The sequence below is a fragment of the Achromobacter spanius genome, from assembly GCF_039673305.1.
Lineage (GTDB): Bacteria > Pseudomonadota > Gammaproteobacteria > Burkholderiales > Burkholderiaceae_B > Achromobacter > Achromobacter spanius_F.
The window spans coordinates 1-56001 of the sequence record NZ_JBDJLJ010000032.1 but is presented as its reverse complement, the minus strand read 5'-3'; the positions used below and the strand labels follow the sequence as shown (position 1 = coordinate 56001).

Below are 56001 nucleotides of genomic sequence, written 5' to 3'. Positions count from 1 at the left end.
CTGAGCCTGACGCCGCTGGACTCGCGCGCCGGATAGCACGGCGCGGGCGAAGATCCGCTCAGGACGGCGCGCCCCCAGCCCAGCGCGTCACCCGGTCCCGTCCGCCCTGCTTGGACAGATACAGGGCCTGGTCCGCGCACTTGATGACCTCCTGGGGCGATTCGCCGTCGCGTGGCCACAGCGCCACGCCGACCGACACGGTCACATGGCCGACGCCATCCGGCATCGGCCGTTGCGCGACGGCAGCCCGGATCCGCTCGGCGGCCAGCATCGGCGCCTGCGGCGAGGACGCGGGCACGAGCACCATGAACTCTTCGCCGCCCACGCGGAACGGCGTGTCGTCCGGCCTCAGGTTTTCCTGCAGCGTCCTGGCCATTGCCACCAGCACCTTGTCGCCGGCCGGATGGCCATGAACGTCGTTGACCTGCTTGAAATGGTCCAGATCCAGCGCGATGACCGCGAACGGCGAGCCGGCGGCCACCAGTTCGCCGATGCGGGCGCGCAAGGCGCGCCGGTTCATCAGGCCCGTCATGGGATCCGTCATGGACTGCGTGTTCAGGCGTCCGACCTCGTCGCGATGCTGCGCCAGCGTCGCCGCCAGCGCCTGCCGCAGCGTCTCGGCCTCGTGGTACCAGGTCTTGCGGGTGCTGGCCTTCAGGGCCTGCGCGCCTGCCGGCTCCGGATCCGCAAGCGCGCCGGTCAGCCGGGTCAAAGGCCTTGCGATGGCGTACGCGCAGGCGCAGACCAGTATCAAGGTCAGCACCACCGCGGGAATGGCGAACAGCAGCGATTCGCCCACCAGGGTTTTCAGGGGCGACAGCGCCTGGTCCAGCGGACGCTGCACCACCACCGCCCAGTTTCCCTTGACCAGCGGCACGTAGCCGGCCAGCACGGGCTCGCCGGTCGCGTCCCGGATTTGCGCGGCGCCCGGCCCCGACACCGGCGAAATGTTGGCCGTGACCGAACTGACCACGTCCGCGTCCGCGCCCGCGGCGCTGTGCCGGTAAAGCATCTGGCCCGAGACATTCACCAGGTACACGGAAGTGCCGTCGGCATAGGCGTGCTGGCCGATCAGCCGGTCCAGTCCGCTGCCGCGCTCCAGCACCACAATGGCCGCAAGATAGCCCGCGGACGCGCCAGGCTTGCCCGCAACGGGTTCCACCAGGGTCAGCGTCGTCAGCCTGCTGCCTGGCAGGCAGCATGGGCTGACCCACTGGCCGACCCGCAGTTCGCGCACGCCCAGGTCACTGAGATTGCGGATTGCGGCAAGCTGGGGCAAGCCGCTGTCGGACCGTCCCGTGACGTTGCCCCCTTCGTCGGCAAGCAGCACCGCGGTAACGCCTTCGATCCTGGCCGCGGCAAGAGAGAGTTCGCGGGTCAGCGCGTCGGGCGCGGGGGCCGCCTCAATAATCCGGTCCGCGCTGGCGGTCAGTTGCCGGTCCGCGGCATGGATATACAGGTTGATGACGTCGGCCAGCTTCTGCGCGTAGGCCAGGTTGGATTCAAGCGTGTTCCTGACCGCCTGCGCCTTCTGCACCTGGTACCCGGCATACATCGCGTTGAAAAAGCCGATGGCCACGCTCAGCACCGCCAGCAAGATCAGCACGGTCAACAAGCGCACTTTGCGTTCTTTTGCCATGATTCTCCAGGCCCAGCCGGAAAAATGCAGGATACCGAACTATCTTTTCGTTTTCCAGGCGTTCACGCGGCGTCGGCAACCGGCAGCCGCATCGCCACGCGCCGCTGCACGGGCAGGCCGTGTCCCGCCTCGGCCCGCAACACGTCCGCCAGCCGCGAACCGGGCGGCGCGTCCGCCTCGCAAAAGCCCTGCCGCGCATACCAGGGCGCATTCCACGGAAGATCGCGGAAGGTCGTCAACGTGACTTCCGCCAGGCCCGCCGCGCGGGAGTGCAAGCGGGCCTGGCGCATGAGCAGTCCGCCGACGCCCATCCGCTGATGGTCCGCATCCACCGCCAGTTCCCAGATGTGCAGGGCATCGCCGAAGGCTTCGGCATCGACAAAGCCGCACAGCGCACCCGTCGGCGCCTGCGCGACCCAGACCGTTCCCTGCGCGATCAGCCGCAGGTGCGTGGCGACAGGCAGCACGCCGTCGTCGGCGATCCATTCCAGCCCGGACGCGGTGCGGAACAGATGGGCCGCGGACGCTTCGATCGCGGGCAGCAGCGCGGCGTCTTCCGGGCGGGCGGGACGAATCAGCATGGATTGGCGGTTCCGAAGTTCAGTCGGCTGGAATTCTACGCGGCGTGCGCCCGCCCCGCCGACGCTCCCTGACTCCGAACCTGTGCGCGCGCGGAATCTTCCGCGATTCCTGTCACCGAACCTTCGCGCGATCCAGTGTCTAATCACCGCTCCCTCGCGGGATATGCCGCAACCACCGCAATCGCGGCGGCCGTCGCGGCCCGAACAACAACGACCCTCAGGATTTCGTACGTGATTCACGTCATCGCAGGCCTTATCGCGCTCTATGTCATCTGGCGCCTCGTCTGGCCGCTGAAATGGCCCGCCGCCGCAAGAATGCTGCTGTCAGCCTTGCTGCTGCTTGCCGCGGAGCACCACCTCATCACCCGCAATTTCTTCGGCACGATGGCCTCGCCCGAAGTGCCCGGCCCCGTCATCATGGCGCTGGGCTGGGCGTTCGGCGCCCTGCTCCTGCTTGCCGTGTTCCTGTTGGCCGCGGACGCGGCGGGCCTGGCGCTGTCCGCGTTTTCGCGCAGCCGCGGCCGCGCGGTGCTGTCCTGCACGCGCCTGCGCGCGGGACTGGCCGCGGCCGCGGCGGTCCTGTCGGCGGTGGGCGTGTGGCAGGCCGTGCGCGTGCCCGACGTCAAGACGATCGAAGTCGCCCTGCCCGGGCTGCCGCGCGCGTACGACGGCTTTCGCATCGCCCACCTGACCGACCTGCACGCCAGCCGCCTGCTGCAGGCGGACTGGATGCAGGCCGTGGTGGCCCGGACCAATGCGCTGGCGCCCGACCTGACGCTGATCACCGGCGACCTGGTGGACGGCACGCCCGAGGCCCGCGCCAACGACGTGCTGCCCCTGCGCGACCTGCGGGCGCCGCACGGCGTGGTCGCGATCCCGGGCAACCACGAGTACTACGCCGAATACGTGGGCTGGCTGCAGGCTTTCCAGAAACTCGGCCTGCGCATGCTGCTAAATGAGCACATGACCCTCGAACGCGACGGCCAGCCCCTGGTGCTGGCCGGCATCACCGACAGCGCCGCGTCGCGCGTCGGCCAGCCGCTGCCGGACATCGACGCGGCCATGGCGGGCGTGCCGCCGTCGGCATCGGTGATCCTGCTGAGCCACCGCCCTGTCGGCGCGGCGCGCCACGCGCAGGCGGGCGCCAGCCTGCAGCTGTCGGGCCACACGCACGGCGGGCAGATCCTGGGCCTGCACCTGCTCACGCAATTGGCCAACGAGGGCTACGTGTCGGGCATGTACCAGGTCGGCGGCATGCAGCTGTATGTGAGCAACGGCGCGGGCCTGTGGCCGGGGTTCCCCATCCGGCTGGGCCGCCCGTCGGAGATCACGCAGATCGTGCTGCGCGCGGGCCCGCCCGCCTGACCGAACGTCGCGCACAAGCCACGGCGGCGCGTTGACAAGCGCCGCCGCGCTGACTTAGCATTCGGCCCTGCTTCTACAACCCCTCTTCTTTTGGGTGCAACCGTGTCTGCCATTCGTCAAATCGCCTGAACGCCGACGAGTACCGTCCTGGTACCGTGGTCAGCCTGCCCGCATCCGCTGCTCGACGCCATGTAATGAGCACACTTCGCCCGGCAGGCGCGGTTCCAGGAAGCGCAGCACAACCCCACCCCCGCTTCCTCCCCCCGTAAGACTTCGTTGTCGGCTTTTCCCATATCCTGGAGAAGACCCATGACGCTGGATTTCTGCGCCTACGCGCAATCGCTGGACCTTTACCGATACCCCCGCACTCCCCACCTGGAAGGCTCGCGCCTGCAGGACGGGGACGAAGGCCATGGCCACGTGCCCTACCGCAAGCTGGCGGGCCTGACGCTCGTCGTCGAAGAAAAACTGGACGGCGCCAACACCGGCATCAGCTTCAGCCCCTCGGGCGAACTGCTGCTGCAGTCCCGCGGCCACTACCTGGTGGGCGGGGGCCGCGAACGCCAGTTCAGCTTTATCAAGGCCTGGGCCGCCGCGCACGCGGACTGGCTGCTGGAACGGCTGGAGGACCGCTATGTGATGTACGGCGAAACGCTGTCCAAGAAACACTCCGTGTTCTACGACGCGCTGCCCCATCACTTTTTCGAATTCGACGTGCTGGACCGCCGCACGGGCGACTTCCTGTCCACCGACGCGCGCCGCGCGCTGCTGGCGGACGGTCCGGTGCTGTCGGTTCCCGTGCTGTATGAAGGCGCGGCGCCGGCAAGGCTGGCGGACCTGAAGGCGATGCTCAAGCCATCGCTGGCCAAGACCGCCGGCTGGCGCGAGGCGTTCGAGGCGACCGTGCTGCGCGAGGGCCACGACCTGGCCCGCGCCTGGCAGCAATGCGACAAGTCGGACCTGTCGGAAGGGCTGTACATCAAGGCCGAGGCGGACGGCAGGACCATCGCCCGCTACAAATGGGTGCGTCGCGATTTCGTGCAGGCCATCCTGGATTCGGACATGCACCATTCCGAACAGCCGTATGTGCCCAACCTGCTGGCCGCCGGCGTGGACCTGTATTCGCCGCGCCTCGCGGTGGATTGGGACACGCTGCGCGCCGTCCGCAAGAACAAGGAGCCATCATGAATTACGCAGACATTCAGTCGCTGGCGCCCGCCCCCGGCCAGGACCCGGACTATGCGGCCTGCCTGGCGGCCTTCCCGGCCCTGGAACTGGCCAAGACCACGCCGCAGGATCCGCGCTATCACGGCGAGGGCGACGTGTGGACGCATACGCGGATGGTGGTGGACGCGCTGCTGGCGCTGCCGCAATACCAGGCGGCTTCGCGCGCCGACCAGGAGATCGTGTTCCTGGCCGCGCTGCTGCATGACGTGGCCAAACACAGCACCACGGTGGTGGACCCGGTCACGGGCGCCATCGGGCAGCCGGGCCATTCGCGCAAGGGCGCCATCGATGCGCGCATCGCGCTGTGGGATGCCGGCGCGCCGTTTGCCGTGCGCGAAGCGGTGTGCCGGCTGATCGCCACGCACCAGGTGCCGTTCTTCGCGCTGGAAGGGTCGCGCCGAGGCAAATCGCCGGAGTTCATCGTGCGCGAGCTGTCCTGGCAATTGAGCCTTCCGCTCCTGGCCATGCTGGCCGAAGCCGACATGCGCGGCCGCATCTGCCGGGACGCCGGGCGCGTGCTGCACAATATCGCCCTCTTTTGCGAACTGGCGCGCGAGGATGGCTGCTTTGGCCAGCCCCGCGCATTCGCCGACGCCCACACCGCGGTCAGCTACTTCCGCGGCGCGGACGTGCATCCCGACTACGCGCTGTTCCAGGAGCCCGGTTCGCGAGTCATCGTGATGTCGGGCCTGCCCGCCTCCGGCAAGAACACCTGGGTCGCGGCAAACCATCCGGACTTGCCGGTGGTGTCGTTCGACGATGCGCGCGAAGCGCTGGGTCTGCGCCACGGCAAGAATGAAGGCATGGTGGCGCACCTGGCGACGGACCGCGCCAAGGCGCTGCTGCGCGCCCGGGCGCCGTTCGTGTGGAACGCCACCAACCTCAGCGAACTGATGCGCAAGAAGACGCTGGACCTGCTGTACGCCTACCAGGCCGAAGTGGAACTGGTGTATCTGGAAAAGCCGCGCGCCGAGCTGCTGCGCCGCAATTCCCGCCGCGACACGTCGCTGTCCAACAAGACGCTGACCGGCATGCTGCACCGTTGGGACTTGCCGCTGCCGACCGAGGCGCACCGGGTCGCGTACCTGTGCTGACCCGCTGGTGTACTGCCCCATGGATGCGTCGTGTCGACGTACCCGTGGGGCGCACACTAGGCCGTGGCGCGTTCGGCCTCCTGCAGTTCGCGCCACAGGATCTTGCCCGCGCTGGACTTGGGCAGCGCATCCACGAATTCGATGATGCGCGGCGCCTTGTAGGCCGCCATGCGCTCGCGCGCCCAGGCGATCATTTCTTCTTCCAGCGCCGTATCGCGCGCCTCGGGGCGCAGCACCACCAGCGCCTTGACGGTCTCGCCGCGGCAGGGGTCCGGGATGCCCACCACGCAGGCCTCGTGCACGGCGGGATGCTCGTAAAGCGCATTCTCGACCTCCGCCGGCCAGACCTTGTAGCCCGAGGCGTTGATCATGCGCTTCAGGCGGTCGGTGATGAAGAAATAGCCCTCGTCGTCCACGCGGCCCAGGTCGCCGGTGCGGAAATAGCGTACGCCGTCCAGCAGGAAAAACGCTGCTTCGTCCGCCGCCGGATTGTTCCAGTACCCCTGCATGATCTGCGCGCCGCGCGTGACCAGTTCGCCGACTTCGCCGGGCGGCAGTTCTTCCAGCGTGGCGGGATCCACCACCCGCGTGTCCACCCCAAAAGTCGGGACACCGATGCATTGGCGCTTGTTGCGGTTCATCGGGTTGCAGTGCAGGAACGAGGCGCTCTCGGTCAGGCCGTAGGCCTCGTTGAAGACTATGCCGTAGCGATCGGCCAGCATGCCCGCCACGGCTTCGGGCATGGGCGCCCCGCCGCCGCACAGCAGCGCCAGGGCCGACAGGTCGTAGTCCTCGATGCCCGGCTGCGCGAAGAAATCCACGATCATCGCCGGCGCGGCCGCCCACACGCTGACGCGATGCCGCGCCATCAGCTGCGCCGCCACCTTGCGGTCCCAGCGCGGCAGCAGCACCACGGTGGCGCCCAGCAGGATCGGCAGGTTCATGCAGTTCTGCATGCCCAGCAGGTGGAACATCGGGGCGACACCCATGATGATGGCCTCGGCTGTCAGGCCCCGCCACAATTGCGATCCCGTGGCCGCCGCCCCCAGCGTGCCGTGCGTGTGCCGGCAGCCCTTGGGCCGGCCGGTGGTGCCCGACGTATACGGCAGCAGGCACAGGTCCTTCGCGCCGGCCCGATGCGGCAACGGCGGCGCATTGACCGCCATCGCGCCGTACCACGGCACGCCGCCCCGGATGTCCGGCTTGCGCCGGGGCGCGGCGATCCAATCCGGCGGCGCAACCGCGCCGTCGCCCGGCCCCAGATAATCCGAATAGGCATGCACGATCACGCGATCCAGCCTGCCGTCCCGCGTGAAGTCCGCCAGCCGGCCGGCCAGTTCCTGCGCCGCAAAGGCGACCTTGGCGCCGCTGTCTTCAAGATAGTGCGCCAGTTCGTCCGGGGTGCTCATCGCATTGACCGGCACCACCACGGCGTCGGCCCGCAGAATGGCGTAGTAGGCAATGACGAACTGCGGACAGTTCTGGCTGAACAGCAGCACGCGGTCGCCGGCCTTCACGCCGGCCCCGTGCTGCAGATAGCCGGCCATCGCGTCGACTTCGCGCTTGAGGCGCGCGTAATCCAGCGTCGTGTCGTAGAACACGATGGCGGGCTTGGCCGGATAGCGCGTGGCAGACGCCTCCAGATTGAAATACAGGCTGGACTGCGGCTGGCTGATGGCCAGCGGCAATCCCTTCGGCCAATACCGATGATGCGCGTGCTGCATGCCCTTGGTCTCCAATTCCCGCTGCGTCGGCGCCGCCTCAGGCGACCAGGCCGCGAGCGATGATTTCTTTCATGATTTCATTCGAGCCGCCGTAGATCTTTCCCACGCGGGCATCGGCGTACATGCGCGCGATCGGGTATTCCAGCATGTATCCGTATCCGCCATGCAGCTGCAGGCATTCGTCGATGACCTGGCAGTTCATCTGCGTGGTCCACCACTTGGCCATCGCGGCGGTCGGCAGATCCAGCGTGCCGTCCAGTTGCCGCGCGATGCAGTCGTCGACGAAGCGGGCGGCGATCGTCGCCACCGTTTCGCATTCGGCCAGCTTGAAGCGCGTGTTCTGCATGTCGATCAGCGGCTGCCCGAAGACCTGGCGCGTGCGGGTGTAGGCCACCGTTTCGTCGATGGCCCGGCGCATGGTGGCCACCGCCCCCACCGCGATCAGCAGGCGTTCGCGCGGCAGCTGCTGCATCAACTGCGCAAACCCGCGCCCTTCCACTTCGCCGAGCAGGTTGGACACCGGCGCGCGCACCTCGTCGAAGAACAGTTCGGCCGTGTCCAGGCTTTTCTGGCCCAGTTTCTCCAGCAGCCGGCCGCGCCGAAAGCCCGGCAGGTCCCGGGTTTCCAGCATGATCAGCGATATGCCGCGGGAACCGGCCTGCGGATCGGTCTTGACCACCACGCAGATCAGATCGGCATGCAGGCCGTTGGTGATGAAGGTCTTGGCGCCATTGACGACATAGGCGTCGCCATCACGCGCGGCGGTGGCGCGGATGCTCTTCAGGTCGGACCCCGCGCCCGGCTCGCTCATGGCGATGGCGCCCACGAGTTCGCCGGTGGCCATCCGGGGAAGCCAGCGCTGCTTCTGGGCCTCGGTGCCGTAGTTCAGGATGTAGTGCGCCAGGATCGCGCTGTGCACGTTGTTGCTGAAGCCGTACACCATCGCGCGCGCCTGCTCGGCCGCCACGATGGCCTCGTGCGCGAAGGTGCCTCCGCCGCCGCCGTAGGCCTCGGGCATGCTGACGCACAGCAGCCCCATGCGTCCGGCCTTGCGCCAGACCTCGCGGTCGGCGTGCTGCTGCTTGCGCCACTTTTCCTCGTCCGGCGCGAACTCCTTTTCGAACAGGCGCCGGGTCGAGTCCTGGAACAGCGTCAGGTCGGCATCCATCCAGTTTTGCCTCGGGGTATCCATCGGCGTCTCCCGGCGTCAGGGACGGCCGCCGCCCACGACCAGGACCTGGCCGCTGACGTAGTTGGATTCGGGCAGGCAGAACAGGTACACCGCCCCCGCCGCTTCGGCCGGCGTGCCGGCGCGGCCGATGGGAATCAGGCTTTCGGCGTTTTTCAGCACCTGCGGATTCACGCCCACCTTGATCTGCCGGCCCTGGATGTCCAGCGTGGCGTCGCCGTCGGCGGCGGCCTCGGTCAGGCGGGTCTTGATGAGCCCGAACGCCACGCTGTTCACGTTGACCTTGTAGCGCCCCCATTCCTTGGCCAGCGCCCGGGTCAGCCCATTGATGCCCGCCTTGGCCGCCGCATAATTGGCCTGGCCCGCATTGCCCATCACGCCCGACGTGGACGATATGTTCACCACCTTGCGGAAAACTTCGCGCCCCTGGGCGGCTTCGGCCTTGGCCGCCTCGCGGATGAAGCCGGACGCGGCGCGCAGGATCCGGAACGGCGCGGACAGGTGCACCGCCAGGATCTCGTCCCATTGCTCGTCGGTCATCTTCTGGATCACGTTGTCCCAGGTGTACCCGGCGTTGTTGACGATGATGTCCAGGCCGCCGTAAGCGTCCAGGGCCGTGCCCACGAAGCGGTCGGCAAAGCCGGGGTCGGTGACGCTGCCCGCGCAGGCCACGGCCTGCCCGCCCGCGTTGCGGATCAGCGCCACCGTGTCGTCGGCGGGCCCCGCGTCCAGGTCGTTGACCACCACCCTGGCGCCCTCGCGCGCCAGTTTCAGCGCGATCTCCTGGCCGATGCCGCGCCCCGATCCGGACACCAGCGCCACTTTCCCTTCAAGCGTACCCATGCGTTCTGTCTCCATGCTTTGTCTGCCTACGCGGCTTGATACAGCGTGACGACGCACGCGCCGCCCAGCCCCAGGTTGTGCTGCAGCGCCAGGCGCGCGCCCTCGACCTGCCGCAGGTCGGCCTGGCCGCGCAGTTGCCACACCAGTTCGGCGCATTGCGCCAGGCCCGTCGCGCCCAGCGGGTGCCCCTTGGACAGCAGCCCCCCGGACGGATTGGTGACGACGCGTCCGCCGTAGGTGTTGTCGCCTTCCAGGATGAATTTCTCCGCCGTGCCCTCGGGCGTGAGGCGCAGGCCTTCGTAGGTGATCAGTTCGTTCGCCGTGAAGCAGTCATGCAGTTCGACGACGTCCACGTCGGCCGGATCCACCCCCGCCGCCTCGTAGACGCGATCGGCCGCCGCGCGCGTCATGTCGTAGCCGACGAGCTTGCGCATGTCGCCCGCGTTGAAGGTGGAAGGCGTGTCGGTGGTCATGGCCTGCGCGGCAATGGCGACGGCCGGGGCCAGCCCGTGCCGGCGCGCGAAATCGTCCGAGCACAGGATGGCCGCCGCCGCGCCGCAGGTGGGCGGGCAGCACTGCAGGCGGGTCAGCGGGTCGAAGATCATGGGTGCGGCCAGGACTTCGTCCAGCGTCACGGTCTGGCGGAACACCGCGTACGGGTTGCGCGCCGCGTGCTGGCGCGCCTTGACCGAGATGCGCGCAAAGGTGTCCGGACGGATGCCGTGCTGCTTCATGTAGTCGCGTCCGGCGCCGCCGAAGAACTGCGCCGCGCGCGGCTTGGCGGCGTCGTAGCGCTGGTGTTCGGTCATGGACGCCACGAATTCCTGCAGCGGCGACGGCCGGTCTTCGTACACCCCCTTCAGGGCGCCGGGCACCATCTGTTCGAACCCGACCGCCAGCGCGCACTCCACGGCGCCGCTTTCCACCGCCTGCCGCGCCAGGAACAGCGCCGACGAGCCGCTGGCGCAGTTGTTGTTCACGTTGAACACGGGAATGCCCGTCAGGCCCACGCCATACACCACGGCCTGGCCGGAGGTGGAGTCGCCGTAGACGTAGCCCGCGTAGGCCTGCTCCACGGCGTCGTAGGGCAGCCCCGCGTCCTGCATGGCTTCGCGCACGGCGCGCATGCCCATGACGGAATAGGGTTCGCTTGCGCCGGGCTTGCTGAAGGGGATCATGCCGACGCCGGCCACCCACACTTTTCGATTCATGCCTGCTTCTCCTGAAGAGTCGGCGCGGCGGGCGCCGCGCCAGGAAATCCGTGGCCCTGCCGCAGCGCGGACTTCAATACCTTGCCCGCTGCCGACATGGGCAGATCGTTGCGGAATTCGTAGCTCTTGGGACACTTGTACGGCGCCAGGATCTGGCGGCAATGCGCATTCAGCGATTCGGCGTCGGGCGCCGCGCCCGGCCGCGCCACGATCACCGCATGCACGGCTTCGCCCCACCGTTCGTGCGCCACGCCGATCACCGCGCAGCGCGCAACACGGGCGTGCCGCGCCAGGGCCGCTTCCACTTCGGCGGCATAGACGTTTTCCCCGCCGCTGACGATCATGTCCTTCAGGCGGTCCACCACGTACAGATAGCCGTCGTCGTCCTGCCAGGCAGCATCGCCCGTCAGCAGCCACCCATCGGAAAACGCGCGCGCGGTGTCGTCGGGGCGGTTCCAGTAGCCGGCCACGACCATGGGACCGCGCACCGCCAGTTCGCCCACCGCGCCGGGCGCCGCATCCTGGCCGTCGGCCGCCAGGATGCGCGTCTCGACGCCCACCGCCGGACGGCCCGCCGACAGCGCGCGCGGCCCGCCCCGCCGCACGTCGGCGTTGATGGCGACCAGGGCCGAGGTTTCGGTCATGCCGTACGCGTGCACGAATTCCGCGTTGGGAAAGGCATCCAGCGCGCGGGCCAGCAGCGCGGGCGCAATCGGGGACGCGCCCCAGATGACGCGCTGCACGCCGCCCAGCCGGTAGCGCGGGAAACCGGGTTCATCCAGCAGCATCTGGATCATGCTGGGCACCAGCAGCACTTCGGACACGCCGTCGTCCTGCAGCGACTGCAGCACCGCGTGCGGATCGAAGCCGCGCTGGATCACCACCGACGCGCCCGCCAGGAACTGACCCATCAGGCGCCCCAGTCCGGCAACGTGGAAAAGCGGCGCCACCAGCAGCACGCGGCTGTCCTGCGGCGTGGGAACCGTGGCCAGCCGGGCGACGGCGGCGCTCCACAGATTGGCGTGCGTCAGCATGGCGCCCTTGGGCTGGCCGGTGGTGCCGCCCGTGTACAGGATGGCGGCCAGCGCGTCGCCGCCCGCGCGGCAATCTTCGAGGGACGGCGCGGACTCGGCCCGCGCATCCAGCGTGGGCAGCGGCAACGCCTGCGCGGCGTTGGGCGGGACGCAGGCGGCAAGGCGCGATGCCAGCGCGGCATCCACCAGCACCAGCCGCGCGCCGCCGTCCGCAACGCCCTGCGCCAGCTCGGCGGCGCTCCAGCGCGTGTTCAAGGGCTGGATCACCGCGCCCAGCCACCAGCATGCGAGCATCGACGATACGTACGAGGCGCTGTTCGCCCCCAGCAGCGCGACCCGGTCGCCGCGCTGCACGCCGAGGTCCCGCAGCACGGCGGCCTTGCGGGCCGCCCAGGCTAGCAGTTGGGGATAGGTCCAGGCGCGTGCGCCTTCGCGCAAGGCGACCGTGCCGGGATACAGCCGGCTTGCCCGGTGCAGGCCCTGAGTCAGATACATAGCCCGTGTTCCTCCTGCGGCGCGCGGGCCTGGCGGCCCGCTGTCTCGTGCGGCGCGGCGTCTGGCGGCCGGCCGTTGTCCAGGCCGTAGCTTCCCGCCGGCCGGAAAAGGCGGCAATGGCCGCAGGCGTCAATCCGATTGGCGGAAAGTGTCAGCGGATGACGGCCCGCAGGCGGGACCGCACACAAGCCGGTTGCGGCGGTATTCCCCGGGCGACACGCCGGTCCATTTCTTGAACGCGCGGTGGAAGGTGCTGGATTCCGAATAGCCCAGGCGCTCGGCGATGTCCATCAGCGACAGGTCGTGCCGGCCCAGGTATTCGACCGCCGCATCGCGCCGCAGATCGTCCTTCAGCACCTGGAAGCCCTGCCCTTCGTCGCGCAGGTGGCGCCGGAGCGTCTGCGGCGTCATCGACAGCTGCGCGCTGACCTGCGCCAGCGACGGCAGTTCGGCCGACAGGTCGCTGCGCAGCAGGCGCCGGATGCGGTCGGTCAGGGTGGCGCGGTCCTGGTACTTCACCAGCAGATCGAACGGCGCATTCGCCAGGAAGGCCTTCAGCGCCTGCGCGTCCTGCACGACCGGCAGCGCCAGCCAGCGCGACTCCAGCCGCAGGCCCGTCACCTGCTGTCCGTAGCGGACCGGGGCATGGAACACCTTCTGCGCGTCGGCGCTGCGCGTGCCGTCGTTGTAGTCCACGCCCAGGATCGGAATGCGGCGGCCGGCCAGCCAGTTGGCGACGCCCAGCGTGAAGAACAGGAACGTGCGTTCGCCGTACCACTGCGTGCAGCGGCGCTCGCCGCGCGCGTCCAGCACGATGCGCGCGGCATCGCGGGTGACGCACAGGCGCGCGGTGAAGTCGCGCAGCACGCCGTGGTAGTAGCGGAACGCGACGCGCAACGCCTGGCCCACCGTGGCTTCCTGCAGCGCCAGCCGGCAGGCATGGGCGAAGGCGCCCAGCGGAACGGGCTGCCGTCCCATGCCCAGGAAATCATCGCGCGTGGCGCGCCGCAGCATCCGCAGGATCTGCGCGAACTGCGACTGCGACACGCGCGCCATGGGCGCCTGCAGCAGCGCGGGCGGCACGTCGGCGCGCAACAGCACGCGGTCGACGTCCACGCCCCGGCTGCGTGCGCCTTGCAGGATCTGGGCGACATGCCCCACGGCGATGGTGTGATGCGTCATGGCGATTCCCGCGGCTGGGTGAACACCGATGCCGTCGATGGTAGCGAAAGGGCCGCCGGCAAGAAATGCCCGGCGTGAGCATTCCCGCCAAGCGGAATCAGCGATTTCGCCATTGGACCGCCGCAAAGCCGCGCCTAGACTGGCTCGAGCCGATTCCTGGCCGCCTCTTCGTATTTACCGGAGTCCCTCTTTGGATACGCCGAACACCGCCCCGCTCGCGGGCATCAGGATCCTGGACCTGTCGCGGCTGCTGCCCGGCCCGCTGGGCGCGCAGTACCTGGCGGACCTGGGCGCGGACGTGATCAAGATCGAAGACACGCAGTCCGGCGACTATGCGCCGCCGTCGCTGCGCGCGGTGTGCAACCGCAACAAGCGCGGCCTGCGGCTGGACCTGAAACACCCCGACGGACAGGCCGCGCTGGCGGCGCTGGCGCGCGACGCCCACGTGGTGATCGAAAGCTTCCGGCCGGGCGTCGCGGCCCGCTTGCAGGCGGACTATCCCACCCTGGCCCGCCACAATCCCCGGCTGGTGTACTGCAGCATCACGGGCTACGGCCAGACCGGCCCCCTGCGCGACGCCGCCGGGCACGACCTGAACTATTCGGCCTATGCCGGCGTGGCGGACCAGATGGGTTGCGGCCCCGATCAGCCCGCGCTGTCCAACCTGCCCGTCGCCGACGTCCTGGGCGGCTCGCTCACGGCGGCAATGGGCATCCTGGCCGCCCTGTTCGACGCGCAGCGCTCGGGCCGCGGCCGCTATCTGGACATCGCCATCGCCGATGGCCTGCTGGCCGGCGCGGCGGTGCCGCTGGCCACGCTCAATGCCCACGGGGCCACGCGGCCCGCCGGCGGCGACGCGCTGTCGGGCGCCCTGGCGTGCTACGGCCAATACCGTGCGCAGGACGGCCGCTACCTGGCCGTCGCCGCGCTGGAACCGAAATTCTGGGACGCGCTGTGCCGCCGCCTGGACCGCCCCGACCTGCTGCCCTGGCACCGCGAAGGCGACGCCGCGCAGCAGGCGCACGTGCGCGCAGAACTCGCGCGCCTGTTCGGCTCGAAACCGCGCGCGCACTGGCTGTCATTGCTGGACGGCGCGGACTGCTGCGTAACCCCGGTGCTGACGCTGTCCGAAAGCCTGTCGCATCCGCAGTTCGTCGAGCGCGGCATGGTGCGCCAGGTCCGGCACGACGCCTACGGACCGGGCGCGCAGATCGCCAGCCCCGTAAAGATGTCCGGTTTTGAATTCGCCATCCACCGCCAGGCGCCGCTGCCCGGCGAACATACCGATCAGATCCTGCGCGAGGCCGGCTACGACGACGCCGCCATCGCCAGCCTGCACGCGCGCGGCGTCGCGCGGTAGGCGCTGCATTGACCGTTGCATTGCCGTTTGCATGACCCGTTGCATGACCCGTTGCGCCTCCCGCGCGCCGGAAGCTGCCCAAGACCTGCTGTGCCCATAACAACCAGGACGGAGACTCCCATGACGGACCCCATTTGCAGCACCGTTTCGCCCAGACGCCGCAGCCTGCTCAAGCTGGGGCTGGCCTTGCCCGCGGCGCTGGGGCTTTCCGCGCCCGCGCGCGCCGCCGCCTTCCCCTCCCGGCCCGTCACGCTGATCGTGCCCTTTCCCGCGGGCGGCGCCACCGACACGCAGATGCGCGCGCTGGCGGTGGCGGCCTCGCGCGAACTGGGCCAGCCAGTGGTCATCGCCAACCGGCCCGGCGCGGGCGGCACGCTGGGGCCCGCCGCCATGGCGCAGACGGCGGCGCCCGACGGCTACACCGTATCGGTGGTCGTGGGCACGCTGTTCCGCTACCCCTTCCTGCAAGAGGTCAACTACGACCCGCTCAAGGACTTCACGTATGTCGCCTGCATGACCGCCTATTCCTACGGCATCGTCGTGCGGCAGGATGCCCCGTGGCAGACGCTGGACGAACTCATCGCCCACGCCCGGGCCAATCCCGACAAGATCAGCTACGGCGGCACCGGCACCGGCGGCTCCGGCCGCATCGCCATCGAACGCCTGTCCCGGCTGACCGGCGTCAGGTTCAACTTCATCCCCTACAAGGGCGCGGCCGAAGAAACCACCGCGCTGCTGGGCGGACACATCCAGATGGTGTCGGATGCGGGCTGGGGACCGATGATCGACACCGGCAAGGCGCGGCTGCTGGCCGTGATGGGCGACGCCCGCGCCAAACGCGTGCCCGACGTGCCCACGCTCACCGAACTGGGCTACCCCATCATCGCGTCCAATCCGGTGGGCATCGCCGGCCCCAAGGGCATGGACCCGGCCACCGTGGCCGTCCTGCAGCAGGCCTTTCATCGCGCATCGCGCGACGCGGACTACAACCGCGCACTGGAAAACGCCGACCAGCCGCACATGCTGATGGACTCGGCGGCCTACACCGACTACGCCATCCGGCAGGTGGCGCAGGAAAAGAAGTTCGTGGCCGAGCTGGGGCTGAAGATGCAGTAGCGGCCCTGCCGGCCGGCGCAGGGGCGCGGCGGACCGCCGCTGCCCGCGCCGGCATGCCAGCGCGCGGTGTCCCCGTTCAGGAAGCCGCGGGCGCCAGCATGCTGTCGCGCAGGCGCAGCACCGTCGCACAGGACGTATCGCGATGCGTCACCAGCGACAGCGACAGCGCGCCGCTTGCGTCCGCATCGGTCAGCGGCACGAACGCCACATGCGGGGTCGAATAGGCGCGCGTCACGCCCGGCACCAGCGCTACCCCCATGCCGCTGGCCACCAGGCTGACCAGCGTCTGCACCTGGATGGCCTCCTGGCTGATGCGCGGCGAAAAACCCGCCTTGTGGCACAGCGCCAGCGTCACGCCGTTCAGGCCGGGCACCTTGGCGGGCGAGTACAGCACGAAGTTCTCGGCGCGCATGCGCGCCAGGGCGATGGGGCCCGCGGCCGCCAGCGGATGCGCCGCGGGCACGGCCAGGATCAGGTCGTCGCGCTCGACCACCCACGAGTCCAGCGCGTCGTCTTCGGCCAATGGCCCGCGCACCAGGCCGGCGTCGATCTCGTTGGCGCGCAGCATCGCCACCAGGCCGACCGTGCTGTCTTCGCGCAGGTCCAACTGCACGTCCGGGTACTGCGCGCGGAACGCCGGCAGGCAGCGCGGCAGCAGCATATAGGTGGCGGACCCCACGAAACCCAGCCGCAGGGTGCCCCATTCGCCCAGGGCCACGCGGCGGGCCGCCTGCCTGGCCTGGTCGGTATGGAACAGCGCGCGGCGGGCGTCGGCCATCAGGGCGTCGCCCGCGGGCGTCGTGGTGACGCCCTTGGCGCCCCGCACCAGCAGCGGCACGCCCACCGCGTGCTCCAGCTTCTGGATGGACACCGACAGCGCGGGCTGCGCAATGTGCAGCGCATCGGCGGCGCGACGATAGCTCCCCAGTTCGGCGATGGTCACGAACTGCCGCAGCTGCCGCAAATCTATAGCCATAACAAATTCCATATCGAGCAATACCGAAGCCATATTAGACGGGTATGTGCGGCGCCGATAGGATTTCCGGCATGACAACCTCTCCCTCCCCTCGCGCCGGCGCGCTGGACGGCGTCCGCGTGCTGGACCTGACGTCCGTGGTGTTCGGCCCCTATGCCTCGCAGATCCTGGCCGACTACGGCGCCGACGTGATCAAGGTGGAAGCTCCCGCTGGCGACTCCACCCGCCGCACCGGTCCGTCGCAGGAACCGGGCCTGTCCGCGATCTTCCTGGGCCTGAACCGCAACAAGCGCAGCATCGTGCTGGACCTGAAACAGGCTGCCGCGCGGCAGGCGCTGCTGACGATGGTGGACCAGGCCGACGTGCTGATGCACAGCATGCGCCCGGCCAAGATGGCCGCGCTGGGACTGGACCCCGCCGCGCTGTGCGCGCGCAACCCCAGGCTGGTCTACGCCGGCCTGTACGGTTTCGGCGAGGGCGGCGCGTACGACGGCCGCCCGGCCTACGACGACATCATCCAGGGCCTGTCCGGCGTTGCCGACCTGGTCGGCCGCCAGACCGGCGCGCCGCGCTACCTGCCCACCGTGGCCGCGGACAAGACCTGCGGCCTGGTGGCCGCTCACGCCATCCTGGCCGCGCTGTTCCAGCGCGAGCGCACCGGCGCCGGCCAACAGCTCGAGGTGCCCATGTTCGAAAGCATGGCCTCGTTCGCGCTGGTGGAGCACTACTACGGCCGGCACCTGGCCGACGAGCCGGGCGAAGCCGGCTACCCCCGTGTGCTGACGCCGTGGCGCAGGCCCTGCCAGACGACCGACGGCCATGTGTGCCTGATGCCCTACACCGATGCCCACTGGCGCGACTTCTTCAACGCCGCGGGCCGCCCCGACCTGGCCGACGACCCGCGCTTTGCCGATATCTCTTCCCGCACGCGGCATATCGAAACGCTCTACGAACTGCAGGCGGGCATCATCGCCGCGCACGACACCGCCTGGTGGCTGGCGCTGTGCGAACGGCTGCAGATCCCGGCGGCGCCGGTCAACCGGTTGCAGGACCTGGAGTCCGATCCGCACCTGCAAAGCGTGGACTTCTTCGTGCCGCTGGAAAGCGCGTCCGGCAGCCGCTACCGCTTTCCCCGCAATCCGGTGCGCCTGGCCGCGTCCCATGTGCCGCCCGCCATGCCGCCGCGCCTGGGCGAGCACACCTGCGACGTGCTGCGCCAGGCGGGCCTCGCGCCCTCCGACATCGCCGCGCTGCTGGACACCGGTGCGGCCCGCGAAGCCCCTGCCCTCACCCGCGACAACCCCAAGGACCCCGCATGACCCAAGACAGCAACGCCCAAGGCATCGCCCTGCTCGGCCAGGGCTACTACTGGCAGGACCTCGTCGTCGGCCAGCGCTTCCACACGTTCCGGCGCACGGTCACCGAGACCGACATCGTGAACTTCATCAGCGTCACCGGCATGCTGGAGACGATCTTCATCGACGCGACCTACGCCCACGGCGCCATCCAGGGCCGCCCCGCCCCCGGCGCCCTGACCTACGGCCTGATCGAAGGGCTGATCATGCAGGGCATGGTGCAGGGCACCGGCCTGGCGCTCCTGGAAGTCCACAAGAAGATGCTGGCGCCCGTGGTGGCCGGCGACACCATCTGGGCCGAAATCGAAGTCACCGGCGTGCGCCCGACCTCGCAGCAAAACCGCGCGGTGGTGACGTCCGCCATCGAGGTCCGCAACCAGCACGGCAAGCCGGTGATGGCCTACACGGCCACGCGCATGCTGGCCGGCAGGCCGGACTGAGTCCGTCGCCGCCGGCGAAGCGCCCCGCGCAGAGGGCGCCTCCGGCAAGGCGTATTGCAGCACCCACAAAAGCACAAGGAGACAAAACCATGAAGAAAGCACTGCTGGCCGCCAGCCTGGCCGTCCTGGCGCTGGGAGGCGCCCCCGCCGCCCAGGCCGCGTGGCCGGAGCGGCCCATCACGATGGTGGTGCCCTTCCCGCCCGGCGGGCCGACCGACCTGGTCGCGCGCGTTCTGGCCAAGCAATTGACCGATCAATTGGGACAGACCGTCGTCGTGGAAAACAAGGGCGGCGCCAACGGCAACATTGGCATGCAATACGCCGCGGCCGCCAAACCCGACGGCTACACCGTCCTGTACAACACCTCGTCCATCGCGCTCAGCCCCAACCTGTATCGCTCGCTGGCGTTCGATCCGGTGAAGGACTTCGCGCCCGTCTCCAGCACGGCGGTCATCCCGCTGGTGCTGCTGGTGCATCCGTCGGTGCCCGCCGACAGCGCCGCGGCGTTCGTCGACTACGCGCGCAAGCACCCCGGAAAGCTCTCGTACGGCTCCGCCGGCGCCGGCAACGTCACGCACCTGGGCGCCCTGCTGCTGTGGCGGTCGCTGGACATCGACGCGGTCCACGTCTCCTACCGCGGCAGCGCGCCTGCCATGACGGACCTGGTGGGCGGTCAGGTGCAGGTGATGACCAACACGCTGAACGACTCGCTCGGCTTCATCCGCGAAGGCAAGCTGCGCGCCCTGGCCGTCACGAGCGACACGCGCAGCGACCAGCTTCCCAACGTGCCGACCGTGGCGGAAACCGTGGCCCCGGGCTTCGGCATGGGCGCCTGGCAAGGCGTCGTCGCACCGGCCGGAACGCCCGCGCCGGTGATCGAAAAACTGAACGCGGAAATCCTGCGCGCGCTGAAGTCGCCCGAAATACAGAAGCAGCTCAAGGTGCAGGGTGCGCAGGCGCTGGGATCGACGCCGCAGGAATATGCCGCCTATATCAAGAGCGAGATACAGCGGTGGGGAGAGGTGGTGAAGGCGGCGAATGTAAAGCTGGATTAGGTGTTTGGACTACCGGAGAACCAATAAGAAACGCCCGCGACAGCGGGCGTACGATTTCATGGCATACCGCGCCGGGATGATCAGCGGCCCGCCGCCTTCGCGCTCAGCCCATTCGCCACGCCCATGTCGGTCTTGGGCACGTCGCGCAGCAGCACGCGCACGTCTTCGCCCGAGATGTCGATGCTGGCGCACACGGCCTGGTTCAGCGCCGCGATCAGGGCGGCCTTCTTGGCTTCGTCGCGGCCTTCGATGAGTTCGACGTCGACGCGCGCCATGCGCTTGCCGATCTCGCCCGCCACGATCACGTTTTCCGCGGGCACTTCCTGCAACACGATGCGCACGCTGGGCAGCGGCGCGGCGATGCTGTCGACGACGGCGTTGGACGCGGCCTTCAGCAGGGCGGCCTTCTGGGCGGCCGAATGGCCTTGCAGGATCTGGACATTCAAGATGGGCATGACGGAATCCGATTTTCCAAGTGGGGGGGAAACCGGCCTGACCGACCGGCAAGCCATCATATCGTGACTGCGCCCGCGTGCAAGGGCATGCACGCGGGCGCAATCAGGCGGGTCGGAAGAACCGCGGTCAGGCTGCCTTGTCGTGGGGCGCCGGCTCGGACTCGGCCTCGGATTCAGGCCCGGCCACCAGCTCGGCCGCGTCGGCCGGGACCGGCGTGTCGGCCAGGGCCGGCGTCACCAGTTCCACCACCTTCTTGCGAGACAGCATGCCCAGGAACTCGTCGTCCTCGCCCGTCACCGCGACCGGCTGGTCGCTGTGCACCAGCTGGGCCAGCACTTCGCCCAGGCCCGCCGTGGCCGGCACGGAGGCCAGGTCCTCGACGAAGCGCGACACGTCGCGCGCGCCTTCCTGCATGGCCTGTTCGGCGGCCTTGGCGGTCAGCACGCCCGCCAGCCGCTTGCCGTCCAGCACCGGCGCGTACTCGTAGTTCAGCGCGTTCATGCGGTCCATGGCATGCGCGGGGCGCGAACGCATCGTCAGCGTCAGGCGCGCCGGATTCACGGCGTGCGTGGCGTTGAGCACCTTGGTGCGGTTCACGTCCTGCAGGAACGACTGCACGTAATCGTTGGCCGGGTTCAGCAGGATGTCTTCCGGCGTACCTTCCTGGACCAGCTCGCCGTCCTTCAGGATGGCGATGCGGTTGCCCAGGCGCAGGGCTTCGTCCAGGTCATGCGTGATGAAGACGATGGTCTTGTTGAGCTTGGCCTGCAGCTGCAGCAGCTGGTCCTGCATCTCGCGGCGGATCAGCGGGTCCAGCGCGGAGAAGGCCTCGTCCATCAGCAGGATTTCGGCGTCGGTGGCCAGGGCGCGCGCCAGGCCGACGCGCTGCTGCATGCCGCCGGACAGCTGGTGCGGATACTGGTTCTCGAAGCCCGACAGGCCCACCTGGTCCAGCCATTCGCGGGCGCGCTTCTCGCGCTCGGCCTTGGCCACGCCCTGCACGGTCAGGCCGTACGCGGCGTTGTCCAGCACGGTGCGGTGCGGGAACAGGCCGAAGCGCTGGAACACCATGCTCATCTTCTTTTGGCGGAAGACTTCCAGGTCGCGCTTGTTCAGGCTGACCACGTCGACGCCGTCGACCAGGATATGGCCCGAGCTGGGCTCGATCAGGCGGTTGAAGTGGCGGATCAGCGTGGACTTGCCGGATCCGGACAAGCCCATGATGACGTAGATGCTGCCTTCTTCGATCGACAGGCTGATGTCGCGCAGGCCCAGGGTGTGGCCGCTTTCGGCCAGCAGCTGTTCCTTGCTCATGCCGCCCTGGGCGGCTTGCAGCCATTTCTTCGGATGCGGTCCGAAGACCTTGTAGATGTTCTTGACCTCGATCTTGCTCATCGCTGGCCTCCCATGCGCATGCGCTGTCCATACGATTGCGTGATCCGGTCGAACAGCACGGCCAGCACCACGATACCCAGGCCGGCCAACAGGCCCCGGCCCACTTCCAGGCGATTGATGCCCAGGAGCACTTCATAGCCCAGGCCGCGCGCGCCGATCATGGACGCGATGACGACCATCGACAGCGCCATCATGGTGGTCTGGTTGATGCCCGCCATGATGTTGGGCAGCGCCAGCGGCAGCTGCACGCCGAAGAGCTGCTGGCGCGGATTGGCGCCGAAGGCGCGCGACGCTTCCAGCACTTCGCGGTCGACCAGGCGGATGCCCAGGTCGGTCAGACGGATCAGCGGCGGCACGGCGTAGATGACGGTCGCGATGATGGCGGGAATCTTGCCCAGGCCGAACAGCATCACGACGGGAATCAGGTACACGAAGCTGGGCATGGTCTGCATCACGTCCAGCACGGGCAGCATGCCCGAGCGCAGCCAGTTCACCCGCGCCATGAGCACACCCAGCGGGATGCCGATCAGCACCGACAGGCCGGCCGCCATGATCATGAGCGCCAGCGTCTGCATGCCGGCGTCCCACAGGCCCAGCACGCCGATCACGCACAGCAGCGCGCCCATGGCCAGGCTCAGGCCGACGCGGCGGCTGACGCCATAGGCGATGGCGACGGTCACCGCGACCACCGCCCACCAGGGCGAGCTGCGCAGCAGTTGCTCCAGCCACACCAACGCGTGCAGGACGGGCTGGGAAAGCTTCTCCAGCGTGTCCGCGTAGTTGGTGACCAGGTGATCGACAAAGCCGTCGATCGCCCCCCGTACCTGACGGGCGGGAATAATTTCAGGAAACATGCATTCGACTCCATTCTGGCGCGCTCGCCGCCCATGTCGCCACCGGAGTGCCCGGCATGGCGGAAAACAACGAGACTGAAACGGGTGTCCGACACCTCGATGGGAGGCCAGAGGCCCTGGCCCATCTCACGACGGTGTCAGGCACCGTTGAAGCTGCCACGGCCGGTGGCGGCACAAGCGCGCTTGACTGGCCGGGCGCTTGCGCCCGGCCGGCGGCCATCCCGGCAAAGAGGTCCGGCCCATTGACGGACCGGTACGCGCCACTGCGGCGCGCAGCCAGGATCACGGTGCGTTACAGCGCGCTTTGGACGCGCCCGGCGACGTCGGCGGGGACCCACTTGGTCCAGACGTCGGGCTTGTTTTTCAGGAACCACTTGGCCACGGCGTTGGACTCGTCGCCGGACTCTTCCATGTGGGCCAGGGTTTCATTGATCACCGGCAGCGGCACCGAGACCTTGGACAGGAATTCGGTGAGCTTGGGCGCTTCCTGCGAGAACTTGGTGTTCACCGCGGTGAAGACGGGATTGTCGGGATAGGCGCTGGGCTCGGGCTTGGCGCACTTGGGCGAGGTCAGGCACTTGTGCTTTTCCGCGTCATAGGGCGGCATGTCCAGCTTCACCAGATCCATGGCGCCGACCAGCGGCGTGGGCGACCAGTAGTAGAAGACCACGTTTTGCTTGCGCTTGTAGGCCGACATCAGGGCCGCCTTCTGCGCCGCGCCCGTGCCGGGCGAGTACAGCGTGTAGGAGTCGTCCAGCTTCAGCGCGTGGAACAGGTTGTTGCTGGTGACTTCGCAGCCCCAGCCCGCCGGGCAGCCGTAGAAACGGCCCTTGCCGGGCTCTTCCGGATCCTTGAATTCGTCCTTGAACTTGGGCAGGTCGGCCGCGGACTTCAGCTCGGGCAGGCGCTCGGCGGTGTAGCGGGGGATGTACCAGCCCTCGGCGCCCATGTACAGGTCGCCGATGCGCTTGACCTTGCCGGTCTTCTCGGCGCGGTCCCAGGGATCGGCCACGCTGTTCAGCCAGATTTCGGTATTGATGTCGAGATCGCCGCGCTCGAGCGCGGCCAGGGCAGGCAGGGTCTCGGTGGGCAGGGTTTCGGTCTTGCAACCGTAGCCCTTTTCCATGATGAAACGTTCGACGTCGACGAGGACCAGGTTGGATTCCCAGTTCATCGCGCCGAAATTGACCGGACGCTTGATTTCGCACTGCGGGGCGTCGGCGGCTTGGGCCGCTCCGGCGAAGGCGAACAACACGGCCGCGGCGGCCAGGGTCTTGACAGGGGTAAAACGCATTGGCTTTTGCCTCCATAGGTTCAGGCACACACGCCAGGCTTGGCCTGGGGGGCGCCATGGAGCTAAGGGGGTTGTGCGGAAGACGGGCAGAACCGCCAATACAAACCGACACTAGCAACAAGACGGTCCGCGAGGGATGCGGCGTCTTGCAAGACAGGAGTTTCAAAAACGAGTTTTTGAAAACCCACAGAAAGTGAACAAACTGAACGAAGAAGGCAGCATCTTAAACGAAATTGCTGCGCAGACCAACCCCAGGCATGAATTAACCGGAAACAATCGGGGCAAATTAGATAAGGGATAACCCTTATCAATCCTGGGGGGAAAGCGCATTTCCCCTAAGGAAAATTGCTTCGGAAGCACAGATACATCCAGTTAACATTACGTTCTTATTAATACATACAGACCGTTCCAAAAGGGGCTCCAGCCCCCCTTCCGGAACGGCGAAACCGCCGTTTCCGGTTCCGCTTTTACCCTTATTTCGGAGCCAGCCGCGCGGGCGCTGGAACGGGTCCAGACGCAGGGATTGTGCGCCTGCGATCCATAACTTCAGCTACCTGGCCCGCCATGCGCCTGCTCGAAGAAATAATCCTTCCATGAGTCGGCCCTGGACTGCAGCACGCCGATCTCGTGCAGCTTGTCCGCATACACCCGGGTCTGCTGCGGACTGATCGTGAACTGGTTTTCCGGATCGTCGATGATCTTCTTCACGAAGTCCGGCGGCAGCCTGGAGTTCTGCTGCCGAATGAAGATGGCCGCGGCCTCTTCCTTGTGCGCGGGAATCCACGCGGCCGCTTCCGCCAGCGCCGCGTAGAAGGCCTGGTAGGTCTTGGGATTGGCGTCGTGGAACTTCTGCGTGGTGTACAGCACGTTGAACGTCGCGGGGCCGCCCAGGATGTCGTAGGAACTGATCACCTTGTGCACCGCGGGGTTGCGTTCCAGCGCCTGGTAGTAGAACGGCGCGCTGGAGAAATGCGCGTTCACTTCCAGGCCGCCTGAGATCAGAGCCGTGGTCGCATCCGGATGCGGCAGGCTGATCGAGATGTCGTCGAAGCGCTTGAAATTGTCTTTGCCGTAGCGCTTGGCAGCCTCGATCTGCAGCGTGCGCGACTGGAAGCCCACGCCCGCCGCCGGCACGGCGATGCGGTCCTTGGCGGTGAAGTCGTCCAGCGTCTTCACCGCCGGGTTATTGCTCAACAGATAGTTGGGCAAGGAACCCAGCGCGGCCACCAGCTTGACGTTCTGCTTGCCGCGCGTGCGGTCCCACAGCACCAGCGCCGGCGGCACGCCGGCCGACACCATGTCCAGCGCACCGGCAAGCAGCGCTTCGTTCATGGCCGATGCGCCGGATATCTGCGCCCACTCCACCTTGATGTCCAGCCCGGCCTGCCTGCCGTGCTTTTCGACCAGCTTCTGGTCCTTGACCACATCGAGGATCAGGTACGCAATGCCGAACTGCTGCGCCACGCGCAGCGTGCCCTCGCCATGGGCGGGAGCGGCAGCGGCGCCGAGGGCGGCGGCGAGCAGCGCCGCGGCAGCCAAGCAACGCCGCGGGCGAAAGGAATTGGAAAACATGGGAAGGGGCTCCTTGGGCCGGTTGATTCGCACATGCGAGATGTGCGGGCGATCCTAGCAACCGTGCGCCCCAAGGCGGAACAATCAATTTCTGCTATTCAAATAGCCGAGAGATCACGCGCCCCGTCCATACATATAGTCGCGCCGCCACGGATAAGAAAGATCCGCAGGCGCATCCAGTTCATCGGCGCGTCCCGTCGCCGGCTGCTGGGCCAGGATCTGGTGCAGCGCGATCCAGCCGTGCTCGAAGGCCATGGCGCAGCCGGCCAGATACAGCCGGTACGCGCGCAGCGAACGCTCGCCCTGGTCGCCGCCCAGTATCCGGGCCGCGTCGGGCAACCGCGCTTCCAGCCCGTCGCTCCAGGCCCACAGGGTGCGTGCGTAGTGCGGACGCAGGTTCTCGACGTCCAGGTCTTCAAGGCCGCCGTTGGCCAGCGCCTGCATCACGACACTGACGTGGGTCAGCTCGCCGCCGGGGAAGATGTACTTCTCGATGAACTCGCCCATGCCATTGCCCAGCTCGGCGTTGTAGACGCCGGCCGCAGTGATGCCGTGATTCATGATCAGCCCGCCCGGCTTGAGCAGGCGCCGCAGCTTGGCGAAATAGCTGTCGAGCTGCGCGCGGCCCACGTGCTCGAACATGCCCACGGACGCGATCTTGTCGTAGGGCTGGGAATCGTCGAGCTTGCGGTAGTCCAGAAGTTCCATGCGGACCCGTCCGCCCAGGCCTTTTTCCTGGATCAGGCGCGTGACGTGCGCATGCTGGTTGCGCGACAGCGTGATCCCCGTGGCGTCCACGCCGTAGTTTTCGGCGGCCCAGAGCAACAGGCCGCCCCATCCCGCCCCGACATCCAGGAAGCGCTCGCCGGCCTGCAGGCGCAGCTTGCGGCAGATGTGGTCCAGCTTGGCCTCCTGGGCCTGCGCCAGCGTCATGCCGGGCTCGCGGTAATAGGCGCACGAATAGACCCGGCGCGGATCCAGCCACAGCGCGTAGAAGTCGTCGGACAGGTCGTAGTGGAATTCGATCTGCTTGGCGTCGCGCTCCACCGAGTGCCGCCATACCGACATCACCTTGCGCACCAGCTCGGTCAGCCAGCCGCCCCGAGCCGCGTCCATCGGCGACCCCGGCAGGAGCGCGGCCGCGGCGGACATGACATCGCGCATGCTGCCTTCGATGTCGATGCGGCCTTCGACGTAATCCTGTCCCAGCACGCCCACGGCGCCTTCGGCCAGGTGGGCCAGCGCGGTCTTGTCGTGCGTGACGAAGCGGACTCGTGGATCGGGAGCGCCCAGCACGGCGCCATCGGGCAGCACCAGTTGGACGGTGACAGGCAGGGCCTGAAGTTTGCGTTCCACGACAGATAGCAAAGGATTCACGGCTTCTCCTCCGGATACGTAAGGACGCCACCCACTCTATCGGAAAACACCCGCAATTTTCCTGTAAGCCAGCCCATGATAAAGTCCCCGGCTTGGCGCGAAAAGTGCTTCTCGCACCCGCCCGCGCCTTGTCCCTGCGTTTTACCGCGATCTACATGCCCCCAACACAAACATCCCGCAGCAGCCTGCCCGGTTGGCTCATTCTCATGGGCGCACTGACGGCCATCGGCCCGTTCGCCATCGACATGTACCTGCCCGCGTTCCCCACGATCGCGGCGAACCTGGGCGTCTCCCGGGGCGATGTCGAACGCACGCTGGCGGCCTATCTGATCGGGCTGGCGATGGCGCAGGTGTTCTACGGCCCGATGGCCGACCGCTACGGGCGCAAGCCGCCGCTGCTGGTGGGCCTGACCCTCTTCATGATTGCTTCCCTGGGTTGCGCGCTGTCGGGCTCGGTCGAGGCCCTGACCGGCTGGCGCGTGGTGCAGGCCATGGGCGGCGCGGCCGGCATCGTGATTCCCCGGGCGGTCATCCGCGACCACTACGAAACCCATGAAGCCGCGCGCGCGATGTCGCTGCTGATGCTCATCATGGGCCTGGCGCCGATCCTCGCGCCGCTGGCGGGCGGCCAGCTGCTGGCCATCACGTCGTGGCGCAGCCTGTTCTGGGTGATGCTGGCGGGCGGCGCGATGCTGATGGCCGCCGTCATCATGATCATGAAGGAATCGCTGGCGCCGGAGCGCGTGGTGCCCCTGCGCTGGAGCACCATCCTGCACAACTACCGCAGCCTCTTCGCGCACCGCGGGTTCATGGCCCACAGCCTGGCGGGCGGCTTCGGCCAGGCCGGCATGTTCGCCTACATCATCGGTTCCCCGCGCGTCTTCATCGAACTCTACGGCGTGCCGCCGCAGTACTACGGCCTGCTGTTCGGCGCCAATGCGCTGTCGCTCATCATCTGCTCCCAGATCAGCGCCCGCCTGCTGCGCACTTACACGCCCAGCCAGTTGCAGCGGCGCGCCCTGACCTCGCTGGCCTGCGCCAGCCTGGTCGCCGTCGGGCTCACGCTTGCCGGCTGGCTGACGCTGCCGCTCCTGATGCTGTGCCTGATCAGCTACATGGGCAGCCAGGGTTTCGTGAACCCCAATTCGGCGGCGCTGGCGCTGGCCGACCAGGGCAAGCGCCTGGGCGCGGCCTCGGCGCTATTGGGGACACTTCAATTGTCCTGCGGCGCGCTCGCGGGTTTTGCCGTCAGCGCCTGGCAGGCGGACAGCGCCCTGCCCCTGACGACCACCCTGGCGGCGTGCGCCTGCCTGTCCTGGACCGCCGGTCGTGTGGCGCGCACGCACACGGCCTGAACCCGCCCGCTTGATTTAATTACGTTTTTCGTATTAGAATCGCTGTCTTCACATGAAGTTTCCCGTGCGGGACTACTATGCTTTGTAGTTCAGCACTCTGACCCCAACCCGCGTGTTGTGAATGACCGGGTGGCAGGCAGCGGGTATAAGCACTGGGGTGAAATCACTTTCCCCCTCATCCACTAAGACTGGGTGGCCGGAGCAGGCAGCGCGCAGCGCAGCCCACACAGCCCGGCGGCTGAAACCCTGTCTACTACCCCCATCGATGCGCGGCAAGAACGACACTAAAGAGGTGCATCCATGGCACGCGTATGCCAAGTGACCGGCAAAGGCCCGATGGTGGGCAACAATGTTTCGCACGCGAACAACAAGACCAAGCGCCGCTTCCTGCCCAACCTGCAATCGCGCCGGTTCTGGGTTGAAAGCGAAAACCGCTGGGTCCGCCTGCGTGTTTCGGCCAAGGCCATCCGCACGATCGACAAGAACGGCATCGACGCCGTGCTGGCCGACATGCGTGCCCGCGGCGAACTGGCCTAATCGGCCCTCCCGCCAATCTACATACTAGGAGCACGACATGGCCAAAGGTATCCGCGAAAAGATCAAGCTCGAGTCGACTGCCGGCACGGGTCATTTCTACACGACCACCAAGAACAAGCGCAACATGCCCGAGAAGATGCTGATCAAGAAATTTGATCCGGTCGCTCGCAAGCACGTCGACTACAAGGAAACCAAGCTGAAGTAATTCGGCCGGTATCCCGCGTTCGAAAAGGCCCTGCAATCGCAGGGCCTTTTTCATTGCCGAGCCGTCTCAAGATGAAAACGCCCCCTTGGGGGGCAGCAAGCCGAAGGCGCGCGGAAAGCGCGGCACGGGGCTTTTCCATTTGCCCCGCCGCCAAACCGCATGTTTCAATTGGGCCGCACCCGCGGCGCCCCCGGCGCATGCTGAGGCCCGACTCATCTACAGCCTGCGATACCCTGCCATGATCCGTCCCTGCCTTACCCTCATGCGCCGCGTGCTGGCGCCCGCGTTGCTGGCCCTGGCGCTGGCGCCGGCCGCCCCTGCCGCCGCCAAAGACAAGGAACCGCCGATCCGCATCGGCGAAATCAACAGCTACAAGGCAATCCCCGCCTTCCTCGGCCCCTATAAAAAAGGCTGGCAGCTTGCACTGGAAGAGGTCAACGCCGCCGGCGGCGTGCTGGGCAGGAAACTCGAGGTTATCTCCCGCGACGACAACGGCAACCCCGGCGATGCGGTCCGCGCCGCCCAGGAACTGCTGGCGCGCGAGAAAGTGGAACTGCTGTTCGGCGGTTTCCTGTCCAACACCGGCCTCGCGCTGACCGACTTCGCCAAGCAGCAAGAGGTCTTCTTCCTGGCTGCGGAACCCCTCACGGACAAGATCACCTGGCAGGAAGGCAACCGCTACACCTACCGCCTGCGCCCGTCCACCTGGATGCACGTGGCGGCGCTCGCCCCCAAGGCCCTCGCCCTGCGCAAGAAGCGCTGGGCCATCGTCTACCCCAACTACGAATACGGCCAGTCCGCCGTGGCCACGTTCAAGGCCATGATGCAGTCCTTCCAGTCGGACGTGGAATTCGTGGCCGAACAGGCCGTGCCGCTGGGCAAGGTGGATGCCGGCGCGGTCGTGCAGGCGCTGGCCGACGCCAAGCCCGACGCCATTTTCAACGTGCTGTTCGCCGCCGACCTGACCCGCTTCGTGCGTGAAGGCAACACGCGCGGCCTGTTCGAGAACATGCCCGTGGTGTCGGTGCTGTCGGGCGAACCCGAATACCTGGAGCCCCTGGGCGCCGACACGCCCACCGGCTGGATCGTCACCGGCTACCCCTGGTACGCCATCGACACGCCCGCCAACACCGCCTTCGTCGAGGCGTACAAAAAGCGCTACAACGAAACGCCCAAGGTGGGTTCGGTGGTCGGCTACGCGTCGCTGATGTCCATCGCCCAGGGCCTGAAGGCCGCCGGCTCCGTGGATACCGAAAAGCTCGTCGACGCCTTTGCCGGCCTGAAGGTCGACACCCCCTACGGCCCCATCCAGTACCGCAAGATCGACCACCAGTCCACGATGGGCGTGTACGTGGGCGTCACCGCGGTGGAAGACGGCAAGGGCATCATGAAGGACTTCGCCTACATCGACGGCGCGCGTCTGCAGCCGCCCGATGAGCAGGTGCGCAAGATGCGGCCGGCGCACTGATGAATGTTTCCGGGCTGCTGCTGCAGCTGCTCAATGGCCTGGCTGACGCCAGCGCGCTGTTCCTGGTTGCCGCCGGCCTGTCGCTGATTTTCGGCGTGACGCGCGTGGTGAACTTCGCGCACGGTTCGTTCTACATGCTGGGCATCTATCTTGCCTGGACGTTCACCCGATACTTCGGCGACGGCGCCGGCTACTGGGCCGGCCTGCTGCTGGCCGCGCTGGCGACCGGCCTCATCGGCGCGGCGGCCGAACTGCTGGTGCTCAAGCGCCTGTACCGCGCCCCCGAACTGTTCCAGCTCCTGGCGACCTTCGCGCTGGTGCTCATCATCGGCGACGCCGCGCTGGCCGTCTGGGGGCCCGAAGACCTGTTCGCCGCCCGCGCGCCGGGCCTGTCGGGCGCGGTCCAGATCCTGGGCCGGCGCTACCCCGAATACGACCTCCTGCTGATCGCGGCGGGCCCCGTGGTGCTCGGCCTGCTGTGGCTGCTGCTCATGCGCACGCGCTGGGGCAGGCTGCTGCGGGCGGCGGCCGAAAACCGCACGATGCTTGCCGCGCTGGGCGTGAACCAAGCCTGGCTGTTCACCTCCGCCTTCACCCTGGGCGCGTTCCTGGCCGGCCTGGGCGGCGCGCTGGCCGCGCCGCGCGTGCCCGCCACGCTGGGCCTGGACCTGGAGATCATCGCCAGCGCGTTCGTGGTGGTGGTCGTGGGCGGGCTGGGATCGGTGCCGGGCGCGTTCCTGGCGGCTTTGCTCATCTGCTCCGTGAAGGCGCTGTTCGTTTTCCTGGGCCAGGTGTCCATCGGCCCCTGGGTCTTCAACCTGTCCAAGCTCACGCTGCTGGCCGAATTCGCGGTCATGGCGGTGGTGCTGGTGGTGCGCCCATGGGGCCTGCTGGGCAAGCCGCCCGCGCCGTCCTCGCACGCCGCCATGCCCGAACGCCCCATCGCGCCGGCCGGCCCGCGCCTGCGGCTGGCCTATGGCGTGCTGCTCGCGCTGCTGGCGCTGGTGCCGGTCGCCACCCTGTACTGGCCATATCTCAGCATCCTGATGACCGAGATCCTGATCGCCGCGCTGTTCGCCGCCAGCCTGCACTTCCTGACCGGACTGGCCGGCATGACCTCGTTCGGCCACGCGGCCTGGTTCGGCCTGGGCGCCTATGGCGCCGCGCTGCTGCTGAAACTGGCCGCCGTTCCCATGGAAGCCGCGCTGCTGCTGGGCCCCTTCGCCGCCGCATTCGGCGCGCTGGTGTTCGGCTGGTTCTGCGTGCGCCTGTCCGGGGTCTACCTGGCCATGCTGACGCTGGCGGTCGCGCAGATCCTCTGGGCGCTGACCTATCAATGGGACGACGTCACGGGCGGCAGCAACGGCCTGACCGGACTGTGGCCGTCGGCCTGGCTGGCGCAAGGCCCCTGGTTCTACTACGTCACGCTCGCGCTGTGCGCGGCGGGCGTCTGGTGGCTGCGCCGGCTGGCGTTCTCGCCGCTGGGCTATGCCCTGCGCGGCGTGCGCGATTCGGCGTTGCGCGCCGAGGCGCTGGGCATGGAAACGCGGCGTGTGCAGTGGGCGGGCTTTGTCGCCGCCTCGTTTGCCGCGGGCCTGGCAGGATCGCTCTATGCGTTTTCCAAGGGCAGCATCGCGCCCGACGTGCTGGCGGTGAGCCGATCGGTGGACGGCCTCGTCATGGTGCTGCTGGGCGGCATCCAGACGCTGGCCGGCCCGCTCGTCGGCGCCGCGTCCTACACCTGGCTGCAGGACGCCGCCGCGCGCAGCACCGAGTACTGGCATGCCGTCCTCGGCCTGGCCATCCTGGCGCTGGTCATGGCGTTCCCCGAAGGCCTGGCCGGCGCGGCCGCGCGCCTGCGCGGGAGGCAGGCATGAACGCGCCCGCCCCGCTGCTGCAGGTCCGCAACCTGCGCAAATCGTTCGGCGGCATCGATGCGCTGGCGGACGTGTCCTTCACGCTCGAGGCCGGGCGCATGCTGGCCCTGATCGGCCCCAACGGCGCCGGCAAGTCGACCTGCTTCAATGTGCTGGGCGGGCAACTGCGCCCCGACACCGGCTCCGTCCTGCTGGACGGCCAGGAACTGGTCGGCCTGTCGGCGGGCCGGATCTGCCGGCTGGGCGTGGGGCGCACCTTCCAGACAGCCGCCACGTTCCGGTCGATGACCGTGCTCGAAAATGTGCAGACCGCCCTGCTGTCGCGCGACCGGATGCTGTTCAACCCCTGGCGCCGCGCCGCCCGGCACGCCGCCGACGAAGCGATGACCCTGCTGTCGCAGGTGCAGATGGCCAACAAGGCGGACGAAGCCTGCGGCACGCTGGCCTACGGCGACGTCAAGCGAGTCGAACTGGCCATGGCGCTGGCGCATCAGCCGCGGCTTCTGCTCATGGACGAACCGACCGCCGGCATGGCCACCAACGAACGCCACGCGCTGATGCGCCTGACGCGCAAGCTGGCCGACACGCAGCGCATCGCCGTCCTGTTCACGGAGCACAGCCTGGACGTGGTATTCAAGCACGCCGACCGCATCGCCGTGCTGGTCCGCGGCAGCCTGCTGGCCGAGGGCGCGCCGGCCGCGATCGCGGCCGACGAACGGGTCAAGGCCGCCTACCTGGGCACCGAAGCCCCGCAATCCGCCTGAGCGCCATCCGCGCGGCGGCTCAGCCGCCGTTCTGCGGACTCTCGGGCTGGCATTCCCAGAATATCCGGGCCGTGCAGCCCGCGCAGATGCCCCGGTCCAGCTTGGCGTAGATGGCGTGCAGCGCCGTCGCCTTGTCCGGGAAGATGTGATCCGCGCCCAGGCGCTCCAGGAACCCCGTGCGCCGCCACATCTCCAGCACCTCGGGGCGCGGCCGATGGAAGTACAGGTCGCCGCCCATGGCACGCCGGGCGACAAGCTCATCGTCCCAGACCTGGGCGCCGGCCAGGTCGATGAAGTTCATGCTTTTCGCCATCACCAGCAGATGGCGCGGCGCACCGGGCGCGGCACGCAGTTCATGCAGGCGCTGCGCCACATGCGCGGCCGCGCCGAAATAGACGGAACCCTCCATGCGCAGCAGTTTCAGCTGCGGGCATTCCGGCAGCGCGTCGCGCTGGTGTTCGATCACGATGAACCGCCGGTCCAGCCCGCGCGAATCGAACCCCATCGTGCGCATCGCCGGCCGCGACGTGCGGTGCAGGTAGACCATCAGGGACAGCACCGTGCCCAGCAGAATCGCCACTTCCATGCGGATGGCGATCGTGGCGGCCAGCGTTGCGCCGGCAATGGCGCATTCGCCCGGCTGGGTGCGCAGCAGCTGGCGCCAGCGCGGAATGTCCAGCAGCGTCCATGCCACCAGCAACAACAGTCCGGAAATCGCGGCATGCGGAATCATCGCCAGCAGCTTCGCCGAAACCGCCACCAGCAGCATCAGCAGCAACGCCGAGAACACGGAGGCGAGCGGCGTCTTCGCGCCGGCCTCGTAATTCGGAATGGAACGGTTCAGCGAACCGCAGGACAGATAGCAGGAAAAGAATCCGCCGACGATGTTGGACAGGCCCTGCCCCACGAACTCCCGGTTCGCGTCGATGCGCTGGCCCGACCGCGAAGCCACGGCCTTGGCGATGGAAATGGACTGAGCCAGCGCCACGATGGTCAGCGCGAACGCCAGGCTCAGCAGGTCGGGCAGCGTGCGCCAATCGATGCTGGGCACGTGGAAAGGCGGCCAGGGCTGGGCGATCGCACCCAGCACAGGCACTGGCGCGCCGCCCCCGTTCTGAACCAGCGTATTGAACGCCCAGGCGGCGAATGTGCCCGCCGCCAGCCCCAGCAGCATGTACGGCTTGCGCTTGTCCAGCTTGCGCGCCAGCAAGGCCGCGGCCAGAGTGACCAGCGTCACCAGCAAGGCGCCCGGATGCACCTGGCCGATATGCGTGACCACGCTTTCCAGCACGGCGCCCGCGCCGTGCGATTCGGACTCCGGCAGGCCCAGCGCGTCCTTGAGCGCATGCACCGCGATCAGCACCGCCGCGCCACTGGTGAAGCCGAACAACGCCGACGGCGAAATGAAATGCGCCAGCGAACCGAGCCGCAGCGTCCCCACGAGCCACTGCATGACGCCGACCAGCACCGTCACGGCCAGCGCGAGCTGGATGTATCCCGGGCTGCCGGCGGCGGCCAGCGGCGCCAGCACCGCGAACAGCGCAAGCGAATTCGCGTTGGTCGGGCCGGACATCACGTGGCGGCTGGACCCGAACAGCGCGGCCACGATACAGGGGACGATGGCGGAATACAGACCGTACTCCGGCGGCAGTCCGGCCAGCGTGGCGAACGCCACGCCCTGCGGCAGCACCAGCAACGCGCCCAGCAGGCCCGCGGCCAGGTCGGCGCGCAGCGTCAGCCCGTTGACCTCATCCACCCACGAGCCGAACAGCCGGCGCGCTACGTTCCTTCCCCCCTGCATCATCCTGTCTTGTTCCCTGGACATCGGCGCCTCGCGCCTGTCCGCGTAGCGTAATCGCTCGCCTGCGGCCGCGCAACGCGCAAGCCGCCCCCCATGACGGCGACGGTTCAGCCGGCCTCGCCGCCGCGCCGCGCCTTCATGGCCTGTCCGATCGCGGCCAGCGCATCGTCCGGTATCAGCCGCGCGGCCATCGGCAGCAGCTCGTCCTCTTCGCGCCGGATGTGCGCCGCGTAGGCGTCGGCGAAAGCCTGCACCTGCAGCGCCGGCAGTTCCGCCGGCCGGCCCGCCGCGATCTCGGACAGAGCGCGGCGCAACGGCTCCCACAGGCCGGCCAGCCGCCGATGGTCCGCCATCAGGCCGTCCACCAGGGCGTGCAGACAGACGGCGTCGGAACCCGCCATCGAATCGATCAGGGCCGGGAAGAGGTCCTCTTCTTCGTCTTCATGGTGATGCGCCGCCGCCGTGTCGAAATACCGGCGCACGCTGGCGGCCGCGGTCTGGGCCGTCGCGTCGCTGCCGTGCGCGGGCAGGTGCGCCGCCAGCCGCGCCAGGGTGGCGCATTGGCGGGCGATGCGCCCATGGCACGCCGACAGCAGGGCCAGCGGATCTTCAGGACCCGGCGCCGCGGCCGGCCCGCCAGGAAAGCTCACTGCCATCGCATGCCTCCGTTTTGCTGCGCTACCCTTCGGTTCCCCGCCACCACAGGCGGATGGAATCCCATGCGCGACCGGCGAATCCCGCCTCGGCCACCGGCTCCAGCGCGACGACCGGAAACTGCATGGCCGGCTTGCCGTCCACCATCACGCGCAATGCGCCCACCGTGGACTGGGCCGTGATCGGCGCGACCAGCGGCGCCTGCGGCGTCCACACGGACTCGACCTTGGCGCCGGCGGGCACCGTGACATAGGCGTCCCGCGCGAAACCGGCTTTCAGGCTGTCGACCTCGCCCTTCCAGACCTCGGGCGTGGCCACGGCCTGGCCGCGCGCATACAGCTTGATGGTATTGAACCCCTGAAAGCCCCACTCCAGCAACTCGCGGCTTTCCTGCGTGCGCAGCTTGTCCGACGCCGTGCCCACCACCACCGTGATCAGCCGCCGCTGGTCGGCGCCGTTCGGCCTGCGCGCCGTGGCCACGATGCAATAGCCCGCCGAATCCGTGTGCCCCGTCTTCAGCCCGTCCACGCTGGGATCCAGCCACAGGAGGCGGTTGCGGTTGGGCTGGGTGATCTTGTTGAACGTGAACTGCTTGGCGGAATCGTAAGCCTTGTAGAGCTGGGGATAGTCGCGGATGTAGCGCGTGGCCAAGATCGACAGGTCGCTCGCTGTCGAATACGTGCCCGGGTCCGGCAGGCCGTGCGGGCTGGCGAAATGCGTGGCGTGCAGGCCCAGCCTGGCGGCGGTGTCGTTCATCCGCGCGACAAAGGCCTCGACGCTGCCGGATACGGCCTCGGCCAGCGCAACGGCCGCGTCGTTGCCGGACTGGATCATCAGGCCGCGCAGCAGATCGTCCACCGACACCTTCGATCCGGGCTCGAGGAACATCTTCGAACTGCCCGCCGGCACCTTCCAGGCCCGCGTCGAGATCGTGACCAGCTGGCTGGACGACAGCTCATTCTTGCTCAGGGCCTCGAACACGACGTAGGCCGTCATGATCTTGGTCAAGGACGCCGGCTCGATCCGGGTCGTGGCCGCGTGCGACGCGATGACCTGGCCGCTGGTCTCATCCAGCAAGAGCCAGGCCTTGGCCGACAGCGCCGGCGCGGGCATCGATTGCGCCATGGCGCCGGATATACAAGCGGTCGCAACGAGCAGGCTCGCCGCCAACTTCTTCATCAACATATAGCTGCTTCACTTCCATGCGTGGTTTCTACCGGCGCGCAAAACAGGCAAAAAATGCCTGAATTCAGGGGCTTTCGGCCCATGCCGCCCTTGCGCGCCGCCCGCAATTTGAACACGCGCAGCGCTTAAGGTTCACGGCTGCGCAACGCCGCAAGATTTGACCGCGAATGTCACGACATCTTGCAGGAGCCCTTGTAGAAAGCACTTTTCTGCGCTGAAAACAACAAACAGTGGCTGAAAACCCGCTTGAAAGCCGCATTTAACGCCGCTCTTCCGCTATCATCGGGCGCGTAGCGTTAAACGCCGATACCCGGCACGCGCTGCTCCATGTCCTCAACATACGGATTTTGACCATGGCCACGAAAGCAAAAGCTCCTGCCAAGAAAGTCACCAAGCCCGCCGTCAAGGCGCCCGCAAAGAAGGCAACCGCCGCCAAGCCCGCTGTGAAGCCGGCTGCCAAGAAGGTCGTCGCCGCCAAGAAGGTCGCTGCTGCACCCAAGGCCATCAAGGCTGCTCTGAACAAGACCCAGCTCATCGCCTACATCGTCGAGCAATCCGGCGTCGAAGCCAAGTCGGTCAAGGCCGTCCTGGCCAGCCTGGAAACCTCGGTGCTGGGTTCCGTGGACAAGAAGGGCGCCGGCGAATTCACGCTGCCCGGCCTGTTCAAGGTTGCCGTGCAGAAGGTTCCCGCCAAGGCCAAGCGCTTCGGCAAGGACCCGTTCACCGGTGAAGAGCGCTGGTTCCCCGCCAAGCCGGCTTCGGTCAAGGTGAAGGTTCGCCCGCTCAAGAAGCTGAAGGACGCCGCGCAGTAATTCGTTTACGCGCAGTATCCGGTCAAGCCGGGAAGGGCCCGCCTCGCAAGAGGCGGGCCCTTCTTTTTTTTTGCCCTTGCTTTGCATCCGCGCGGACGCGCTGCTAGAATTTATCTTCACGTAAAGATACTTCACATCAAAATAAGTTCAGCCCCATGAATGACCTCGTCGATCACGTCATCTCGCAGTGGACGCAGGAATGTCCCGCCCAGGACTTCGCCGCCATGTCGGTCGTCGCGCGCGTGTTCCGCCTGAATGCCTTTGCCGCCCGCAACGTCAATCGCACGTTTCGCCAGCACAACCTGCATCAAGGCGAATTCGACGTGCTGGCCACGCTGTATCGCAGCGGCGCGCCCCACGCGATGAATCCGCAGAAGCTGGTCGAAGCGCTGCTGCTGACCTCCGGCGCCATGACCAACCGCCTGGATCGCCTGGAACAGGCGGGCCTGCTGGCGCGCACCCCCAATCCCGACGACCGGCGCGGCGTCATCGTCACGCTCACGGCGGAAGGGCTGCGCGTCATCAAGCTGGTGCTCAAGGAATACCTGAAGGACCTGAACGAATTGCTGGAGCCGCTGTCGGCGGCCGAACGCCGGCAACTGGCCGGCCTCCTGAAAAAGCTGCTGCTCAAGCAGGACCAGGACACCCCGGGCAGCGTGGGCGCCTGACGCCCGCCCCCCGACCGCCCCAACGTATTTACCCATTCTCCGCAGCAGACCCGTGACATCCCCGACGCAATCGACTCCCACCCTGACGGCGCCCATCATCCTGCTGATGTCCGTGGCCACCGGCCTGGCCGTCGCCAGCAACTACTACGCGCAGCCCCTGCTGCACACCATCAGCCAGCAGTTCTCGATCTCCAACGCCGCGGCCGGCGCCATCGTCACCACCGCGCAGCTGAGCTACGCGGTGGGACTGATGCTGCTGGTGCCGCTGGGCGACATGTTCGAGCGCCGCGCCCTGATCGTGCTGATGAACCTGCTGGCGGCCGGCGGCCTCTTGATCTCGGCCTTCGCCACCAACATCGCGGTCCTGATCATCGGCACGGCCCTGACCGGCATGCTGTCCGTGGTGGCCCAGATCCTCGTGCCGTTCGCCGCCACGCTGGCGGCGCCCCATGAACGGGGCAAGGCCGTCGGAACCGTCATGAGCGGACTGCTGCTGGGCATCCTGCTGGCCCGCACCGCCGCGGGCGCGCTCGCGGACGTGGGAAGCTGGCGCACCGTGTATTGGGTCGCCGCCATCCTGATGGTGCTCATGTCGGCCGTCCTGTGGCGCGTGCTGCCCCGCTACCAGAGTCCCACCGCGATGAGCTATCCGCGCCTGCTGGGCTCGATCCTGCGCATGTTCGTCGAGGAACCCCTGTTCCGCGCCCGTTCCCTGCTGGGCGGGCTGCTGTTCGCGGCATTCAGCATGCTGTGGACGCCGCTGACGTTCCTGCTGGCCAGTCCCCCTTATGAATACAGCAACACGACCATCGGCCTGTTCGGGCTGGCGGGCGCAGCGGGAGCCTATGCCGCCAACCGCTTCGGACGCCTTGCCGACCGCGGCCTGGGCAACCTCGCCACCCGCGTCGGGCTGCTGCTGCACCTGGGATCATGGGGACTGATGGCCTTCGGCCAGGTCTCGGTGCTTGCCTTGCTGGCCGGCATCCTGCTGCAGGATCTGGCGATCCAGGGCGTGCATGTCACCAACACCAGCTCCATCTACCGTCTCCGTCCCGAAGCCCGCAGCCGCCTCACCGCGGGCTACGTCACCTGCTATTTCATCGGCGGGGCCTCCGGTTCGCTGGTATCGTCCTGGCTTTACGCCCATTTTGGCTGGCCCGGCGTGGTCACCGCGGGCGCCGTCCTGGGGGCCGTTACGCTGGCGTACGGCGCCCTCGCGCCCAGCGCGCGCATCCCGGAAACGGCCTCTCCCGCTGCCCGCGCCTAGCACCTCCTATAATCAGGGGTTTTGACCGCCTCCGCGCCCCGGCGCGATGGGGCGGCTCACCCTTTTTTGCCACCGCGCACGAGCCCATGCAGGAACGCTACCTCCCCACTACCGTCGAAGCGGCCGCCCACCAAGACTGGCAGGCCCGGGACGTCTATCTGGTCCACGAACACGCGAAGAACCCCGACGGCTCCGAAAAGCCCAAGTTCTACGCCTGCTCCATGCTGCCCTATCCCAGCGGCAAGCTGCACATGGGCCACGTGCGCAACTACACCATCAACGACATGATGGCCCGCCAGCTGCGCATGCGCGGCTACAACGTCCTGATGCCCATGGGCTGGGACGCGTTCGGCATGCCGGCGGAAAACGCCGCCATCAAGTCCAAGGTCCCGCCCGCCAAGTGGACCTACGACAACATCGCCTACATGAAGAAGCAAATGAAGGCGATGGGCCTGGCGATCGACTGGACGCGCGAAATGTGCGCCTGCGATCCGCAGTATTACAAGTGGAACCAGTGGCTGTTCCTGAAGATGCTCGAAAAGGGCGTGGCCTACCGCAAGACCCAGGTCGTCAACTGGGATCCGGTGGACCAGACCGTGCTGGCCAACGAACAGGTCATCGACGGCCGCGGCTGGCGCTCGGGCGCGCTCGTTGAAAAGCGCGAGATCCCCGGCTACTACCTGCGCATCACCGACTACGCCGACGAACTGCTGGGCGCGGTCCAGAACGACCTGCCCGGCTGGCCCGAGCGCGTGCGCCTGATGCAGGAAAACTGGATCGGCAAGTCCGAGGGCCTGCGCTTTGCCTTCCCGCACCAGATCGCCGGCCAGGACGGCCAACTGATCCAGGACGGCAAGCTGTACGTCTTCACCACCCGCGCCGACACCATCATGGGCGTGACCTTCTGCGCCGTGGCGCCGGAACACCCCCTGGCCACCCACGCCGCGCGCTCCAATCCGCAGCTGGCCGCCTTCATCGAACAGTGCAAGCTGGGCGGCACGACCGAGGCCGAAATGGCCACGCGCGAAAAAGAGGGCATGCCCACGGGCCTGTTCGTCACGCACCCGGTCACGGGCGCGCAGGTCGAGGTCTGGGTCGGCAACTATGTGCTGATGACCTACGGCGACGGCGCCGTCATGGGCGTGCCGTCGCACGACGAACGCGATTTCGCCTTCGCCAAGAAATATGCCCTGCCCATCGTGCAGGTCGTGGACGTGGCGGGCAAGGAATACTCCACCGACGCCTGGCAGGAATGGTACGGCGACAAGCAGTCCGGCCGCACCATCAACTCCGGCAAATACGACGGCCTGTCCTATAAAGAAGCCGTGGATGCCATCGCCGCCGACCTGGGCGCGCAAGGCCTGGGCGAAAAGCAGACCACCTGGCGCCTGCGCGACTGGGGCATTTCGCGCCAGCGCTACTGGGGCACCCCGATCCCCATCATCCACTGCGCGGACTGCGGTCCCGTGCCGGTGCCGGAAAAGGACCTGCCGGTGGTCCTGCCCGACGACCTGATCCCCGACGGCAGCGGCAACCCGCTGGCCAAGAACGAAGCCTTCCTGTCCTGCGCCTGCCCCAAGTGCGGCAAGCCCGCGCGCCGCGAAACAGACACGATGGACACGTTCGTGGACTCGTCCTGGTATTTCATGCGCTACACCTCGCCGGGCAACGACACGGCCATGGTCGACGCGCGCAATGACTACTGGATGCCGATGGACCAGTACATCGGCGGCATCGAGCACGCGGTCCTGCACCTGCTGTACGCCCGCTTCTGGACCAAGGTCATGCGCGACATGGGCCTGCTCAACTTCGACGAGCCCTTCACCAAGCTGCTGTGCCAGGGCATGGTGCTCAACCACATCTATTCGCGCAAGACGCCCCAGGGCGGCATTGAATACTTCTGGCCCGAAGACGTCGAAAACGTCTACGACGACCGCGGCGCCATCACCGGCGCCAAGCTGAAGTCGGACGGCTCCGCCATCAACTATGGCGGCGTGGGCACGATGTCCAAGTCCAAGAACAACGGCGTCGACCCGCAATCGCTGATCGACACCCTGGGCGCCGACACCGCACGCCTGTTCGTCATGTTCGCCAGCCCGCCCGAGCAGACCCTCGAGTGGTCCGATTCCGGCGTTGAAGGCTCCAACCGCTTCCTGCGCCGCCTCTGGTCCATCAGCTACGCCCAGCGCGAAGCCGTGGCGCGCGGCCTGGGCCACGGCGCCGACTGGGCCCAGGCTCCCGCTCCAGTCAAGGATCTGCGCCGCGAAGTCTATTCGCTGCTCAAGCAGGCCGACTACGACTACCAGCGCATCCAGTACAACACCGTCGTGTCCGCCTGCATGAAGATGCTGAACGCCATCGACGACGCCAAGCTGCCCGAAGGCGCCCACGCCGACGCCGCCTACGCCGAAACGCTGGGCCTGCTGCTGCGCGTGCTGTATCCGGTCGTGCCCCACATCACCTGGCACCTCTGGCAGGACCTGGGCTACGCCAAGGAACTCGGCGACCTGCTCGACGCGCCGTGGCCGCACGTGGATGAAGCCGCGCTCGTCGCCGACGAGATCGAGCTCATGCTCCAGGTCAACGGCAAGCTGCGCGGCTCGATCCGCGTGGCCGCCAAGGCCGCCAAGGAAGACATCGAGAAGCTTGCCGCCAGCCAGGAAGAGGTCGCCCGCTTCCTGGAAGGCCGCCCGCCCAAGCGTGTCATCGTGGTTCCGGGCAAACTGGTCAACGTCGTAGGCTGATGAGGTCAAGCATGTACTTCGCCGGGCAAATAACGCACCAATCCCGCCAATCCTGGCTGCTGCGCGGCGCCTGCCTGGCGCTGTTCATGCTGCTCTCCGCCTGCGGCTTCGCGCTGCGGGGAGTGACCCCCATGCCGTTCGAAAGAATGTACGTGGGCATTCCCGACACCACCCAGTTCGGCGCCGACGTGCGCCGCGCCCTGCGCGCGGCCTCGCCCAACACCAAGCTGGTGGATTCGCCCAAGGAAGCGCAGGCCATCCTGCAGCAGGTGAGCGACTCGCGCACCCTGCGCGAGGTCTCGCTGAACGCCCAGGGCCGCGTCGAATCCTACGAACTCGGCATCAACTACACGTTCCGCCTGATCGACGCCCAGGGCCGCGCGCTGGTGCCGGACACGACGCTGTCCATCTATCGCGAAATGCCCTACGACGATCAGGTCGTGCAGGCCAAGCAGGGCCAGATCGATACCCTGTTCAAGGCCATGCAGCGCGACCTCGTGTCGCGCGTGCTGCGCCGCATTACGGCGCCGGACGTGCGCAAGGCGTTTGAAACCGCGCAGGAAGGCGGCGATACCGCCGACACTCCGCTGTTCAACCCGAACGAGCCGCAGCAGCAGCGTGTGCCCACGCCCTGGCAGACGCCGTCCGTCACCGACCCGACCAACGTCCGCTAGCCGATGGCACAGCCTCTGGACGCGGATCGCCTGGCCGAGCAATTGCAGCGGCCCGGCAACCGGCTGGCGCCGCTGTACACGGTTTCCGGCGACGAGCCGCTGCTGGTGACCGTGCCTCTGCCCGCGGGCCGCCCCGCCCCCCGCAACGCGGGCTACACCGAGCGCCTGTCCATGGTGATGGACGCGCGCAGCGACTGGAGCGCGGTCCTGGCCGCCACCCAGAGCGTGTCGCTGTTCGGCGACCGCCGCATCCTTGAAATCAAGATCCCCACCGGCAAGCCGGGCAAATCCGGCGCCGACACGCTGGCCAAGCTGGCCGAACAAGCCGAAAAGCAGGCCGATGCCGACACCCTGGTGCTGATCGCCCTGCCCCGGCTGGACAAGGCCACGCGCGAAAGCCGCTGGATGCAGGCCCTGAGCCGCGCCGGCGCGGCCGTCGACATCGCCAACATCGAACGCGGCCGGCTGCCCGCCTGGGTCGGCATGCGCCTGGCGCGCCAGAACCAGCGCGCCGACAACGCCACGCTGCAATGGATGGCGGACAAGGTCGAAGGCAATCTGCTGGCCGCCCACCAGGAAATCCAGAAGCTGGGCCTGCTCTACCCCGAAGGCCAGCTTGCCGCCGAAGACGTGGAACGCGCCGTGCTGAACGTGGCGCGCTACGACGTCTTCGGGCTGCGCGACGCCATGCTGGCCGGCGACATCGGCCGCACCATCCGCATGATCGACGGCCTGCGCGCCGAAGGCGAGGCCCTGCCGCTGGTGCTGTGGGCGGTCGGCGAGGAAATCCGCCTGCTGGCCCGCATCGCCGAGGCCCGCGCGCTGGGCCAGGACGTGAACGGCCTGATGCGGCGCCTGCGCATCTTCGGCGCCCACGAGCGCCTGGCGCTGCAGGCCCTGAGCCGGGTCCAGCCGGCCGTCTGGCCCGCTGCCGTGCAGCATGCCCACGAAGTCGACCGCCTGATCAAGGGCCTGTCGGTGCCCGGGCGCCTCTCGGATCCCTGGGAAGAAATGACCCGCCTGGCGCTGCGCGTGGCCGCCGCCGGCGGACGACCGTGAAGGCGGCATAGCCGCCGCCTCCGCCTTGCCCCCATCCGGTCGGCCGACCGGATCTCGCCCGGCCCCGCGGCCGGATATACACTGATTCTCCAGGCGGCGCCCGCGCCGCCCCACCTCCATGATCGACGCCGCCATGTCCTCGTCCTCCATCGAACAAGCCATGCTCACCCTGGGCGAAAACGCCCGCCGCGCCTCGCGCGCCATGATGCGCGCCAACAGCGCCGCCAAGAACCAGGCGCTGCTCGCCATGGCCGACGCGCTGGCGGCCAGCCACGACGAACTGAAGGCCGCCAACGAGAAAGACGTCGCGGCCGCCCGCGCCAATGGCCTGGAGCCGGCGCTGCTCGACCGCCTGACCCTGTCGGACAAGACGCTGGCGCACATGGCCGAGGGCCTGCGCCAGATCGCCGCGCTGCCCGACCCCATCGGCAGCATCACCGCCACCACCGTGCGGCCCAACGGCATGCGCGTGGCCCAGATGCGCGTCCCGCTGGGCGTGATCGGCATCATTTATGAATCCCGCCCCAACGTCACCATCGACGCCGCGGCCCTGTGCCTGAAATCCGGCAACGCCGCCATCCTGCGCGGCGGCAGCGAGGCCCTGCACTCCAATATCGCGCTGGGCCGCATCGTGCAGACGGGCCTGGCCGCCGCCGGTCTGCCGCAGGACGCGGTGCAGGTCGTGGCCACCGCGGACCGCGCCGCCGTCGGCAAGCTCATCACCATGACCGAGCACATCGACGTCATCGTGCCGCGCGGCGGCAAGGGCCTGATCGCCCGCCTGTCGCAGGAAGCCCGCGTGCCGCTCATCAAGCACCTGGACGGCAACTGCCACATCTACATCGACGCCGCCGCCGACCCGGACAAGGCGCACGCCATCGCCTTCAACGCCAAGACCTACCGCTACGGCATCTGCGGCGCCATGGAAACCCTGCTGATCGACGCGGTAGCGGCAGTGTCCATCCTGCCCAGCCTGGCCGCGGCCTTCACCGAGCACGGCGTGGAGCTGCGCGGCTGCCCGCGCACGCTGGCGCTGCTGCCGCACGCCAAGCCCGCCACCGAAGAAGACTGGGCAACCGAATACCTGGGTCCGATCCTGGCCGTGCGCATCGTCGACACGCTGGACGACGCCATCGAACACATCGCGCGCTGGGGATCGGGCCATACCGACGCCATCGTCACGCAAGACCTGTCCGCCGCGCAGCGCTTCCAGCGCGAGGTCGACTCCAGCTCGGTCTACGTCAACCTGCCCACCTGCTTCGCGGACGGTTTCGAATACGGCCTGGGCGCCGAGATCGGCATCTCCACCAACCGCCTGCACGCGCGCGGCCCCGTCGGCCTGGAGGGCCTCACCACGCTGAAGTGGGTGCTGAACGGCGAAGGCCAGGTGCGCGGCTGACCCGCCCCTTGCGCGTCCCGGCCATCGGGCCGGCGCGCCCTGACGCAGCTCTGAACACAGGGCTGCGCCAAGCCCTCTACAATACGGCCAGCGTAACGCCCAGGCTTCCAATCATCACCACGCGGCCCGCCGCGCATTCTTGAGATCCCCCATGCATTCTCCCGTCATGGCCATGGCCTTCAGCCTATTCGTGCTGTGCTTCATCACCTGCACGCTCAGCGGCATCGTGCTGTTCTTCTTCAAGAGCAAGCAGATCAACGCCACGCTGAAGCATCCCTACCTGCAGCATCGGCCCTTCAATCAGTATCCGCTGTCGATCCAGGCCGCGATCATGCTCGATTATTTTTTCCGCCTGATGTTTCCCGGCACGCGATTCTGGCTGATCGGCAATGCCAACGACCTGCTCGGCCACGTCGATCCCAAGAAGACGCCTCTCGCCCTGAAATGGCCGATCGTCGGTTTCTGGGGTTCGTGCTGGCTGGGCCTGCTTGCCATGATCGTGCTCTGGATCATGCTGTTCCTGGGAGTCTGACCCCATGCAGATCCGATTCGAAGACTATCCCGGCAGCGTCGACGCCGCGCGCTTCCTGATCGCCGCCCGCGAATCCGGCATCGCGGGCCCCCGCCTGCCCGCCGCCTGCCGCCCGCAGTCGATGGGCCAGGCCTTCGCCGTGCAGCAACGCACCGCTGAACTGCTGCACGCCACCCGGCAGGACGGCATCGCCGCCTGGAAAAGCGCCCTGCCTTCGCCGGAAAAGACCGTTGTCGCGCCCATCTACGCATCGGGCACCGCCGACGCCGCCGCCGGCCCGGTTCCCGCCAGCGCGGATGTCGTGCGCATCGAACCCGAGATCGCTTTCGAGATCGCCCGCGACCTGCCCCCTCGCAACACCGCCTACACCGACGCGGAAATCGATGCCGCGGTGGGCGGCGCCCGACTGGCGGTGGAAGTCCTGGGCTGTCGCTACGCGTCGCCGGAACACGCCAGCCTGCCCGAGCTCCTGGCGGACCACATGTTCAACCAGGGACTGGTGCTGGGTCCGCGCATCGCGTCGCCGGAAGCCGCGCCGGGCAGCATGACCATCACGCTGTCGGTCGACGGCGCGGAAGTCGAGCAGCACGCCGGCATCCACCCGAACGACCATCCCAAGGCCGGGCTGTACTGGCTGGCCAACTTCCTGCGCGAACAGGGCCTGGGCCTGTCGGCCGGCCAGCACGTCATCACCGGCTCTTATGCCGGTTTCCTGGACGTGCCCGCCAACAAGGACATCGAACTCGCCTACGGCGATCTCGGCGTCCTGCGGGTCCGCTTCAGCAAATAACGCCGCGGACACGCGCCGCGGCGCGCCCGCGGTCCGCGTTCAGCGCGGCGCGGGCTCGGCGATCTGGACGGGGTCGCCCGCCGCCTCGATGATCTCCCCCACCGCCAGGCACAGGTCTTCGCGGAAGCGCCCCGCCACCACCTGCACGCCCACCGGGCTCGGCCCCGCAGCGCTCATCGCGCTGCCCATCGCGACCGACAGCCCTGGCAGGCCCATGAACGGCAGCCCGATCTGGGTCATCTGCGCGCGCCACACGCGCGCATAGGCCGCATCGCCCTGCAGGTCGAGATTGTCGGGAAAGGGCAATTCGGCCGATACCGGCAGCAGCAGCACCGGATACTCGGCAAAGAAGACTTCCCACATGCGGGTCAGCGTGGCGCGCCGCGTCAGCACCGCCGAAAAACTCGCTTGTGCGGCGCTCGCGGCGTTGGGGCGCGGGCCGGCCAGCGCCACCAGGGCGCCGCGGTCGCCTTCCTTTTCGGCAGCCGCCAGCATGGCGTCGTAGCCGTCCGCCATCCACATGCGTATCTGCAGGTCGGCGGCCTCCTGCATGGGCGGAATCGCGTCCAGCGTGTCCACCGTCCAGCCGGCCTCGCTCAGGCGCCGCGCCGCTTCCTGCAGCGCCTTCACGACCGCGGGTTCCGTTTCCAGGCCGTCGGGCTTCAGGCACAACGCGGCGCGCCGCGGCGCGTCCGGGCCCGTCAGCGGCGCCGGCACCCACCAGGGATCGCGCGGATCGGAAGCGGCCAGCGCCGCCAGCCCCAGGCGCACGTCGGCGATGCTGCGGCCCAGAGGCCCCGACACCGCCGTGATCTGTCCGCCGATGGAACGTTCGGGCAAGGCCGCGTTGTACGCCGGCACCCTGCCCAGCGACGGGCGCAGGCCATGCACGCCGCACGCGTAGGCCGGATAGCGGATCGACCCCGCGATGTCCGTGCCGTGCGCCAGGTGCCCGATGCCCGCGGCCACCGCCGACGCCGCGCCGCCGGACGAGCCGCCCGGCGTGAGCGCCGGATTGCGGGGATTGAGGGTGTCGCCGTGCAAGGCGTTGCCGGTGAACCAGCGCAGCGAAAACGCCGGCGTATTGGTGCGGCCCAGGATCACCGCGCCCGCGCGCCGCAGATTGTCGACCACCGGGCTGTTGCGCTCGGCGATCAGGTCCTTCTGCAAGGTGACGCCATTGGTCGTGGCAAAGCCGGCCTGGTCGACATTGACCTTCACGGTGACGGGCACGCCCGCCAAAGGCCCGGCGGATTCGCCGCGAGCCAGCGCCGCATCGACCTCGGCTGCCTGGGCCAGCACCGCCTCGGGACGGTGGTCGACCACCGCATTGATGGCGGGGTTGACGGCTTCAAGCCGCTGCAGCGCGCTTTGCGCGGCTTGCACTGCGGACACTTCACGCTTGCGGACAAGGGCGGCAAGCTCAACTGCGGACAAACGCCAAAGATCGGTCACGCGCAACTCCTGGGTCGTGGTTTTCCTGCGGGCAGGGAAACCTTAGCGCCTGCCGCGCCCGCCCACAAGCCGCCGCTCTCCCCAATTGCGCCGCTACCGGTCCTCTTCGAAAACCTCGACGATGGCGTCGGCCACGGCGCGCACGCGCGCGGTGCGGTTCAGGTCGCCATGCATCACCAGCCACAGGTCGTAGCCTTCGCTGCGACCCGGCCAGATGCGCACCAGTTCGGGGTAATCGGCCGCCATGTGCGTGGGCACTTCACCGATGCCCAATCCTGCCGCCACCGCCTCGATGATCATCAGGCCGGAATTCAATTCGATGCCGATGCGGCCGTTGCCGGTGGGTTCGCCGCAAAACGTGTCCGACCAGCCGGGCAGCACCGCCTGCTGGTACGTCACCAGGGTGTGACCCGCGAATGCGGTGCCGGGCCGGGGCTCGCCATGCGCCTCCAGGTAGGCGCGCGACGCGTACAGCCCCACCTCCTTGCGGGCCAAATGACGCTGGATCAGGTCGGGATTGTCCGGCTTGATGTTGCGGATCGCCAGGTCCGCTTCGCGCCGGGTCAGGTTGCTGAGCTGAATGGCGGTGGACAGCGTCACCCGGATATCCGGATGCTCGGCATGGACCCGCTTGATGGCCTCCATGATGAAGTACTGGGCCACCGTTTCGGACGTTGCCACACGGACCACGCCCGACAGGCGGTGGTCCAGGCCCTGCATCTGGCGCTGGAGCTGGTCGGCGGCCTGCTCCATGCGCTCTGCGGCGGCGAAGGCCAGTTCGCCCGCCGCCGTGGGCACGTAGCCGCCCGGCGTGCGCAGGAACAGCCTTGCGTCCAGCGACGTCTCCAGCGCCGCCAGCCGGCGGCCGGCAGTGGCCTGGTCGATCTGCAGCAGCGCCGCGGCCCCGCGCAGCGTGCCTATCCGATAGATCGCCAGGAAGACCCTGGCATTGTCCCAATCCATGTCGCGTCCATGATGCAATTTTGCATGACTATAAAGCAGTTATTAGGCTTTTTTGCATTTCGAGAAGCGCCTAAGCTTCATCCCTCTTCAAACTGAAAGTCCCGCCATGTCCACCGCCTGCCGCCCCGCTTCCGTTTCCGCACTGGGCGCCCAGCCCGCCGCCGGCTGGGTGCCCCTGATCACCCTGGCCATCGGCTTTGTCATGGCCATGCTGGACGTCACGGTCGTGAACGTGGCCCTGCCCAGCATCGCCCTGCAGTTCGACGTGCCGCTGACGGACCTGGTCTGGATCGTCGACGGCTACACGCTCACGTTCGCCGCCCTGCTGCTGGTGGCCGGCGCGCTGGCCGACCGCTACGGCGCCCGGACCATCTACCTGGCCGGCCTGGGGGTGTTCACTGCCGCGTCGCTGCTGTGCGGGCTGGCGCCGGATTCGGCCACGCTCATCGCCGCCCGCATGCTGCAGGGAATCGGCGCCGCGCTCTTCATGCCCAGTTCGCTGAGCCTGCTCACCCATGCCTATGACGACGAACAGGTGCGCAACCGCATGCTGGCCGCCTGGTCGGCCATCGTGGCGGTCGCCGGCGCATCCGGCCCCCTGCTGGGCGGCGTCCTGATCCACCAGTTCGGCTGGCGCGGCATTTTCCTGATCAACATCCCGCTGGGACTGGCCGGCCTGTGGCTGGCTCGCAGCCGCATTGCACCCGCGCCACGCCGCCCGCGCGCGCTCAATCCCGCCAGCCACCTGCTCGGCGTCGTGGCGCTGACCGCGCTCTGCTATGCCCTGATCCAGGGCAACGCCTATGGCTGGACGTCGGCCCCCATCGCGGCGACCGCGGCCCTGTGCCTGGCGGCCGTCGTGCTGCTGGTGCGGCGCGAACGCCGCCATCCCGAGCCGATCATTCCGCGTGCGCTCTTTGCGACGCCGCAATTCGCCGCCGCCAATGGCGTGGGCTTTCTGATCAACCTCGCCGCGTACGGGCAGCTCTTCCTGCTGAGCCTGTTCCTGCAGCAGGCGCGCGGCGCCGATGCGCTGCAGACCGGCATCCAGCTCGTGCCGATGCTGGCCGTCTTCTCCATCGGCAACTTCGCGTCCGGCCGCGTGTCCGGCCGCTGGAACGTATCGGCGTCGCTGCTGGGCGGCGTGTCGCTCGCGGCGGCAATGAGCGCGACGGGCATATTCGTCTTCTCGCCCGGCATCGCCTACTGGCCTTTCGCCATCGTCATCGCGCTGGCCAATCTGGGCGTCGGGATCGCGGTGCCGGCGATGACCAGCATCGTCATGCAGGTGTCCGGCAAGCAGCACGCCAACAGCGCGGCTGCGGCCCTGAACGCCAACCGCCAATCCGGCGCACTGGTCGGCGTCGCGGTAATGGGCGCCATCCTGCACCTGATGCCGGACTGGAGCGCCAGCCTGCCCAGCGCCTACGGCGTTATCGCGCTGGGCTACCTGGCCGCGGCGGGCCTCGCATGGCGCTACCTGCGCCGGACCCGCAACCGCTGAGCCGGGAACGCAACGGGCACGGCGTCCAGCGTGCCGTCCCTTGGGTACAGCGGCAGAAACGCGGCAGTTGCGGGACAGCCTGCTAGGACAGGATCGCCACGCCGCGTCCCGCGAAGAAGGTGTCGAACACCGCCACCGGCAGCTCGACATCCGCCTGCACGCCGGGCTCGCCGGACGGGTTATGGAACCTCACGGACTCGGACGTGGCGCGCGTAACCAGCACCAGGTGCCCGCCCTTTTTCGGCGGTTGCCGCCCGGGCCAGCGTATCCACGGATGCACCGACGCCATGAAGTATTCGGCCTGCTCCAATAACGCCGGCAGCGCATCGGTCCGCACGTCGACGCGCACCTGCGCCTGCAGGCCGAAAGCGTCCGCAACGTAGCGCACGAACGGCGCGTAGATCAGCCCCCTGATGCCGCCGTCCGGTTCCTCGACATAGGCCCCGTAGGGCAGGCTGCCGCGGGCCAGTTCCAGCGTGGGATGGACGCGGCCGTTGCGCGCGGCCAGCACCATCTTCAAGCACGCCATGCCGCAGACGTGGCTGGCCCAGCGCGCGTATTCGTCCACGTCGCGCGCGCCGGACGCGCGCCATGCGGGATCGCTCGCCAGATCCATTTCCTTGCGGATGATCGCGCCCGCCAGATGCGCGGACTCCCATTGGCAAAAATACGGCACGGCGGCGCGGACAGGCGTCGAGTTCATGCGGGGCTCCGGACGTCCAGGGAAAGTCCGGTATCTTGCCGCCGCCGCGTCCGCGTGGCAACGTCCCCGCGTTTGCTTCACAATGAAGCCGACCCCATGAACAGGAGACCCGCATGTCCAGTCCCGCCACGTCCAGCGCCCGCCCCATCCACCGCGTCGCCATCGTCGGCGCCGGCACCATCGGCGCCAGTTGGGCCGCGCTGTTCCTGGCGCACGGCCTGGAAGTCGTGGTCAGCGACCCCGGCCCCCACGCGCAAGCCCAGACCCTCGCCCGCGTGCAGGCGGCATGGCCGGTCCTGGCCGAACTGGGCCGCGTGCGGCCGGGCGCCTCGCCCGACGCCCTGCGCTTCGAGCCCGACCTGGAGGCCGCCCTGGCCGGCGTGGACTTCGTGCAGGAAAACGCGCCCGAACGCGAAGACTTCAAGACGGATCTCTTCGCGCGCATGGACACCGTGCTGCCCCCGCACGTGATCGTCGCCTCCAGTTCCTCGGGCCTCATCATGAGCCGCCTGCAATCGCGCTGCCGTCATGCCGGCCGTTTCGTCATCGGCCACCCCTTCAACCCGCCGCACCTGATCCCGCTGGTCGAGGTCGTGGGCGGCGACCAGACCTCGGCCGACACCATGGACCGCGCCATCGCGTTCTATCGCAGCATGGGCAAGCATCCCATCCGCCTGAACAAGGAAGTGCCGGGCCACATCGCCAACCGCCTGCAGGCAGCGCTCTGGCGCGAAGCCATTCATCTGGCCGCCGAAAACGTGGCCAGCGTCGCGGATATCGACGCCGCCGTCTCGCAGGGCCCCGGCCTGCGCTGGGCGCTCTTCGGCCCGCACATGACGTTCAACCTGGGCGGTGGCGAAGGCGGCATGGCGCACTTCATGCACCATCTGCTCGGCCCGGTGCAGACCTGGTGGGACGATCTCGGCGCACCCGAGGTCACGCCCGAACTGCAGCGGCGCCTGATCGACGGCGTCAACGCCGAAGCCGGCCACCAGAGCATTGCCGACCTGGTCGAAGCGCGCGACGCGCAACTCACCGCCCTGCTGAAGGTCCTGCATCGCTGAGGCCCTCGCGTCCCCGTGCAGGCGATCCCGGCGGCCTCGCTGGTATCCTGCACGCAGGGCCAGGGGCCTTCGCCCGCCCTCAACCAAGTAAGGTCTGTCGCATGATTACCGTGATTCAAGACACCGGACATTCCCGCTTCACCGCCACCGTCGACGGCGTGCTGTGCGTGCTGGACTACCAGTTGCAGGACGGCGTGATGGCCATCACCCATACCGGCGTGCCCAGCCAGGTGGGCGGACGAGGCATTGCCGCCGAACTGACGCGCCAGGCGCTGCTCACCGCGCGCGCAAACGGCTGGAAGGTGCGGCCGTTCTGCTCCTACGCCGCGGTCTACATGCGCCGCCACCCTGAATACAACGACCTGCTCGCCTGAACTCGCCGCACTCCCCGTGACCAAAAAATCCGACGCGTCCAAGTCGCCCTGCCCCTGCAACGGCGTTCGCCCCTATCTCGACTGCTGCGGCCGCTGGCATGACGGCCCGCAAGCCTTGCAGGCGCCCACCGCCGAAGCCCTGATGCGATCGCGCTACAGCGCGTTCGTGCTCGACAAGCTGCCCTATCTGCTGGCCACCTGGCATGCCAGCACGCGGCCCGCCACGCTGGAGCCCAATCCTCCCGGCCTGAAATGGCTGGGACTTCAGGTCAAGGCCGCGGCCGATCAGGATGCGGATCACGCCACGGTCGAATTCGTGGCCAGAAGCCGGCAGGACGGACGCGCCAGCCGCATGCACGAGCTCAGCCGCTTCGTGCGCGAAGGCGGAAGATGGTTCTACGTGGACGGCGACCTAAGCTGATCGCTTGCGCCAGTGTGCTGGCCCATGGGCACCACGCCGGTTTTGGCCATGGGCATCGTTGAAGATCCTCGCGATACCCAAGGGTGTCGCTGCGGTTCGCGGCCATTCCTGACCCCCACCGCCACGAGTCTTCATGCCGACGCCTCCAGGGGGCAGCCCCCTAGCCGGCAATGCTCTTGGCGTCCTGGCCAATGGCCTGCTTCAGCGCCGCCAGCAGATCCTGCTCGACGGGCCCGAATGCGCGCGGATCGCCCACGATCGCCAGTTCAGTCGGGGGCACTGGCGCAAACCCGTCTTCCACGCCCAGCTCCGCGTGCACGTCCAGCCGCGCGAACGCCGGCAGCAAGCTGACACCCAGGCCCGCGGCCACCGCCGCCTGCACACCCGCCAGGCTATGGCTGTGGTACGCAATGTGCCAAGCCCGGCCGGCGCTTTCCAGGGCATAGATCATCCGCTTGCGATAGATGCACCCCTGCGGAAACAGCACCAGCGGCACCGCCGTCTCGTTGCGCACCGCCTGGCGGCCACCCACCCAGACCAGCCGCTCCGGCCACGCGGCAAGGCAGGGCCCGTCGCCGGGCTCGCGCTTTACCAGCGCCAGGTCCAGATCGCCAGACGCCAGGCCCCCGCGCAGGTCAGTGCTCATGCCGCTGCTGGTCTCCAGGCGCACTTGCGCATGGCTGGCCGCAAATCCGGCCAGCAGCACCGTCAGGCGCGATACGTCAAAATCCTCGGGCACGCCCAGCCGCAATACGCGCGCCGCCCGCGGCGCCGAAAGCACATGCTCGGCCTCTCCGGCAATCGCGAGCAGGCGCCGCGCGTACGCCAGCATCAGTTCGCCATCCTCGGTGGCCGCTACGTTGCCCCCGGCCCTGTCGCGCAACAGCAGCGTCTTGCCCACGCTCTGTTCAAGCTTGCGCACCTGCTGGCTGACGGTCGATTGCGTGCGGTGCACCCGGCTTGCCGCTCGCGTGAAGCTGCCTTCATCAACGACGCAGACCAGGGTCTTCAGGAGTTCAAGATCCAGCATGAGAGGCGAGATATTCGATGATCAACTATGAGGAGTTTATTTATTAATTTTACAACTATATAGGACAGCCCTACGCTGGGGGTTCACCTCAACACCAAGGAATCGACATGCCGCTGGATCAACTGCCCCGTCCCCAATGGCTCACCTTCGACTGCTACGGCACCCTCATCCAGTGGGACGAAGGCCTGCAGGCCGCCGTAACGCGGATCCTGGACGCCAATCCCGAGGCAGGCGCCCGTCCCACCGCCGCGCAATTTCTCCACGTCTACGACGAGCACGAGCACCGCCTCGAACGCACCCCGCCCTATCGACGTTTCGCCGACGTGACGCGCGAATCATTGCGCCTCGCCATGGAGGAATTCGGCCTGGCCTACCGCCCCGAAGACGCCGCCCTCTTGACCGGCAGCATCTCCCGCATGCCCCCGTTCCCCGAAGTCGTCGCCACGCTGGGCCAGCTCAAGCAGGCCGGCTTCCGCCTGTGCATCATCTCCAACACCGACGACGACATCATCGCCGGCAACGTCGCGCAATTGGGCGGACACATCGATCGCGTCGTCACCGCCGAGCAGGCGGGCGCCTACAAACCGTCGCCCACGATCTTCGCCCACGCGCATCGCAGCCTCGGCGTCACGCCGGACGAAGTCGTGCACATCTGCGCCAGTCCGCACCTGGACCTCGTCGCGGCGCGCGACATCGGGTTCCGCTGCATCTGGATCGACCGCGGCACCGGCCGCAAACCCTTGCCTGACTACCGTCCGGACGCTACCGTACCCACTCTGGATCTCGTCCCCGGCCTGTTCCGCAAGGTCGGCTGGCTCTGAGTCCCCGCTTCCCCAACCCTGACCTCAATCCCGGAAGGTGCCATGAATCAAGAACCCCGCTTCGCCAACGCGCTTTTTCATGCCGAACCCGTCGCCGCTTTGCGGGCGGACCTGGCGCTGGCCTTGCGGGCCGCGGCCGCGCACGGGCTGGGCGAAGGCGTCTGCAACCATTTCAGCGTCGCCCTGCCTGGCGATCCCGACCATTTCCTGCTCAATCCGCGCGGCCTGATGTGGAACGAGGTCCAGGCCGACGACATCATCCTCATCGATGCGCACGGCAACAAGCTAGCCGGCCGCCACGAAGTCGAACCCACGGCCATGTTCATCCACGCCGCCATCCACCGCATCGCCGGCAAGGCCTGTGTCCTGCACACCCACATGCCCTACGCCACCGCCCTGACGCTCACGTCGGATCGCGGCCTGGACACGACCCTGTCCCAGAACGCAATGCGCTTCCACGGCCGCCTGGCCATCGACCAGCACTACAACGGCCTGGCCCTGGACGTCAGCGAAGGAGAACGCATCGCACACGCCATGCAGGGTGCCGACATCGTCTTCCTGGGCAATCATGGCGTCGTGGTCTGTGGTGAACGCCTGGACTACGCCTATGACGACCTGTTCTTCCTGGAACGCGCATGCACCGCACAAGTGCTGGCCCAGTCCACCGGCCGCCCGCTGGTGCCCGTGGCCCCCGACATCGCCGCCAAGGTCGCCTCCCAGATTCAGAGTGAACGCCTGCAATCCGAACTATTCTTCAAGGCGCTGCGCCGCCAATTGCCCTGAGCAGCGACGTTTCTCTGGCCACAAAAAAACCCCTCGCGGCGCCAGCCGCGAGGGGTTTTCTGTATTCGGGTTTGAACCTGCCGCGCATTATCGGCGCCGCAAAGACAAAACCCCGCAGGGGATACCTGCGGGGTTTTGCGGAATAAAAGCCTGACGATGACCTACTTTCACAGACGTCCGTCCACTATCATCGGCGCAAAGGCGTTTCACTGTCCTGTTCGGGATGGGAAGGAGTGGTACCACCTTGCTATGGTCGTC

Annotated in this window: 52 protein-coding genes and 1 rRNA gene (1 of these 53 only partly in view); 30 read left to right on the top strand and 23 right to left on the bottom strand. The window is 68.0% G+C overall.

Annotated features, from left to right (window positions below):
• Positions 1 to 36, top strand: partial view of a LysR family transcriptional regulator gene (locus ABE485_RS21275; protein WP_346517249.1) — the 3' end only. The gene continues 936 nt to the left of window position 1, outside the view; 36 of the gene's 972 nt are visible here — the last part of the coding sequence; its start codon lies beyond the left edge, outside the window; the stop codon is at positions 34 to 36.
• Positions 37 to 58: 22 nt separating this feature from the next.
• On the opposite strand, the gene ABE485_RS21270 is transcribed toward ABE485_RS21275, so the two are convergent.
• Both ABE485_RS21270 and ABE485_RS21265 read right to left on the bottom strand, forming a co-directional pair.
• Positions 59 to 1639, bottom strand: coding sequence for a GGDEF domain-containing protein (locus tag ABE485_RS21270; RefSeq protein WP_346517248.1), 1581 nt, complete (start codon positions 1637 to 1639; stop codon positions 59 to 61).
• Between the two features lie 62 nt (positions 1640 to 1701).
• Positions 1702 to 2220 carry a GNAT family N-acetyltransferase gene (locus tag ABE485_RS21265; RefSeq protein ID WP_346517247.1) on the bottom strand — a complete coding sequence of 173 codons (519 nt, stop codon included), beginning with the start codon at positions 2218 to 2220 and terminating at the stop codon, positions 1702 to 1704.
• Between the two features lie 231 nt (positions 2221 to 2451).
• Here ABE485_RS21265 and ABE485_RS21260 point away from each other — a divergent pair, with 231 nt between their 5' ends.
• The 3 genes from ABE485_RS21260 to ABE485_RS21250 all read left to right on the top strand — a co-directional run bounded on the left by ABE485_RS21260 (position 2452) and on the right by ABE485_RS21250 (position 5906).
• Positions 2452 to 3585 carry a metallophosphoesterase gene (locus ABE485_RS21260; protein WP_346517246.1) on the top strand — a complete coding sequence of 378 codons (1134 nt, stop codon included), beginning with the start codon at positions 2452 to 2454 and terminating at the stop codon, positions 3583 to 3585.
• A 309-nt stretch (positions 3586 to 3894) separates the two neighbouring features.
• The gene (locus tag ABE485_RS21255) at positions 3895 to 4773 is read left to right on the top strand and encodes an RNA ligase family protein (RefSeq protein ID WP_346517245.1); all 879 of its coding nucleotides are present in this window, start codon (positions 3895 to 3897) and stop codon (positions 4771 to 4773) included.
• A complete protein-coding gene (locus ABE485_RS21250; RefSeq protein ID WP_346517244.1) occupies positions 4770 to 5906 on the top strand; it encodes an AAA family ATPase in 1137 nt (378 codons plus the stop codon). Before ABE485_RS21255 ends, ABE485_RS21250 begins: the two co-directional genes overlap by 4 nt.
• A gap of 56 nt (positions 5907 to 5962) precedes the next feature.
• Here ABE485_RS21250 and ABE485_RS21245 read toward each other — a convergent pair whose 3' ends face one another.
• The 6 genes from ABE485_RS21245 to ABE485_RS21220 all read right to left on the bottom strand — a co-directional run bounded on the left by ABE485_RS21245 (position 5963) and on the right by ABE485_RS21220 (position 13584).
• The gene (locus ABE485_RS21245; RefSeq protein WP_346517243.1) at positions 5963 to 7630 is read right to left on the bottom strand and encodes a long-chain fatty acid--CoA ligase; all 1668 of its coding nucleotides are present in this window, start codon (positions 7628 to 7630) and stop codon (positions 5963 to 5965) included.
• Positions 7631 to 7667: 37 nt separating this feature from the next.
• Positions 7668 to 8822 (bottom strand): acyl-CoA dehydrogenase family protein, encoded by a 1155-nt coding sequence (locus ABE485_RS21240; protein WP_346517242.1) that lies wholly within the window; start codon positions 8820 to 8822, stop codon positions 7668 to 7670.
• Positions 8823 to 8837: 15 nt separating this feature from the next.
• A complete protein-coding gene (locus ABE485_RS21235; RefSeq protein WP_346517241.1) occupies positions 8838 to 9662 on the bottom strand; it encodes an SDR family NAD(P)-dependent oxidoreductase in 825 nt (274 codons plus the stop codon).
• Between the two features lie 26 nt (positions 9663 to 9688).
• The gene (locus ABE485_RS21230; RefSeq protein ID WP_346517240.1) at positions 9689 to 10873 is read right to left on the bottom strand and encodes a lipid-transfer protein; all 1185 of its coding nucleotides are present in this window, start codon (positions 10871 to 10873) and stop codon (positions 9689 to 9691) included.
• Entirely contained in the window at positions 10870 to 12402 is a 1533-nt protein-coding gene (locus tag ABE485_RS21225; protein ID WP_346517239.1) for an AMP-binding protein, read from the bottom strand. Before ABE485_RS21225 ends, ABE485_RS21230 begins: the two co-directional genes overlap by 4 nt.
• A gap of 129 nt (positions 12403 to 12531) precedes the next feature.
• Complete coding sequence (locus ABE485_RS21220) at positions 12532 to 13584, bottom strand: AraC family transcriptional regulator (RefSeq protein ID WP_346517238.1); 1053 nt, start codon at positions 13582 to 13584, stop codon at positions 12532 to 12534.
• 190 nt (positions 13585 to 13774) lie between these two features.
• Here ABE485_RS21220 and ABE485_RS21215 point away from each other — a divergent pair, with 190 nt between their 5' ends.
• A complete protein-coding gene (locus ABE485_RS21215) occupies positions 13775 to 14944 on the top strand; it encodes a CaiB/BaiF CoA transferase family protein (protein WP_346517237.1) in 1170 nt (389 codons plus the stop codon).
• Between the two features lie 120 nt (positions 14945 to 15064).
• Entirely contained in the window at positions 15065 to 16060 is a 996-nt protein-coding gene (locus ABE485_RS21210; RefSeq protein ID WP_346517236.1) for a tripartite tricarboxylate transporter substrate binding protein, read from the top strand.
• A gap of 76 nt (positions 16061 to 16136) precedes the next feature.
• Here the strand turns inward: ABE485_RS21210 and ABE485_RS21205 are convergent, their stop codons facing one another.
• Positions 16137 to 17036 (bottom strand): LysR family transcriptional regulator, encoded by a 900-nt coding sequence (locus ABE485_RS21205; RefSeq protein ID WP_346517235.1) that lies wholly within the window; start codon positions 17034 to 17036, stop codon positions 16137 to 16139.
• Between the two features lie 71 nt (positions 17037 to 17107).
• On the opposite strand from ABE485_RS21205, the gene ABE485_RS21200 reads away from it, so the two are divergent.
• From ABE485_RS21200 to ABE485_RS21190, 3 genes are all read left to right on the top strand, one after another.
• Positions 17108 to 18355 carry a CaiB/BaiF CoA transferase family protein gene (locus tag ABE485_RS21200; protein WP_346517234.1) on the top strand — a complete coding sequence of 416 codons (1248 nt, stop codon included), beginning with the start codon at positions 17108 to 17110 and terminating at the stop codon, positions 18353 to 18355.
• Positions 18352 to 18831 (top strand): MaoC family dehydratase, encoded by a 480-nt coding sequence (locus ABE485_RS21195; protein ID WP_346517233.1) that lies wholly within the window; start codon positions 18352 to 18354, stop codon positions 18829 to 18831. The genes ABE485_RS21200 and ABE485_RS21195 overlap by 4 nt, the downstream gene beginning before the upstream one ends.
• Before the next feature lie 89 nt (positions 18832 to 18920).
• Positions 18921 to 19886 carry a Bug family tripartite tricarboxylate transporter substrate binding protein gene (locus ABE485_RS21190; RefSeq protein WP_346517232.1) on the top strand — a complete coding sequence of 322 codons (966 nt, stop codon included), beginning with the start codon at positions 18921 to 18923 and terminating at the stop codon, positions 19884 to 19886.
• A gap of 80 nt (positions 19887 to 19966) precedes the next feature.
• On the opposite strand, the gene ABE485_RS21185 is transcribed toward ABE485_RS21190, so the two are convergent.
• The 6 genes from ABE485_RS21185 to ABE485_RS21160 form a co-directional block, all read right to left on the bottom strand.
• Positions 19967 to 20341 (bottom strand): tautomerase family protein, encoded by a 375-nt coding sequence (locus ABE485_RS21185; RefSeq protein WP_346517231.1) that lies wholly within the window; start codon positions 20339 to 20341, stop codon positions 19967 to 19969.
• Positions 20342 to 20468: 127 nt separating this feature from the next.
• Positions 20469 to 21737, bottom strand: a complete 1269-nt coding sequence (locus ABE485_RS21180) for a quaternary amine ABC transporter ATP-binding protein (RefSeq protein ID WP_346517230.1) — start codon at positions 21735 to 21737, stop codon at positions 20469 to 20471.
• Positions 21734 to 22591 carry an ABC transporter permease gene (locus ABE485_RS21175; protein ID WP_346517229.1) on the bottom strand — a complete coding sequence of 286 codons (858 nt, stop codon included), beginning with the start codon at positions 22589 to 22591 and terminating at the stop codon, positions 21734 to 21736. The genes ABE485_RS21180 and ABE485_RS21175 overlap by 4 nt, the downstream gene beginning before the upstream one ends.
• Positions 22592 to 22883: 292 nt before the next feature.
• A complete protein-coding gene (locus tag ABE485_RS21170) occupies positions 22884 to 23885 on the bottom strand; it encodes an ABC transporter substrate-binding protein (RefSeq protein WP_346517228.1) in 1002 nt (333 codons plus the stop codon).
• 546 nt (positions 23886 to 24431) lie between these two features.
• Positions 24432 to 25457: an ABC transporter substrate-binding protein gene (locus ABE485_RS21165; RefSeq protein ID WP_346517227.1), complete on the bottom strand. Its 1026-nt coding sequence runs from the start codon at positions 25455 to 25457 to the stop codon at positions 24432 to 24434.
• Positions 25458 to 25571: 114 nt separating this feature from the next.
• Positions 25572 to 26834 carry a class I SAM-dependent methyltransferase gene (locus ABE485_RS21160; protein WP_346517226.1) on the bottom strand — a complete coding sequence of 421 codons (1263 nt, stop codon included), beginning with the start codon at positions 26832 to 26834 and terminating at the stop codon, positions 25572 to 25574.
• Positions 26835 to 26989: 155 nt separating this feature from the next.
• On the opposite strand from ABE485_RS21160, the gene ABE485_RS21155 reads away from it, so the two are divergent.
• The 6 genes from ABE485_RS21155 to ABE485_RS21130 all read left to right on the top strand — a co-directional run bounded on the left by ABE485_RS21155 (position 26990) and on the right by ABE485_RS21130 (position 33040).
• A complete protein-coding gene (locus tag ABE485_RS21155) occupies positions 26990 to 28189 on the top strand; it encodes a Bcr/CflA family multidrug efflux MFS transporter (RefSeq protein ID WP_346517225.1) in 1200 nt (399 codons plus the stop codon).
• Between the two features lie 300 nt (positions 28190 to 28489).
• Complete coding sequence (gene rpmB, locus ABE485_RS21150; protein ID WP_006390601.1) at positions 28490 to 28726, top strand: 50S ribosomal protein L28; 237 nt, start codon at positions 28490 to 28492, stop codon at positions 28724 to 28726.
• Between the two features lie 37 nt (positions 28727 to 28763).
• The gene (rpmG, locus tag ABE485_RS21145) at positions 28764 to 28931 is read left to right on the top strand and encodes a 50S ribosomal protein L33 (protein ID WP_003810296.1); all 168 of its coding nucleotides are present in this window, start codon (positions 28764 to 28766) and stop codon (positions 28929 to 28931) included.
• 238 nt (positions 28932 to 29169) lie between these two features.
• A complete protein-coding gene (locus ABE485_RS21140) occupies positions 29170 to 30399 on the top strand; it encodes an ABC transporter substrate-binding protein (RefSeq protein ID WP_346517224.1) in 1230 nt (409 codons plus the stop codon).
• Positions 30399 to 32276: an ABC transporter permease gene (locus ABE485_RS21135; RefSeq protein WP_346517223.1), complete on the top strand. Its 1878-nt coding sequence runs from the start codon at positions 30399 to 30401 to the stop codon at positions 32274 to 32276. The genes ABE485_RS21140 and ABE485_RS21135 overlap by 1 nt, the downstream gene beginning before the upstream one ends.
• On the top strand, positions 32273 to 33040 hold the full coding sequence (locus ABE485_RS21130) for an ABC transporter ATP-binding protein (protein ID WP_346517222.1): 768 nt from the start codon (positions 32273 to 32275) through the stop codon (positions 33038 to 33040). The genes ABE485_RS21135 and ABE485_RS21130 overlap by 4 nt, the downstream gene beginning before the upstream one ends.
• A gap of 19 nt (positions 33041 to 33059) precedes the next feature.
• Here the strand turns inward: ABE485_RS21130 and ABE485_RS21125 are convergent, their stop codons facing one another.
• The 3 genes from ABE485_RS21125 to ABE485_RS21115 all read right to left on the bottom strand — a co-directional run bounded on the left by ABE485_RS21125 (position 33060) and on the right by ABE485_RS21115 (position 36680).
• Positions 33060 to 34865, bottom strand: a complete 1806-nt coding sequence (locus tag ABE485_RS21125) for a SulP family inorganic anion transporter (RefSeq protein ID WP_346517221.1) — start codon at positions 34863 to 34865, stop codon at positions 33060 to 33062.
• A gap of 83 nt (positions 34866 to 34948) precedes the next feature.
• Complete coding sequence (locus ABE485_RS21120) at positions 34949 to 35497, bottom strand: hemerythrin domain-containing protein (RefSeq protein ID WP_346517220.1); 549 nt, start codon at positions 35495 to 35497, stop codon at positions 34949 to 34951.
• A gap of 22 nt (positions 35498 to 35519) precedes the next feature.
• Positions 35520 to 36680, bottom strand: a complete 1161-nt coding sequence (locus ABE485_RS21115) for a D-alanyl-D-alanine carboxypeptidase family protein (RefSeq protein WP_346517219.1) — start codon at positions 36678 to 36680, stop codon at positions 35520 to 35522.
• A 353-nt stretch (positions 36681 to 37033) separates the two neighbouring features.
• Here ABE485_RS21115 and ABE485_RS21110 point away from each other — a divergent pair, with 353 nt between their 5' ends.
• The 9 genes from ABE485_RS21110 to ABE485_RS21070 all read left to right on the top strand — a co-directional run bounded on the left by ABE485_RS21110 (position 37034) and on the right by ABE485_RS21070 (position 46625).
• Entirely contained in the window at positions 37034 to 37492 is a 459-nt protein-coding gene (locus tag ABE485_RS21110; RefSeq protein WP_008166315.1) for an HU family DNA-binding protein, read from the top strand.
• 155 nt (positions 37493 to 37647) lie between these two features.
• Positions 37648 to 38160 carry a MarR family winged helix-turn-helix transcriptional regulator gene (locus tag ABE485_RS21105; protein ID WP_346517218.1) on the top strand — a complete coding sequence of 171 codons (513 nt, stop codon included), beginning with the start codon at positions 37648 to 37650 and terminating at the stop codon, positions 38158 to 38160.
• 106 nt (positions 38161 to 38266) lie between these two features.
• On the top strand, positions 38267 to 39427 hold the full coding sequence (locus ABE485_RS21100; protein ID WP_346517253.1) for an MFS transporter: 1161 nt from the start codon (positions 38267 to 38269) through the stop codon (positions 39425 to 39427).
• An 86-nt stretch (positions 39428 to 39513) separates the two neighbouring features.
• Positions 39514 to 42171: a leucine--tRNA ligase gene (gene leuS / locus ABE485_RS21095; protein WP_346517217.1), complete on the top strand. Its 2658-nt coding sequence runs from the start codon at positions 39514 to 39516 to the stop codon at positions 42169 to 42171.
• Positions 42172 to 42182: 11 nt separating this feature from the next.
• A complete protein-coding gene (gene lptE, locus ABE485_RS21090) occupies positions 42183 to 42845 on the top strand; it encodes an LPS assembly lipoprotein LptE (protein ID WP_346517216.1) in 663 nt (220 codons plus the stop codon).
• Positions 42846 to 42848: 3 nt separating this feature from the next.
• On the top strand, positions 42849 to 43904 hold the full coding sequence (gene holA, locus ABE485_RS21085; RefSeq protein ID WP_346517215.1) for a DNA polymerase III subunit delta: 1056 nt from the start codon (positions 42849 to 42851) through the stop codon (positions 43902 to 43904).
• A gap of 118 nt (positions 43905 to 44022) precedes the next feature.
• Positions 44023 to 45303, top strand: a complete 1281-nt coding sequence (locus tag ABE485_RS21080) for a glutamate-5-semialdehyde dehydrogenase (protein ID WP_430795453.1) — start codon at positions 44023 to 44025, stop codon at positions 45301 to 45303.
• Between the two features lie 151 nt (positions 45304 to 45454).
• The gene (locus tag ABE485_RS21075; RefSeq protein WP_346517213.1) at positions 45455 to 45835 is read left to right on the top strand and encodes a hypothetical protein; all 381 of its coding nucleotides are present in this window, start codon (positions 45455 to 45457) and stop codon (positions 45833 to 45835) included.
• A gap of 4 nt (positions 45836 to 45839) precedes the next feature.
• On the top strand, positions 45840 to 46625 hold the full coding sequence (locus ABE485_RS21070) for a 2-keto-4-pentenoate hydratase (RefSeq protein WP_346517212.1): 786 nt from the start codon (positions 45840 to 45842) through the stop codon (positions 46623 to 46625).
• Positions 46626 to 46664: 39 nt separating this feature from the next.
• Here the strand turns inward: ABE485_RS21070 and ABE485_RS21065 are convergent, their stop codons facing one another.
• A complete protein-coding gene (locus ABE485_RS21065; RefSeq protein WP_346517211.1) occupies positions 46665 to 48080 on the bottom strand; it encodes an amidase family protein in 1416 nt (471 codons plus the stop codon).
• Positions 48081 to 48173: 93 nt separating this feature from the next.
• Positions 48174 to 49043, bottom strand: coding sequence for a LysR family transcriptional regulator (locus tag ABE485_RS21060; RefSeq protein ID WP_346517210.1), 870 nt, complete (start codon positions 49041 to 49043; stop codon positions 48174 to 48176).
• A 106-nt stretch (positions 49044 to 49149) separates the two neighbouring features.
• Between ABE485_RS21060 and ABE485_RS21055 the strand changes: the two genes are divergently transcribed.
• Positions 49150 to 50547, top strand: a complete 1398-nt coding sequence (locus tag ABE485_RS21055; RefSeq protein ID WP_346517209.1) for an MFS transporter — start codon at positions 49150 to 49152, stop codon at positions 50545 to 50547.
• Positions 50548 to 50629: 82 nt separating this feature from the next.
• On the opposite strand, the gene ABE485_RS21050 is transcribed toward ABE485_RS21055, so the two are convergent.
• Complete coding sequence (locus tag ABE485_RS21050; protein WP_346517208.1) at positions 50630 to 51250, bottom strand: hypothetical protein; 621 nt, start codon at positions 51248 to 51250, stop codon at positions 50630 to 50632.
• A gap of 113 nt (positions 51251 to 51363) precedes the next feature.
• Between ABE485_RS21050 and ABE485_RS21045 the strand changes: the two genes are divergently transcribed.
• From ABE485_RS21045 to ABE485_RS21035, 3 genes are all read left to right on the top strand, one after another.
• The gene (locus ABE485_RS21045; RefSeq protein WP_346517207.1) at positions 51364 to 52314 is read left to right on the top strand and encodes a 3-hydroxyacyl-CoA dehydrogenase NAD-binding domain-containing protein; all 951 of its coding nucleotides are present in this window, start codon (positions 51364 to 51366) and stop codon (positions 52312 to 52314) included.
• Positions 52315 to 52415: 101 nt separating this feature from the next.
• The gene (locus tag ABE485_RS21040) at positions 52416 to 52688 is read left to right on the top strand and encodes a GNAT family N-acetyltransferase (protein WP_346517206.1); all 273 of its coding nucleotides are present in this window, start codon (positions 52416 to 52418) and stop codon (positions 52686 to 52688) included.
• A gap of 16 nt (positions 52689 to 52704) precedes the next feature.
• Entirely contained in the window at positions 52705 to 53109 is a 405-nt protein-coding gene (locus ABE485_RS21035) for a YchJ family protein (RefSeq protein WP_346517205.1), read from the top strand.
• 160 nt (positions 53110 to 53269) lie between these two features.
• Here the strand turns inward: ABE485_RS21035 and ABE485_RS21030 are convergent, their stop codons facing one another.
• Complete coding sequence (locus tag ABE485_RS21030; protein ID WP_346517204.1) at positions 53270 to 54139, bottom strand: LysR family transcriptional regulator; 870 nt, start codon at positions 54137 to 54139, stop codon at positions 53270 to 53272.
• Positions 54140 to 54246: 107 nt separating this feature from the next.
• Between ABE485_RS21030 and ABE485_RS21025 the strand changes: the two genes are divergently transcribed.
• Positions 54247 to 54960, top strand: coding sequence for a haloacid dehalogenase type II (locus ABE485_RS21025; RefSeq protein ID WP_346517203.1), 714 nt, complete (start codon positions 54247 to 54249; stop codon positions 54958 to 54960).
• A gap of 42 nt (positions 54961 to 55002) precedes the next feature.
• Positions 55003 to 55743: an aldolase gene (locus ABE485_RS21020; RefSeq protein ID WP_346517202.1), complete on the top strand. Its 741-nt coding sequence runs from the start codon at positions 55003 to 55005 to the stop codon at positions 55741 to 55743.
• Positions 55744 to 55891: 148 nt separating this feature from the next.
• Here the strand turns inward: ABE485_RS21020 and rrf are convergent.
• Positions 55892 to 56001, bottom strand: a 5S ribosomal RNA gene (rrf, locus tag ABE485_RS21015); the annotation flags it as partial.

Excerpts from the sequence above, each read along its gene's own strand:
- ABE485_RS21270 (WP_346517248.1), bottom strand. The coding sequence starts at position 1,639 with ATGGCAAAAGAACGCAAAGTGCGCTTGTTGACCGTGCTGATCTTGCTG.
- ABE485_RS21265 (WP_346517247.1), bottom strand. The coding sequence starts at position 2,220 with ATGCTGATTCGTCCCGCCCGCCCGGAAGACGCCGCGCTGCTGCCCGCG.
- ABE485_RS21255 (WP_346517245.1), top strand. The coding sequence starts at position 3,895 with ATGACGCTGGATTTCTGCGCCTACGCGCAATCGCTGGACCTTTACCGA.
- ABE485_RS21250 (WP_346517244.1), top strand. The coding sequence starts at position 4,770 with ATGAATTACGCAGACATTCAGTCGCTGGCGCCCGCCCCCGGCCAGGAC.
- ABE485_RS21245 (WP_346517243.1), bottom strand. The coding sequence starts at position 7,630 with ATGCAGCACGCGCATCATCGGTATTGGCCGAAGGGATTGCCGCTGGCC.
- ABE485_RS21240 (WP_346517242.1), bottom strand. The coding sequence starts at position 8,822 with ATGGATACCCCGAGGCAAAACTGGATGGATGCCGACCTGACGCTGTTC.
- ABE485_RS21235 (WP_346517241.1), bottom strand. The coding sequence starts at position 9,662 with ATGGGTACGCTTGAAGGGAAAGTGGCGCTGGTGTCCGGATCGGGGCGC.
- ABE485_RS21230 (WP_346517240.1), bottom strand. The coding sequence starts at position 10,873 with ATGAATCGAAAAGTGTGGGTGGCCGGCGTCGGCATGATCCCCTTCAGC.
- ABE485_RS21225 (WP_346517239.1), bottom strand. The coding sequence starts at position 12,402 with ATGTATCTGACTCAGGGCCTGCACCGGGCAAGCCGGCTGTATCCCGGC.
- ABE485_RS21220 (WP_346517238.1), bottom strand. The coding sequence starts at position 13,584 with ATGACGCATCACACCATCGCCGTGGGGCATGTCGCCCAGATCCTGCAA.
- ABE485_RS21210 (WP_346517236.1), top strand. The coding sequence starts at position 15,065 with ATGACGGACCCCATTTGCAGCACCGTTTCGCCCAGACGCCGCAGCCTG.
- ABE485_RS21205 (WP_346517235.1), bottom strand. The coding sequence starts at position 17,036 with ATGGCTATAGATTTGCGGCAGCTGCGGCAGTTCGTGACCATCGCCGAA.
- ABE485_RS21200 (WP_346517234.1), top strand. The coding sequence starts at position 17,108 with ATGACAACCTCTCCCTCCCCTCGCGCCGGCGCGCTGGACGGCGTCCGC.
- ABE485_RS21195 (WP_346517233.1), top strand. The coding sequence starts at position 18,352 with ATGACCCAAGACAGCAACGCCCAAGGCATCGCCCTGCTCGGCCAGGGC.
- ABE485_RS21190 (WP_346517232.1), top strand. The coding sequence starts at position 18,921 with ATGAAGAAAGCACTGCTGGCCGCCAGCCTGGCCGTCCTGGCGCTGGGA.
- ABE485_RS21185 (WP_346517231.1), bottom strand. The coding sequence starts at position 20,341 with ATGCCCATCTTGAATGTCCAGATCCTGCAAGGCCATTCGGCCGCCCAG.
- ABE485_RS21180 (WP_346517230.1), bottom strand. The coding sequence starts at position 21,737 with ATGAGCAAGATCGAGGTCAAGAACATCTACAAGGTCTTCGGACCGCAT.
- ABE485_RS21175 (WP_346517229.1), bottom strand. The coding sequence starts at position 22,591 with ATGTTTCCTGAAATTATTCCCGCCCGTCAGGTACGGGGGGCGATCGAC.
- ABE485_RS21170 (WP_346517228.1), bottom strand. The coding sequence starts at position 23,885 with ATGCGTTTTACCCCTGTCAAGACCCTGGCCGCCGCGGCCGTGTTGTTC.
- ABE485_RS21165 (WP_346517227.1), bottom strand. The coding sequence starts at position 25,457 with ATGTTTTCCAATTCCTTTCGCCCGCGGCGTTGCTTGGCTGCCGCGGCG.
- ABE485_RS21155 (WP_346517225.1), top strand. The coding sequence starts at position 26,990 with ATGCCCCCAACACAAACATCCCGCAGCAGCCTGCCCGGTTGGCTCATT.
- rpmB (WP_006390601.1), top strand. The coding sequence starts at position 28,490 with ATGGCACGCGTATGCCAAGTGACCGGCAAAGGCCCGATGGTGGGCAAC.
- rpmG (WP_003810296.1), top strand. The coding sequence starts at position 28,764 with ATGGCCAAAGGTATCCGCGAAAAGATCAAGCTCGAGTCGACTGCCGGC.
- ABE485_RS21140 (WP_346517224.1), top strand. The coding sequence starts at position 29,170 with ATGATCCGTCCCTGCCTTACCCTCATGCGCCGCGTGCTGGCGCCCGCG.
- ABE485_RS21135 (WP_346517223.1), top strand. The coding sequence starts at position 30,399 with ATGAATGTTTCCGGGCTGCTGCTGCAGCTGCTCAATGGCCTGGCTGAC.
- ABE485_RS21130 (WP_346517222.1), top strand. The coding sequence starts at position 32,273 with ATGAACGCGCCCGCCCCGCTGCTGCAGGTCCGCAACCTGCGCAAATCG.
- ABE485_RS21125 (WP_346517221.1), bottom strand. The coding sequence starts at position 34,865 with ATGTCCAGGGAACAAGACAGGATGATGCAGGGGGGAAGGAACGTAGCG.
- ABE485_RS21120 (WP_346517220.1), bottom strand. The coding sequence starts at position 35,497 with ATGGCAGTGAGCTTTCCTGGCGGGCCGGCCGCGGCGCCGGGTCCTGAA.
- ABE485_RS21115 (WP_346517219.1), bottom strand. The coding sequence starts at position 36,680 with ATGTTGATGAAGAAGTTGGCGGCGAGCCTGCTCGTTGCGACCGCTTGT.
- ABE485_RS21110 (WP_008166315.1), top strand. The coding sequence starts at position 37,034 with ATGGCCACGAAAGCAAAAGCTCCTGCCAAGAAAGTCACCAAGCCCGCC.
- ABE485_RS21105 (WP_346517218.1), top strand. The coding sequence starts at position 37,648 with ATGAATGACCTCGTCGATCACGTCATCTCGCAGTGGACGCAGGAATGT.
- ABE485_RS21100 (WP_346517253.1), top strand. The coding sequence starts at position 38,267 with ATGTCCGTGGCCACCGGCCTGGCCGTCGCCAGCAACTACTACGCGCAG.
- leuS (WP_346517217.1), top strand. The coding sequence starts at position 39,514 with ATGCAGGAACGCTACCTCCCCACTACCGTCGAAGCGGCCGCCCACCAA.
- lptE (WP_346517216.1), top strand. The coding sequence starts at position 42,183 with ATGTACTTCGCCGGGCAAATAACGCACCAATCCCGCCAATCCTGGCTG.
- holA (WP_346517215.1), top strand. The coding sequence starts at position 42,849 with ATGGCACAGCCTCTGGACGCGGATCGCCTGGCCGAGCAATTGCAGCGG.
- ABE485_RS21080 (WP_430795453.1), top strand. The coding sequence starts at position 44,023 with ATGATCGACGCCGCCATGTCCTCGTCCTCCATCGAACAAGCCATGCTC.
- ABE485_RS21075 (WP_346517213.1), top strand. The coding sequence starts at position 45,455 with ATGCATTCTCCCGTCATGGCCATGGCCTTCAGCCTATTCGTGCTGTGC.
- ABE485_RS21070 (WP_346517212.1), top strand. The coding sequence starts at position 45,840 with ATGCAGATCCGATTCGAAGACTATCCCGGCAGCGTCGACGCCGCGCGC.
- ABE485_RS21060 (WP_346517210.1), bottom strand. The coding sequence starts at position 49,043 with ATGGATTGGGACAATGCCAGGGTCTTCCTGGCGATCTATCGGATAGGC.
- ABE485_RS21055 (WP_346517209.1), top strand. The coding sequence starts at position 49,150 with ATGTCCACCGCCTGCCGCCCCGCTTCCGTTTCCGCACTGGGCGCCCAG.
- ABE485_RS21050 (WP_346517208.1), bottom strand. The coding sequence starts at position 51,250 with ATGAACTCGACGCCTGTCCGCGCCGCCGTGCCGTATTTTTGCCAATGG.
- ABE485_RS21045 (WP_346517207.1), top strand. The coding sequence starts at position 51,364 with ATGTCCAGTCCCGCCACGTCCAGCGCCCGCCCCATCCACCGCGTCGCC.
- ABE485_RS21040 (WP_346517206.1), top strand. The coding sequence starts at position 52,416 with ATGATTACCGTGATTCAAGACACCGGACATTCCCGCTTCACCGCCACC.
- ABE485_RS21030 (WP_346517204.1), bottom strand. The coding sequence starts at position 54,139 with ATGCTGGATCTTGAACTCCTGAAGACCCTGGTCTGCGTCGTTGATGAA.
- ABE485_RS21025 (WP_346517203.1), top strand. The coding sequence starts at position 54,247 with ATGCCGCTGGATCAACTGCCCCGTCCCCAATGGCTCACCTTCGACTGC.
- ABE485_RS21020 (WP_346517202.1), top strand. The coding sequence starts at position 55,003 with ATGAATCAAGAACCCCGCTTCGCCAACGCGCTTTTTCATGCCGAACCC.